We start from the raw sequence: 57671 nt of genomic DNA, 5'->3' as shown, positions 1-57671 counted from the left end.
CACCAGCGTGACCAGCACGACGCCCTCGATGAGGGTCTTCCCGACCGTGTGCACGGTTGCGTCCACCAGGCTGCTGCGGTCCAGGTAGGGCACGACCTTGACGTCCTTCGGCAACAGGTGCGCGTTCAGATCATCGACCGCCTCGTGCACACCGGTCATGACGCGCGACGGATTCTCGTTCTTCAGCAGCAGCACGATGCCCGACACCGTGTCCGACACCCGGTCCTTCCCGAGGATGCCATGCCGCTCCTGATTGCCGAGCGTGACCGTGCCGACGTCTTTGACGAGCACCGGCACCCCGCCCTTTTCCGTGATGACGACGTTGCCGAGGTCATTCAGGTTCCGGATCAGGCCGACGCCCCGGACGACCAGGCCCTGCTCGCCGCGCGTCAGTACGCTGCCGCCGGCGTTGGCATTGTTGGCACCGACAGCCTGTGTGATCTGGGCCAGCGACACGTTGTATTTCGACAGGCGCGCCGGGTCCAGGTCGAGCTGGAATTGCGTCGTCAGCCCACCGAAGTTACTGACGTCCACCACGCCAGGCACCTGTTTCAGGCGCGGGACGACGATCCAGCGCTGCAGCTCCGACAGGTCGCGCAGGTCGTGCGTCTTCGATTCGAGGGTGTAGCGGTAAATTTCGCCGATCGGCGAAGTCAACGGGTCGAGCGCTGGCTGCGCGCCGTATGGCAGCGCGACGCCCGCGATGCGCTCCTGCAGGCGCTGGCGCGACCAGTAATCCTCGGCACCGTCCTGGAACACGACGGTAATCAGCGACAGGCCGAAGGTACTCTTCGAACGCATGACATGCATGCCCGGCGTCCCCATGATCTCGCGCTCGAGTGGGATCGTGATCTGCTGCTCGACTTCCTCCGCGGCCAGGCCGTTCACCTGGGTGACGACCTGCGAAGTGGTATCGGCGATGTCCGGATAGGCCTCGAGCGGCAGTTCTGTCCAGCAGTAGGCGCCATACAGGGCCACCAGCAGGAAGATCAGGGCGACGATGCCGCGCCGGTTGAAGCACAGGGTAACGATACGTTCAATCATTCAACAGTACTCCGTTCTTGACGACCACGCGCTCGCCGGCGGCCAGGCCGCTCACGACCTCGACCTGGTCGCCGACCTGGGCGCCCAGCTTGACGGTACGCGGCGTGAACTTCCAGGGCGAGGTCTCGACGAAAGCGCGAGTAGCAAAGCCGCTCTGCACGACTGCCGTCGTCGGCACCAAAAGGCCAGCGTGCGGCCGTCCGACGAAGGTCGCTTGTGCGAACATGCCGGCCCGCAGCCGCCCGTCACGGTTATCGAGCGGGATGCGCACTTTCATCGTGCGGGTGTCCGAGTCGAGGGTCCAGCCGATGATGCCCACCTTGGCCTCGCGCGGCTCGGGATAGGCGTCGAAACGGACCGAGACGGATTGCCCCTCGTACAGATGGGCCAAATCCTTCTCCTGGGCGTTGGCGGTGACGAACACGTGCGACAGGTCGGCCACGACCATCAGCGGCGCGGTGGCATCGTTCCAGTAGCCCCCGACACCGGCCGTGAGGTCGACCACGCGTCCGGAGATCGGTGCGCGCACCGCGAGCACGTGGCCCGACGGCGCCGCATTCATGCGCGCGCCGAGCTGCGCCAGGCGCGCGCCGGCACGGGCAGCCTCGCTGGCGGCCTGCTCGTAGTCGTTGCGCGCCTGTTCGACGTCGTGCTTGGACGCGATGTCGGACGCATCAAGCTCGCGCTGGCGTTCAAGGTTGCGGCGCGCGAGTGTCAACGCCGCACCGGCCTTGGCGGCGTCGGCGTTGGCCTGGGCCAAATCGGCCGAATCGATCGTGAACAACACGTCACCCACTTTTACCGCTTCGCCCAGCTGTTTATTCAGGCTCACGATGCGACCGGTAACCGGCGGCAGCACCTTCACCAGCTTGGCCGGGTCGGCTTCGACCGCTGCCGGCAGCACGAACGGCACCCCGACCTGCTGCTCGTTGACCGTTGCAACGGCCAGCGTCTGGCGCAGCGGCGAGCCGGCCGGAATCACCACTTGCTCGCCCTCGTGGCGCAGCACTGGCGGCGCGGCTTCCGGGGTTGGTTCCTTGGCGTGCAACGCGAGCACCCCCCATCCGCCCAGTCCGAGCGTGCAGGCCCCGACAGTGCCGAGAGCGAAAGTTTGACGTAGATTTCTTTTTTTCATGGTGTACTCCGATGCGGGCAAGCTTCACGGGTTCGTCGCGCACACACGCGTGCGCGACCACGGCATGCTGCGCCTGAGCAGTGACGCGGCTTGCCTGTCATGTTGGTGGGAACGGACGGCAGCGATACCGCGCGTGTCGATTATTGGGAGCCAGGTGGGGCTGCAGACGCCACACCGCGCTCATGGCGAGCGTGATCAGCTGGCGACGTGCATGCGCCACAAGGCATGACTGGGATCGGGATCCATGGTCTGTCCTTGGGATGTGAGAGTGTCGTCATGATACGCAAACATGTTGCACTGCATCCTGAATTTTTCTTCAGAAAAGAGCGCGGTGCGGCGCTGTTATACTGCCTGTTCAGCGAGGGGATGCATGAATATTTTGCTGGTGGAAGACGATCAAAAGGCGGCACGCTTGCTGGCACGCGGTCTGGAAGAGGAAGGATTTAAGGTCGCGGTCGTGCATTCGGCCGAGGAGGCAGATGCCTTGATGGATGCGCGTTTCGATATGGTCATCCTCGATTGGATGCTCCCAGGCCGGGATGGCATCGCACTGTGCGACGCCTGGCGATGCCGCGGCCTGCGCCAGCCGATCCTGATGCTCACCGCGCGCGATGCCGTCGCCGATCGCGTCGCCGGCCTGAACACGGGCGCCGACGACTATCTCACCAAGCCATTCGACTTCGATGAGTTGTTGGCACGCGTGCGTGCCTTGTTGCGCCGCACCGAAGCGAAAAGTACGCATTCGGTACGAGTGGCCGACGTGGAACTCGATGTCCACAGGCATACCGCAACCTGCGCAAACCGCGACCTCAACCTGACACCGAAGGAATACGCGATCCTGGAAATCCTGATGCGCCAAGCGGACCAGGTCGTGAGCCGCTTGCAACTGGCGGAGCAGGTCTGGCAAGTCGACCTGATCGCCATCGACAATCTCATCGACGTTCACATCAAGAACCTCCGCCGCAAATTCGACGCCTCGGGCAGCGCCGTGCTAATCGAGACCGTACGCGGCCGTGGCTTCCGCCTGTGCGTCGCCGGTCATGCTTAGCCTGCGCCGTCGTCTGATCCTGGGCCATTTAGCCACGGTCATCGTCATTGTCACCTGTACTGCACTGGCTGGCTGGTGGCAACTGTCGCGCTCCGTCCAAGGCCAACTCGACGCTGCGCTGCTGGCCCTTGCCGAGACCGAAGTCAGCATGCAGTCGGAAAATGCTGGCGGATCGATTCACGTCCATGACGCGCCAGCCGGAAGCGCGCCGCCGTCCCTCATCAGGCTTGACCGATTGGTGCAGATCGTCGACGCCGACGGCCGGGTGCTGGCACGCAGCGTTAATCTCGGCGCCGGCACACTACCCGCGCCTCGATCGCTGCTCGACCGGTTGAACGCTGGCGAGACCGTGTACGAGACGCTACCCAATGCTAGCGAAGAACCCTTGCGCATGGTCTCGGTCCCCACGCTGGTCAGAGGCCGCAAGCTCGCGATCCAGGTAGCCGGCTCGCTCGATGACGTCGACCATACGCTGCAATCGGCCGCCATCCTGTTCACCGGAATGACGCTGACCTTGCTTCTGGCGGTCGGCTATGCCGGACTGGCCCTGACCCGCGGCACCTTTCGCGCCATCGACGAGATCATCGACAAGGCGCGCCTGATCGGCGAGACGAACCTGAATCAACGATTGCCGCACCCTGGAACCAGCGACGAAATCGGCCATCTCGTCGATATCCTGAATGCGATGCTGGATCGCCTCGAATTTGCCTTCGATTCCCAACGCCGCTTTACTGCGGATGCGTCGCACGAACTGCGCTCGCCGCTGTCGCGGCTGCGCACCGAGATCGAGGTGACCCTGCGCCGCCCGCGTGAGGCACAAGACTATGTCGACGCACTGCGGTCATGCAGGGACGAGGTCCTGCGTCTGACCTCACTGGTCGAAGAATTGCTGATGCTCGCCAGACTCGACGCCGGAGAAAAGCGCGATCCCGCCGAAGCCGTATCCGCTGCTGTACTCGTGCAGGACACCATACGCCGCATGTTGCCACTTGCTCAAGAGCGCCAAATTAACTTAGTATTCGACGCCGCGACGGCGGAACCGATAGCTGTCGCCCGCGCGGCGACCAGCCTGGCCCTGACCAACCTGATCGACAACGCGGTGAAGTTTTCGCCGACGGGCGGCACGGTCGTGGTCAACCTGACGACGGATGAGGAGAATGTCGCGATCTCGGTGCAAGACCAGGGACCGGGCATTGCGGCGGAGGACCTGCCCTATCTGTTCGACCGTTTTTTTCGCGGTGCGGCAGCGCGCGCAGCCACCCCGGGTGTTGGACTCGGACTGTCACTCTCGCAGACGCTCGTACGTGCATACGGTGGACGGATTACTGTTGAAACCAATCATTCTGGCGGCGCGAAGTTCACCATGTCGTTGCCGCGTGCGGGATGACAAACCGTTGTGCACCAGGACGGCATGAGGATGCTGGATTGGCTGCGCATTGGCATCCCAGGCTATCACGCAGACCGGACCCAATTAACGTAGCTTGCGTTCGGCTACATACGGAGTTTTAAGAAATCACCATGGACCATAGTCCGTCTCGGCTGCCGCCATCCTGATGCGTTCAGGGTGGTGGCTAATAAGGAAAAATAATGAGCCTCACCGTCCTGAAAAAATTCTTCGCGGGATTCGTTTACACCCGCCACATCACCCGACACTTCCGTCGCCTTGCATTGCTGGACACCGTGACCCAGAGCGGCGTCAGCAGGGACGTGCCTGCGCCGCTCACCCATACCTTGATCAGCGTGGCCATAAGCGACACCGATGCCTTGCTTGCACGTTTCAACAGCCATGGCGATGGACTGTCCGAAGCGCAAGCCGAAGCCGTCCGTGAACGTGTGGGGCTTAACGAGGTCGAGCACGAAAAACCATTGCCCTGGTGGGTGCATTTGTGGCATTGCTATCGCAACCCCTTCAACCTGCTTCTCACGCTGCTCGCGATCATTTCCTACCTCACGGAAGACATGACGGCTGCGGTTGTGATCGGCACGATGGTGGTGCTGTCGACCCTGTTGCGCTTCTGGCAGGAAGGCAAGTCGAACAGGGCAGCAGATGCGCTCAAGGCGATGGTCAGCAATACCGCCACCGTCATTCGCCGCGGCCCATCGTCGGTGTCCACGGGCGTGGACGTCAATGATGTGGGCGTCAGCATGTATGCCAGAGCCGCGCAACGCCTGGAAATCCCAATCAAATTGCTGGTGCCGGGCGACCTGGTCGTCGTGTCGGCTGGCGATATGATTCCGGCCGATTGCCGTGTATTGAGCGCCAAGGATCTATTCGTGGCGCAAGCCGCGATGACGGGTGAGTCGATGCCGGTGGAAAAATTTGCGATTCAACGCGACGTCACGGCGCTCAGCCCGCTGGAGCTGGAAAATATCCTGTTCATGGGCACTAACGTCGTGTCTGGCTCAGCTACCGCCATGGTGTTCAGCACTGCAAACGACACGTATTTTGGCGCTCTCGCCAGCCGCGTCACTGCGACCGATCGTGCACCGACGGCATTCCAAGCAGGCGTGAACAAGGTGAGCTGGCTGCTGATCCGCTTCATGTTCGTAATGGCGCCACTGGTTTTGTTCATCAATGGATTCACCAAGCATGACTGGATGGAGGCACTGTTGTTTGCCCTGTCCGTTGCCGTGGGTCTTACCCCGGAAATGTTGCCCATGATCGTGACCTCGACATTGGCCAAGGGGGCCGTGTTCCTGTCGCGAAAAAAGGTGATCGTCAAGCGGCTTGATGCGATCCAGAACTTCGGTGCGATGAATGTCCTTTGCACCGACAAGACAGGTACCCTAACCCAGGACAAGATCTTCCTGGCGCGACATGTCGACGTCTGGGGCGAGGACTCCGAGGACGTGCTGGAAATGGCCTATCTCAACAGCTACTACCAGACTGGTCTCAAGAACCTGCTGGACGTGGCCGTGCTTGAACACGCCGAGCTGGATCGCGAACTCGAGCCGGCCAGGAATTATCGCAAGGTCGACGAAATCCCGTTCGATTTCAATCGCCGCCGGATGTCGGTGGTCGTGGCCGAGCACGACGATCATCACCTACTCATCACCAAAGGCGCGGTCGAGGAGATTCTGGCTGTCTGCACGCAGGTTCGCCACGGCGCGGCGACCGAACCGCTGACGACCGAGCTGCTGGCCCGGATCCGCAAGGTAACAGCCGCGTTGAATGAAGAAGGCCTGCGTGTGGTCGCGGTCGCCACCAAGGAAGGGCCGCCCACGCAAGAGGTGTATGGCCTGGCGGATGAGCGCGCGCTGACCCTGGTCGGTTATGTTGCCTTTCTAGATCCACCGAAAGACTCGACCGCGCCAGCGCTCAAGGCGCTGGCTGAACATGGCGTCACGGTCAAGGTGCTGACCGGGGACAACGAGCTGGTTACGGCCAAGATCTGCCGTGAGGTGGGATTGGCGCAACAGGGGCTGCTGCTGGGCGGCGACATCGAGCGGATGAGTGATGCCGAGCTGGCTGTGGCAGTCGAAGAAAATAATGTGTTCGCGAAGCTGACGCCTTCGCACAAGGAGCGCATCGTGCGCCTGCTGAAGGCCAACGGCAACGTAGTTGGTTTCATGGGCGATGGGATCAATGACGCCCCTGCGCTGCGTACCGCGGACATCGGGATTTCGGTCGATTCGGCGGTGGATATCGCCAAAGAGGCTGCAGACCTCATCTTGCTTGAGAAGAGCCTGATGGTTCTCGAAGAAGGCGTGCTGGAAGGACGCCGCACCTTTGCCAACATGCTCAAGTACATCAAGATGACGGCCAGTTCCAACTTCGGCAACGTATTCTCGGTGCTGGTAGCATCGGCCTTTATCCCATTCCTGCCGATGTTGCCGATCCATCTCCTGGTGCAGAACCTGCTGTATGACGTGTCGCAGATCGCCATTCCATTCGACCACGTGGACGACGAAATGCTGCGTGCGCCGCAGCGCTGGCAACCGGCGGACATCGGGCGATTCATGGTGTTCTTCGGGCCGATCAGCTCGGTGTTCGACATCGTGACCTTCGTTATGATGTGGTATGTGTTCGATGCACAGACGCCCGCACAGCAGACGATTTTTCAGTCGGGCTGGTTCATTGTCGGCCTGCTGACGCAGACACTCATCGTACACATGATCCGGACACCCAAGGTGCCCTTCATCCAGAGCCGGGCCGCCATGCCGTTGATGGTAATGACGGGCGTGATCATGGCGGTCGGCATCTTCCTGCCGATGGGGCCCTTGGCGCATTACTTCAAGCTGCAGGCTTTGCCGCCGCTGTACTTTGCCCTCCTGCCCTTGATCATCCTTGCGTACATGGGATTGACCCAAGCGATGAAGGGATACTATCGTCGCCGTTGGGGCTGGCAATAAGGAAGTGACATGGCCGCTCTCGAAAACATCAACCTCGCTTCGCTACTCGATACGCTCGTGAGTCTAGCGACGGCCTTTCTGCTCGGTGGCCTGATCGGCATTGAAAGGCAGTACCGGCAACGCACTGCCGGACTGCGCACCAACGTGCTGGTGGCAGTCGGCGCAGCTGTGTTTGTCGACATGGCGAACCGGCTGCAGGGTCATGAAGGCGCGGTTCACGTCGTCGCTTATGTCGTGTCAGGGATCGGCTTCCTCGGCGCTGGCGCAATCATGCGCGAGGAAGGCAATGTACGCGGCCTCAACACCGCAGCGACGTTATGGGGATCGGCTGCGGTAGGCGCCGCGGCTGGCGCCGATCTGATCCTCGAAGCGGCGCTGGCCACTGTATTCGTACTAGCGGCGAACACGCTGCTGCGTCCAATCGTGAATACGATGAATCGACAGCCCCTCAATGTCGAGTCAGCCGAGGTGACGAACACCGTCTATGTCATTGCGGAGCGCGCGCATCAGAAGGCGGTCATGGCCCAGCTCGAAGAGGCGCTGGAACGGAGCAGCTACCCGACAAGCGATCTCGACATCCACCCGTTCGGAGAGGATGAGGTCGAAATCGAGGCCACCTTGACTGCAACTTCGGTCGACAGCGCGGAACTCGATAGTGTGGTGCGACGCATCGCGACCTTGCCTGCCGTCCGACAGGCGTTTTGGAGTCCGAGCACAACCGAGTGACATTCCTGTACGTCGTATGGCAACAGCAAACGGCAGCAGATTCGAGCAAATACCTTAGAGCCTATTACGTGCCAATCAGGTGCCTCGGGCGCACTCAGGACGGTACCACAGTGCCCTTACCTACCTTAAGTCGACGATAATGAGTTGGCTGTCGAGTTAACTTGGGTCCTGCGATCTCCTCAAGGCAGCTCAAACCGATAGCCGACGCAGGTTTCGGTGATCAGGTACTGCGGCTGCGCAGGGTTTTCCTTGAGCTTGTGCTTCAAGCGCCCAATATAGATGCGCAGGTAATGGGTGTTGTCGGCCTGGTTCGGTCCCCACACCATGCGCAGCAGCTCGGGCGTCGTCCTGACCTTGCTGGCGTTGACAACCAGGACCGCCAACAGCCGGTGCTCGGTCGGCGGCAGGCGCACAGCCTGCGCCGCCTAGGTCACGCGGCGGTTCTGCACGTCGACCACCACGTCGCTGAAGCGCACTTTGCCGTCGCGCCCGCCGCAGGGCCACGCTAGCGGTGTTGCAACGCGCGCAAGCGTGCTAGCGACGCGCCCACTCCGAACAGTTTTTTCAAATAGTCGTCGGCTCCGCAGTCGAGGGCGCGGACCGTATTCACGTCAAGCTTTGCTAAGATGCTCCGTCTCGGATGACTTGCGGAGGTCATTTGAGATCGACAACTGCGATCATGTTTCACTTACCCAACTGCAATTTATCGGGATATTTATGTTAGTCATTGGGCAAAACGATGATTTTGAACAGCAATATATGGCGAAATTCGAGCGCTTGGCAGCCAAATATGGTGTTTTTGTCAAATACGAACGAGACCGAGCAGCCCGCGATATTGGACTTCACCTGACAAAAGACTCAAAATCAGGAAAAAAAAATGTTACAAATTCACTCGTCTGGTTCCAGATGAAGGGCGTTATGGCATCGTCCGTTTCTAGAAAAGAAATAGAGCGGACTAAAGAAGTACGACTATCGCTGCAAGTAGAACATTTGCGACACTGGTTCCTTGATAAGGAGCCCACACAGCTTGTCGTATACGTCGAGTCAATAGACGAGTTTCTAGTACTTAATTTACAAGATTATATAAGTCGGACTTGGGGCCGAAGCATTCTTACACTCGACCAAAAGAGCACGACGGTTGTAGTCCCAGCTTATAGCGTCCTAGATGAGCAGGCGTTTTCGATCCTTCTCCGATATGCCGACATTGCTCAGTGGACCAGAGCATTGGACGCGGACTACGATGACATACGGCTCGTTCGTCGAGCTTTCGACACAATATATACGATAGGCACGGCTGAACGGAGGAACGTAGAACACGGTATTTCGTGGAGAAAATGGATAAGCAAAACGCGTGATGAACTACGCGTATTAGAGCGTCCGACTGGCCTAGATGACATGGCAGACGAGAACTGGCGTGTGATTCACGAACATTGGCAACATGGTGGAATCGATCCAGAGGAAAGCTACCCTTTCCTCGAATTATTTGCCATTGAAGAATATGACCCGCTTACTTTTACAAATAGATGGGGCGAAGAGGAACTAGTAGAAGATGGTATGACGATCACTTTACTGAACAGAGATAAGATATTCGGCGAAAATTTCGCGAACGAATATTATGAGTTCTTATTCGGCGCCCGGCTAAACGATTACGGACATAAACTTTTTGGCTATGTAATGGTGCTTCAAAAGATAGGACTACTTGAATTAAATGACGACCCTTCGAAAGAAGGTAGCTTTATAAGTATTGCACCATGGCATAGTCGACTAGTCTGATACACGTTTCCTCGTGACCAAAAAAAATTCATAAGTTAACTCGACGTAAGCCACGATATTCGAGAATAAGAATCGCCAAGGATTAATAACTTAGCGAATCAAGTAACGCATTCAAAGCAACGTTAACATGCGAGCTCTTAAGGTCTTTCAATAAATCATCACTATGAAAGCGGTTCACCAAGTGCACGTAATATTTATATGTGGTTTCAACGCTTTCATGACCGAGCATCCTGCGCAGTTTTTCATCAATAACTGGGTCGTAGACGTACGGCTTTCCAATTAGTCTCTTCTGCTTAAGATGCCCGTACACAAAATAAGTCGCGCATGAATGCCGAAGCATCCTTGCATTGTATTTCTTTCCCGTGAAGCCGCTATCTAAGCCGCGCTCTATCATTGACCTCGATTTTACCAAAACCTTAGAAAATTCATAACGAAGTCTATCGCTATTGATGAGTTCACCATCTACTGCTAGAAATAGGGCAGAGTTTGGTGGGCTAACACCGTATTTTTCCATATACAGTGCCGCTCGCTCACGTCTAAGCGGAATATAACGTTCACAAATAACTTTCCAAAGTGCGCCTGGGAACTCAATAGATCGATGTTTCCCTTTGGACCTAAACCAAAAGTTCATATTTTGAACACCGAGGTCGGCAGGAATTATATCTACATCGTATGGAACAAATTCAACATTTTCTTTGTTGCCGCGATACGGAAGCTGCCACAAATCTCGCGGCCGCAGGCCGGTTATCCAAATAATTGTTGCAATCATTTGAATAGCAACATCATCCATAAGCGATAGAGCAACGTGGTGATTTCGCTCCGTCACAAATCTCTCAACTTCTCTTTCATGCAAAGCAGTCTTTCCGGTAGGACTATCGATCCCGACCTTCGTTACTGTTACAGTAGCTTTTACATGCGCAAGCATAAGCTGATCGCGCATCGCGACTTCGACCTTTTCTTCAATATCACTACTTAAATCAAAGAAATGTCGATATCCATTAGACTGAGCCCACTTGTAAAATGATTTAATGCGTGCGCAATAATAAACAATCGATTGCCCGGTCACATCTGGCCCACATAAACTGTCGATAAAGCTTTCAAAGATGTTCTCATCAACCATGGCCCATCCATTGGCACCGTATCCGTTATCATCAAGCCATTGAAGATATCTAAGCATGATATTTGAATACTTGTGCAGCGTATCATTAGAGCGAGAAGCTTTATGTGCAATTTTGCCAATCCACCATGAAGGCGCTTCGATGACCCTGTGGTTGTCGTCCAAAAAAATGGGCATCGTGGTATCAGCTTGGTTATCCGAAGATACTCTGGTGACGCCGTGTGCGAAATGTAGTTGAGCCATTTTAAATTTCGCCCGACCGTAAGCCAGCGGCGCGTGCGTCATTAATCGAGCTTGATAAGGCCTCGATCTTAAGCTGAATCGCAGCTACACGAGAATTCAGTTCATGAATTTTCTCGTCTACGCCAACCTCATTCTCAGGCTGAAAGCCATTGCTATTCCTCTCAGCCTTTAGGATCCCCCTTCTTTGCAGTTCGATCTCAAGACATGAAAGTTGGCTCTTCACTGTTTCGTTTTGATAAAGCGATGACCTTGAAAAGCCACACTCCTCTATAATCCTTTGCCTTATCAAGCTTACGCCGTCGCGCGAGATATAATTAATCCAATCGCGATTTTCATCTCTATCGCGAATGAACTTTTTAAGTCGATCCTTTTTATCCATTATCTTTTGAAACCAAAATCACAGAATCAAACAACTCAGCCAAAGACGGATCCTGAAAGTTTTCAGCTATGAAATTTATCTCCTCTTGCTTTATAATTTTTGCTGCGCCGGCATAACCTGCTGCGCTACGCTCCAAACAAGCCTGCTTATCGTTACGCAGCCAAACACAGTGAATTTCTACATCGGATACTGCGACCTGCTTGGCAATGAAGCGCCGAATGTGCGTCTGATGAGCACATGAATCGACGTAGATGTGGAGGCCTGACGATGGCGGCTTATGAGCTTTTATCCAATTGCTTTTTCCTGAACAAGGAAGCCCACAAAGAACATAAACGCCGCGTATCAACGCAGCCATAGACGGAGTAGAAACTATCGATTTATATTGCTTCAAAAAGTCATCAAATATGTCGCCTGGCTCAGCAAGCGTTTTCAATTCTATGACTTTTTTATGGCTTAATATTTTTACTGTATCTTGATCGCTTTCCCGCGCTCTAAGCAACCTATTCTCAGCAGTCAAGCGATCCATTTCTTGACGCATACTATTCAATTCTTCAATGTGACGAGCAGCTGTAGCATTTCTTTTGGGATTCTCTGATGCTTTATAAAACCAGCGTTGGATCTCATCGATTAGTTCCTTATAGACTTGAGACGCCGTTCCTTCGAGACGAGCGACTTCCTGCTCCATGGTCTCTATACGCTCAAAAAGCGAGTCAAGTTGTCGTTCAGTTTCAGATTTCTTTTTAATCTCGACTTGTACGAGCTTGACGCGATCGGACGGCTTGCCGTTGATAACCGCTCGAACCTCGAGCCAGTCTTCGTCTTCCTGATAAAATGTTTGACGAGCTAAGCCAGAAGCGACCCTAACCTTTTCGACGGAAAGTTTTCTTACGCCGCTGGCAAGCAACGACCCGATAGCCATATAGGCCTTGTCCAAGTTTTCAGATTTAGCCATTACTCACTTCCTGGAGAAGCTCGTACGTTCCGACATGTCCAATCTCGACTAGGCGTTTAGTAACTTCGGCAATACGTCGCTCCGAGAATTTTTTTTGTCGATCGCTAGCATAGGTATGGCGTATGAGCTTGTCGTGAAACAAGATTTCAGAACGCATCGCAGGGGTATTTGACTCTACAAAAGCTGCAAAGCGACAATTAAATGGATCGCAGGCAAACAAATTTGGATGGAGTTTAGTGGCTGGATCATCGTTCTTTGCGTCGCATGGTGCACTTTCAAGATAACCCGGGGTCTTTAAGCAAATGGCCAGATTTGTCCTATGCAATATTTTGATGCCTTGATCCAACATAGAATCGATATATTGCACAAGCGTTTCTTTGCCTTTATCTTGCAATCGGGCAGCAAATTGCGGTTTATCCTCGACCGCTTTCTGCAAACGCTTTCCTGCTTTGCCTCCAATACGGCCAGTCAGAGCAGCATTCAGAACTTCAACGAGAATGTCGACGTTTTGCTGAACAATAATCTTTTTGATCTCATCGTCGATTCCTGGAAGCGACATAACATACCGAAGAGTCATTTTAAGACTGGCATGTGAAAATAATTGTCTAACGATCTCGATATTTCTAGGATCTTGGTAAACAAGATACATTGCCAGTGTTTTACGGTAGCGATGAGGATGAATTGATTCGTCAGCATCAACCGCAAGTGACACGCGTTTAACAGCGCGCTCCGGATACGCTGCATGAGTCGGCCGACCAAAGTGACCTTTATTAATGCTCGCAAAAAGCCTATCGGTTTTGCCGAACATGCGCGCCTCGCGACCCAATCGTTCCATAATTGCAATCGCATCGGCCGTAATTTGTGGAATAGGTATGCGTTTGTTATCGCCTTGACTGGCTCGGGACGTCTTGAAAACTGTGTAACGAAGCCAGTGGCCTTCGTCATCCTGTGTTACGCATCCGCTACGCAAATTGATCACCTCTGAGCGACGCATCCCTGTCGTTGCTAAAATAATTACGCAGCATGCGTCAATCAAAGATGCAGTTACGCTAATGATGTCTGCAACATCAATATATCCCCAAGGCTTGTCATGCTTTTTATGTTCACTAGTCCGTTCCTTTACACGGATAGACCACCAGGGAGCGCCGTTATAAGAGACAGGCTGATATTTTAAGAAAGCATTTACACCTTCTTCCGAACCGCTGGACACGCCACCAACTTTTAAGTTACCCCGCTCAGGATATTCAAAGCCTCCGACAATCGTAGGATAATATGTATCGTAAAGCCATAGCACATCTGCACTATAGTTTTCCACCATTTTTACACAATGGTCGATGATGTTTGCATAGTCGTCCAATTCAATTGGAGCGTATGGTTGCGCCTTATCATCGAACTCCTTACGAAGCCGCCCCACCTCTTTTTTTGTTATCAATTGCTCCCAGATTGAATACTCTTCAGGCAGCAAATTACCCAAAGAAAGTCTTTGCCAAAACTGGATAGCATGTGCTGTCTCCCATCTTTTGCTGCTAGTGTCTAGACTTTTGATAAACTCATCTATCGTTGCAGAAGACAAATCGTTGATTGTCCGGAACCCTGGTTGTCCGAACTCACCCATATACAAGTTATATTTCTTGAATAAGCCAAGCAACTTACGAAGCTTAGAATTTTTCGAAGCAAGTGAACCATACGAGCGCACGTAACTGGACACGGAAAAGTGCGGTATCGAATAAAATGATAAGGCTTTGATAATGCGGGCCCAGTGCTTACAGCGAGGATGAGCCAGATTAATTCCGTCTTTACTCGTATAAACCCAATTTATGCGAACCTGCCTCTTTGCCACATGGGGATATTCTGAAAAGTCCCAGAGGGCGTCACCAAATTTGCTCTTTTGGCTTAATGTTATAAATTCCCACTCCAATACGGGAAGCGCTCTCAGCGAAAGAACGGGCGCCAATTCATGATCCAGCTCTGCATCGTTATCGGCAACATCGACGGCTATATTTGTTGCCGAAGCAATCTCGGCGTCTTCTTTAGCGTCATCTAATGCAGACTGATCAGAAATTTCTTTAAGCGCCTCTAACAGTCGGCTCTTCAAAGGAGAAATATTTGGATTCATGACGCTCCTCGCATCGTTAACGGCAGCGCGAACTCCGGCCTGACCGATAGTTCTTTTGCTGTCTCAACATCGGCAATCGGCTCCCAACGATCTAAAATATCTTCCCAGCCTTCTAGTTCATCAGCGTAATTGCTAGCCCATTCTATTGTTGCCAGCCGTCCCTTTAGACTTTCGATATCAGTAATTCGTCGTGCAATGTAAGGTAGCGCTTCCTTGAATATAACAGCTTGCCGACAGAGACAGCATCGGTTAAAAAAGGCACACCTACTCCCCTCGCTTACAAATCGCGCGAAATCTGGCCAAGTCGGCTTCGTAGCATCAAGGCAAGCGGATATATACGTCTGTCCTTCTGGAGAAAGAAGGTTAACAATAGACTCTTCAGTCTGGCCGCCGATCTCTTTACTTACCTTATCAATAACGCTTCGCTTGTTCCCATCAGCGATTGCAGCGCGCAATTCAGTCATTGTGGTGGACATTGAAAGCCGCGCTTCGTAATTACGAAAATCGTTTTCCCAATCGGCTTGGAGTTTTCGCAGTTTTTTGTTACGAAGGTTTGTAGACCCGGCATCATTATCGTAGTTTATAGCGGTCGTATCGAGATCGCTATGGCTCATCATTTCTGAGATGGTTTCGATGGGCAACCCTTGCTCTTTTCGCTTCGTTTCCCAAGTAGTTCGAAGCCGCCTAGACTCAACACCAGGCTTCATCGCCGTGTTATCAATTTTGATACCGTGTTCAAGTAAAAAATTGACAGACTCAGTCGCAACATTTTGCAATTTAAGCTCTGCTACAATTAGCCCCCATCTCAACCAAAGGTTTTTGCTTATAATCGCCTGCCACAGGACCCCCTGTCTGTATTGAACCGTGCCTTTAAATGGCGCAATAACACTTTGGACAAATCTCAGGATGTTAAATACCGAATAAGGGTCTCGTTTATTACTTCGAGCGACCAACACATCATCGGTCCGCCATTTTGAACCATAGATTAATGCGTATTGATCCGGATCGATTAAATCTTCACCAATGTGGGAATCTAGGTCGTCAGACAAACCGAGCACCGCCTCAAGATTCCATCCTGTGTTCAACTGAACGAAGAGAACAAAAGGATAAAGTGTTCTAGTTGTAAAGAAGAACTGGCAAAAGTAAGCCATCTGCCCGACATGCAGTTCGATAGTTCTTTCCTCTTCGGAGCTGTAATGTTTGATAGAGCGCTCAACTCGCACATGTCGCAATGCACGACAAACATGACGATCAGGATTTCCTCGGAATTGTCTTTTATACCATTCCATAGAAAATTGATCGTTTGCCTCCTCCAGACTTACCTTTAGCGGCCAATTTGGCACGGCATTAGCCGTAAGTGCTGAAACGTACTTTAGGTTTTCCTCAGGTGGCAAATCATTGATTTGCCCCAACGAATTTACAGTGTATTTAAAGTCAACGACGCGTCCTTTGTATTCCTGCAACGTTTGTTGGTAACGCTGCATCATCTGCATAATAAATTTTATGTGAGTAAGGCTCGATTCAACTAACTGATTGAAAACATGGTCTGGATAACTTTCGCTTGGCGTTTCTATACTTCCCGGGCCAATTGCCCATGAAATATTTTCACCAATTTTTGGATTGTCTTTATAGCGGTCGTGCAATTTTTGCACGAGTGCTTTGACGCGCCCGTAACGCTTTCGATTACAGGTACGTCCTGGCCAATTTTGCAGAAGAAATGCGGAAAAATTTCTCGTTGTTTGATAATCAATATCTGCAATGCAAGTTATTGGTTTACCTTGAAATAAGTTCTCTGAATTTACGGAGGCGATGAATTCTTCGATCCCGTAGTAGCAATCTTGGTGTGTTTGAAAAGAGACATTGCGGCTTCCAACGTCCAAATCCGCACCTGCAAGAAGTTGTTTGATCAAAACTTCATGATGTGGAAAGGCAGTTATTAGCCCTACAAAGGAGCGATTGAACGGTTTGGAAGGCGAAGCAGTTACATTGCGGACGTCGAGAACAACAGAGTCCAAGTTGAGGTGTGCACGCTCTTCTGCTCGATGCAGCAAACTTGCTTCATCGTTGGCAAACACAGGGGCCGATGGAACTTCCGTTTTGCCGGCTGATCTGACACGCTTTTTTGAGAAAGGGGTCTCACTTTTCGTTCTTGCCAAGACTTGCTCCGAAGGTAGTCACACACTGTTTCCTCCGGATAATACACCAAGTTGGCACAAAAGCAAAACTAGTCACACATCGTTACTTTACGGATAACGTGCTCGCAGCCGCGGTACGGATTCAGCGAGACGCTGAACGGGATGTCCGGCGACGTGTTGCGGCTGAGGATGGATTTCGCGATCTCGTCCGTGACGATCGTCTTGAGGGGCGCCGGCGCCTCGTCCCCGGAGCCCGGCACGGTCCAGCCGTCGTCGAAACGCTCGCGCCCGTTCACTTCGTAGCGGCCCTGGATGTTGGTGACGGCGCCGCGGCCTTTCATGGGCCCGTTGATGGGCACGACTTCGGCGGACTTTTGCGGGAACGGCAACACCACCTGGCTGACCGCCCGACTTGCGTTTGCTTTGACCCGATTCACACGGCGCTCCTTAAGTACTGTATGTTTATACAGTATAGTACGCCGATCTCAGGAAGGGTTCAAGCGCGAAAAAAGAGCGGCTTGTTGTTGCACAAAACCGTCAAATGCCTGCAGCAGGGGCCGGTATGCGGCGGCGTCGCCCTCCAGTTGGGCCAGCGCCAGCGCGGCCGCTTCCAGCGTCGACAGCTGGTGCGCCGCGTGCGCCTTGCGAATCCGATAAGCCGACGCGGGCACGTCGTGCAGGGCGACGCGCGGCAGGCGCTGCAGCTCGGGATTCAGGTACAGCATCTTGCGGCTCTTGCGCCAGGTGGCGTCCAGCACGACGAGGCGCAGGCGCTCCGGCTGCGCCATCAATCCAGGATCGGGCACGGGTGCGGTCGCCTCGCCCGGCGTCTCCGGATACAGCAGCAACGGCACGCGCCCGCCCTCGTGCAGCAGCGCGTGCAGCACCGCAGCATCGAACGCCTCGCCCACGTCGAGCCGGCTGCCGCCCAGGCACAGGTGCAGCAGGCGCGCGCTGTTCTTGGCGTTGCGCACCTCGAGCGGGTGTTGCAGGATCAACAGGTCGGCGCGGCTGGACAGCGGCCGCACCCAGTGGCAGATGCAGGCGCTCTGCGCGCGCAGGCAGGCGGCGCAGGTGGCGCGCCGCGGCGGTGATGGGAGATTCGTCATGGGCGGCGAGGATTGTAGCGCCAATCCCGCGCCGCCACGCCGCCGCGCCGTCACGCCATCACTGGCTGCCCATGCGCTGCCCCACGTGGGGCGCGTCGGCCGGCGCGGCCGGCGCATCCGGCCGCAGGGACTTGAGCGCGCGGCTCCACGCCACCACCTGGTCGAGCATGGCGTCGACGGCCTGCTCGTGATGCGCGGCCGGGTTGAACGTCTCGTAGTTCTCGAAGTCCGTGCGCAACGACAGCATCACCTGCGCGCGCACGTCCGCGACCATCAGCTCGCCCATCACGAGGCGCAGGCTCTCGATGGCGCGCGATCCGCCCGCGCTGCCGTAGCCGACGAAGCCGGCGGCCTTGTTGTTCCATTCCTTGTACAGGAAGTCGATCGCGTTCTTCAGCGCGCCGGACGTGCCGTGGTTGTACTCGGGCGTGACGAAGACATAACCGTCGAAGCCGGCGATGGCGGCGGCCCAGGCCTTCGTGTGCGGCTGCGCATACCGGCCCTGGGACGGCGGCACCGGCTCGTCCAGCAGCGGCAGGCCGAAGTCCTGGATGTCGACCAGTTCGAACACGGCGTCGGCGCGCATGCCGGCGATGTCCAGCACCCAGCGCGCCACGTCCGGCGCCTTGCGGCCGGGCCGGGTGCTCCCGACGATGATCCCGATCTTGATCATGCTCCCCTCCTTTGTGGTTATTTGACCGATTCTAGCGGTGCCCACCCGCCGCCCAGCGCGCGGTACAGGTCGACGTGGGCCTGCAGCCAGGCGGCGCGCAACTGCAGCACGCCGGTCTCGGCGCTGAACGCGTTGCGCTGGGCATCCAGTTCTTCCAGGTACGACGAATAACCGTTGCGGTAGCGGTTGTGGGCGATGCGCAGGACTTCCTTCGTCGCCACCCGGCGCGCCTCGGCCTCGTCCAGCTGCTCGCGCAGGCGCTGCACGGCGCTCAGGGCGTTCTCGGTGTCGGCGAAGGCGTTGCGCACGGCGGCCTCGTACGCGAACACGGCGCGGTCGCGCAGCGATGCCGAGATGTCGGCCTGGGCGCGCAGCCGGCCCGCGTCGAACAGCGGCGCGAGGACGCTGCCGCCCACGCTCCACAACGCGGTCGGCGACGACAGCAAGGTCGGCAGGTCGTGCGCATACGCGCCCAGCGACGCGGTCAGCCGCAACGACGGCAGCATCTGGTCGCGCGCCGCCGCGAGGCTGGCGTCGGCCGCCGCGACCGCGCGCTCGGCCGAGGCGACGTCCGGCCGGCGCCGCAGCAGCTCGGACGGCAGGCCGGGCCGGATCGCCGGCGCGTTCAGGCTGGCCAGGTCCGCACCCCGCCCGACCGGGCCGGGATTGGCGCCCGCGAGGACGTCGAGGGCGTTCTCCTGCTGCGTGATCGCCCGCTGCAGCTGGGGCACGACGGCGGCCGTCGCGCGGTATTCCGCCTCCGCCTGCGCCAGTTCGAGGCGCGAGCTGTAGCCCACTTCGAACTGCCGCCGCGCCAGGTCCAGCGAGCGTTGGCGCGACGCCAGCGTGGCGCGCGCGAGGGCCAGCTGGGCGTCCAGCCCGCGCAGGTTCAGGTAGCCGGACGCCGCGTTCGCCGCCACCGACAGCGCCGTCGCGTCGGCCGCCGCCTGCTGCGCCGCGTAATCCTGGCGCGCCGCCTCGGTCGCGGCGGCCAGGCGGCCGAACGGATCGAGTTCGTAGGCGGCCTGGAAGCTGCCCTGCATGGCGGTGGAATCGATGGGCGTGCCGAACGGGCCGATCGCGCGCGCCCGCGCGGGCGAGAAACCGATCGACAGCGTCGGTTCCTGGGCCGCATGCGCCGTCTGGATGCGCGCCCGGTATTCGCGCAGCCGCGCCTGCGCCGTGCGCACGTCGTTGTTGCGTTCGAGCGCCCGCGCCACGAGGCGGTCCAGCGCGGGATCGCCGAACGCGCGCCACCAGTCGCGTTCCACCGGCGCGCCGGGACCGACCTTGCCGCGCCACGTCGCCGGCACGACGAGCGTCGCTTGCGGCGGCGGCTGCACGGGGATGCGGCAGCCGGCCAGCAGCGCGGCGCAGGCGCCCAGCGCGAGGCGGCGCTTCATCGCGCCGGCTCCGGCGAGCGTGCGGCTGGCTCGGGCGTGCGCGTGGGCACAGGGGTGCCCACCCTACCGTTTTCCGGCTCCGGCGAGCGTGCGGCTGGCTCGGGCGTGCGCGTGGGCACGGGGGTGCCCACCCTACCGTTTTCTGGTTCCGGGGAGTGTGCGGCTGGTTCGGGCGTGCGCGTGGGCACGGGGGTGCCCGCCCTGCCCGCGGCGCCGGCGTTGCCGGGCCCCGGCGGCACCCGGCCTCCGGCCTTCGTGTCGATGCTCGCCACCACCGACATCCCCGGCCGCAGGCGCGCAGCGAGCGCCTGGTCCGGGTCGATGCTGATGCGCACCGGGATCCGCTGGGCGATCTTGACGAAGTTGCCGGTCGCATTGTCCGGCACGATCACGGAGAATTCGGAGCCGGTCGCGGGCGAGATCTGCTCGACGTGGCCGCGCAGCCTGGCGTGGTTCAGCGCATCGACGGTGAACGTGACGGGTTGGCCCAGGCGCACGTCGGCCATCTGCGTTTCCTTCATGTTGGCGATGACCCACATCGTCGGCGGCACGAGCGCCGTCAGCTGCGCGCCCGCGTTGACGAACGCGCCCAGGCGCACGCCGACCTGCCCCAGCTGGCCGTCGCGCGGCGCCGTGATGCGGGTGTTGGCGAGGTCGATCTCGGCCAGCCGCACGGCCGCCTCGGCGTTCGCGACGGCCGCTTCCAGCGATGCGCGGTTGACGTCCACCGTACGCAGGTTCTGGCGCGCGATCTCCAGCGCCGCGCGCGCCTGCTCGGTCGCGGCGACGGTCTGGGCGCGGGCGGCGCGGGCGGCGTCCCGTTCGCGCGCCGACAGCGACCCGTCGGCCGCCAGTTCTTCGACCCGGCGCAGGTCGGCGTCGGCGCGCCGCGACTGCGCGGCGGCGTTGGCGACGGCGGCCTGGTTCTGCGCGATGGTGGCGCTGGCCGTCCGCCGGCTCTGCGCGAAGTTCGCGAGCGCGGCGCGCTGCGCCGCGAGCTGGGCCCGGGCCTGGTCGAGGCGCTGGCGGTAGATGCGGTCGTCGATGCGCATCAGGAGCTGGCCCTGGCGCACCATCTGGTAATCCTGCACGTCGACCTCGACGACGTAGCCGGACAGTTGCGGGCTGATGATCGTCACCTGGCCGCGCACGAGGGCATTCTCCGTCGTCTGCAGCGCGCTGTGGAACGGCGGCAGGTTCCACGCGTACAGCACGATCAGGATGCCGATCAGGGCGATGAAGGCGAACAGCAGGCCGCTGGCGATGACGTTGCGGTTCGACTTCTGCTGCGTCGTCGTCGTGGTGGTCGTGGTGGTCGTTTCCGGCATGGCGATGGGCTCGGGTCAGGTGGGGACGGCCGGCGTCGGCCGGGGCGGGCGCGGCGCCAGGCGGCGGTCGCCGGACGGCACCGCGATCGGCGAATCGGTCGGGTCGGGCGGCGCCGGGACCGGCAGCGGCGCCGGCGGTGGCGGCGCCACGTATTTCAGCCACAGCGAGCGGCCGAAGATCCACGCGGCCAGCAGGGTGGCGATGACGGCGATCAGCAGGAACACGTCGTTGTAGGCGAGGATGTTCGCTTCGCGCGCGGCCGCCTGCGTCAGCACGGAGATGCCCTGGCGGGTGCGCGCGGACGGGTCGGCCAGCATGCGCGCGTACGCGGCGCCGCCCTGCTGGATGCGCGCGGCGACGAGCGGGTCGAGCGAACTCAGTTGCTCGGCCAGCACGGACGAATGGTATTTTTCGCGCATCACCTGGAACGTGCCCAGCAGCGCGGAGCCGATCAGGCCGCCCAGGTTCTGCGTCAGCCCGAACAGCACGGAAAAGCTGATCAGGTTCGCGGGATTCGAAATCACGGACCCCAGCAAGGTCAGCAGCAGCGGTCCGAGGAACATCACGCCGCCGAACGCCAGCATGCCCTGGCTGACGTACAACTGCGCGGGCCGCGTGACGTTGCTCGCATGCGAATCGACCCACGCGCCCAGCGCCATGATCAGCAGGGCCACGACCTGCGGCGCCATCAGGTGCGGCGGCCGGATGATCAGCACGGACACGGCGATCCCGAGGATGGTACTGAGCAGGATGACGATGAACAGCGTCTGCATCTCGTCGTTGTTCAGTCCCACGAGGCGCAGGAAGCCGACGGCGCCGATGCTCTGTTCCGACAGCACGACGCGCACCAGCATCAGCGCCAGCGCCAGCCGCACGATCATGCCGTTGGTCAGCCAGCGGATGTTCAGCAGCGGGTTCTCGCGGTTGTGCTCGACGCAGATCGCGGCCAGCAGCAGCGCGATGGCCACGGCCAGCGCGATGCCGACCCAGGCATTCTCGGTCCACCACAGCACGCGGCCGAACGTCAGGGCGGCGCACAGCAGGGCCATGCCCGGCGCGAACAGGGAAAACGTGAGGAAGTCGGTGGGCCGGAACGCCTTGAAGCGGTCGCCCGGCGGCAGTTTGAGCCACAGCACGGCGGCCAGCGTGACGAGCGTCAGTCCCAGTTCGAACAGGTACAGGCCGCGCCATTCCGCCATCTGCAGCAGGCTGCGCGAAAAGATGTAGGCGATCGGCTGCGCCAGTTGCGCCATGCCGGTCGAGATCACGATGCCGCGCGGCCGCCATTCCTTCTTGAACGCCTGCAGCGTGTAGTACAGCCCGAGCGTCGACAGCGCCGCGCCGACCATGCCGTGGGCCGCGCGCACGGCGATGGCCGAGCCGAGGTCGCCCACGAACAGATGTCCGAACGTGACGAGCGCGTACAGGACGAGGAAGAACTCGGTGAACGCGCGCAGGCCGAACTGCTGGCGGAATTTCACCAGCAGCAGGTTCATCGAGACATTGGTCATCACATAGGCCGTCGGCAGCCAGTTGGCCTCGGCCGAAAAGACGCCCAGCGTGCCCTGCAGGTTGACGAGGTTGACGGTGACGAGTGCATTGCCCAGACCGCCGGTCAGCGTCACCAGCGTGCCGATCAGGAAATAGGCGATGCGCCGCGGCGTCGAGTGGGTGGGGAACGACGGGCTGCCCGGCAGCGTGGGGCGCTCGTCCGGATGCCACTGGCGCGGCGCGTAGTCGGGGTCGTCGTCGCTCACGCGTCCTCCAGCAGCCGTTGCAGCGCTTCCAGCACGCCGGCGGCGGCGGCCATCGCATGGGCGTCGAGCCGTTCGACCGTCGCGCGCCGCAGCGCGGCCGCTTCCGCGCGCACCTGCGCCGTGAGCGCCACGCCCCGCGCCGCCAGCGCGATGCGCCGGACGCGGCGGTCGCCCGGTTCGGCCTCGCGCCGCACCAGGCCGCTTGCGACGAGGCGGTCGAGCGTCGTCACCAGCGTGGCGCCGTCCACGCCCAGGCGCCGCGCCAGTTCCCGTTGCGACGGCGGCTCGGGACTGTCGGCCACGGCCGTCAGCGCATTCCAGCCGGCCGTCGTCAACCCGTGCGCCTTCAGGTGGCGTTCGAGCGCGAGGCGCCAGGCGCGCGCGCCGCCTTGCAGGGCCTGCAGGAAACGGTCGTCGGTATTCATCATGTCAAGGAAACATGGGCATCCCAATCGTTGGCCCTGCAGATTATCTGCCTGTTATGGCAAATGTGGCCACACACGAAGATTTAATTCGAGAATTGGTTATTCGGATATTGCTCTGGAAAATCACCGTGCTTAGAATCAATTCATTCCGCGAGGCAATCAGTCCTCGGGGAAAACGAGCAAACCCGGTGTCCTTCAGAGTTTCCTATGTTCAGAGCCCGTATTTCCGTTCGCAAACTGACGTCCGCCTTCCTCGCCGCCCTGGCCCTGCTGCCGGGCCTCGCGATCGAACAAGAGTTGCAACTCGACTATCGGATCAATGAACACATCATCCTGATCCCGGCCGGCCAGGACCACCAGGCCCGCCTCGAGACGACCGTGTTCCAGCCGAACGGGCCGGGCCCGTTCCCGCTCATCATCATCAACCACGGCAAGGACCCGGGCCACCCGAACCTGCAGCCGCGCGACCGCTTCTACCACATGGCCCACGCCTTCGTGGAACGGGGCTATGCCGTGATGGTGCCGATGCGCCAGGGCTTCGCCAACTCGACGGGTTATTACCACGACCACGGCTGCGACATGACGGCCAACGGCTACACCCAGGCCGAGGACATCGTCGCCACCCTCGCCTATGCGCGCGAGCAGAGCTGGATCGACGCCGACCACATCGTCGTCGCCGGGCAGTCGTACGGCGGCCTCGCCACGGTCGCGCTGGGCACCCAGGACCTGCCGGGCGTGCGCGGCCTGCTCAATTTCGCCGGCGGCCTGCGCGACGACAGCAACGGCTGCGGCTGGCGCTCGGCGCTCGTCTCCGCGTTCGCCGAATACGGCGCGCAGAACAAGGTCCCGAGCCTGTGGATGTATGGCCAGAACGATTCGCTGTTCTCGCCGGAACTGGTGGCGCGCATGCACGACGCCTTCGAACAGGCCGGCGGCCACGCCCAGCTCGTCGAATACGACGCGTTCAAGCGCGATTCGCACGGCATGCTCGCGAGCCGCGACGGCGAGAAGGTCTGGCTGGCGGACACGATGAAATTCCTGCAACGGGTCGGCATGCCGACCAGGGTCGTGTACAAGGTGCCGGAACCGCCGCAGCCGCAGGCGACCAATTTCGCCGGCATCGACGACATCGACGCCGTGCCCTTCCTCAGCGAGAACGGCAGGCGCGCCTACCGCGAATATCTGACCAAGATGACCCCGCGCGCCTTCGCCGTGTCGCCCAGCGGCGCCTGGTGCTGGGCCGAGGAAGGCGAGGACCCGGATGCCCGCGCCCTGGCCACCTGCTCGGCCAAGAGCGACAAGCCGTGCCGCCTGTACTCGGTGGACGAGAACGTCGTGTGGAACCCGGACCTGGCCGAGAAGGCCGCCGTCACGGCCTCGAACACCCCGGCGCCCGTCGGGCCCGGCGATGGCGCGGTGGGCAATGCGGCCGGGATGACGGCCGCGAACTGACCGTTCCTTCGGTACCACCCGAGCGGCCCGCGTGGCCGCTTTTTCGTAGGGCGGGCGGATCTCCGCCCATGCGTTCAGCCAGCGCGGAAATGGACGAAACGCGGCAATGCACGCGTTGCATGAACGCGTGGACGGCAGAGCCGTCCACCCTACCCGTTTTTCGCAACGCAACATGTTCGCAGATACATACCGTGCCCACGCGTGACGTGCGCGGTTTATCGGCGTTACGCGTGGGCGGGGGCCGCCCACCCTACGCACGACGCACTCGGGCGCAGACCGTAGGGTGGGCACGCCGTGCCCACGCGTGACGTGTGCGGTTTGTTGGCGTTACGCGTGGGCGGAGGGCCGCCCACCCTACGCACGACGGCTCGGACGTAGTGCGCACAAGCGACACCCGCGCCATTTTGTTGCAACGCAGCACCCATTTCGCCGTCCCGGTCGAGGCAGCGCAAACTCCTTACCGAATATCAAACCGACAATGGGCTCCGCCACGTCACGGAGAATCCCATGTTGCGACTGACGAAAACCTGCGCCTGCGCGCTGCTGGCAGTCCTTGCGCTGCTGTCCGTCCCCGCCCGCGCGGCCAATAACGACCCCGTCGTGCTCGTGCACGGCGTCCTCGGCTTCGGGCCGCAATCGCATCCGCTCGGCAGCTTCCTGTACTGGGGCGGCTACGGCAACATCGCCGCGCACATGGCCGTCTATCACGGTCCGCATGTCATTTTTACGGCCCAGGTCGGCGCGATCGCGTCGAACTGGGACCGCGCCGCCGAACTGTACGCCCAGATCAAGGGCGGCTGCGTCGACTACGGCGCCCGCCACGTCGCGCGCTATGGCTATCCGGGCCAGCCGCAAAAGCCGCCCGGCAAGTGCTGGGCGGCGGACCCGGCCAACAATACGGAACAATATCCGCTCGCGTTCTATCCGCAATGGGATGCCGCGCACCCGATCCACCTGATCGGCCACAGCCAGGGCGGCACGACGATCCGCGCCCTGATCCAGTTGCTGGAACACGGCTCGCCGGACGGCGACGAAGGCGGCGGCGATCTCTACAAGGGCGGCAAGGTCGGCTGGGTGAAGAGCGTCGTCACGATCTCCGCGCCGCACGACGGCACCACGCTCAGCGATGCCGTGCTGGACGTATTGCCGAACCTGCGCAGCCCCTTGCGCGACATCCTCGACAACCAGCTCGCCCACTGGGAACTGGCGCCGGACGGCGCGCGCGAATTCAACCGCTGGGCGCTGACGTCACCGTCGGTCTATTACTTCTCGCTGGGCACGCTGGCCACGGAGGCCGGCGCCTGGTGCTGCAACGGCACCGACCGCGCCCTCGCGCCCGTGCAGAGCGCCGAGTTCCAGTATCCGCGCGCCGACATGATCCCGTACTTCAAGCTGTTCGCCGGCGAGTGGATCGTCGGTTCGCTGGCCCAGCCCGGCATGGGTTCGTACACGCAGAACGCCCCGGGACGGGTGCGCATCGACAGCGCCTGGTTTCCGAACGACGGCGTCGTCAACACGGTCAGCATGCGCGCGCCGGGCGGCCATCCGGTGCGCGATTACGACGGCAAGGCCGTGCGGGGAATGTGGAATTTCCTCGGCAATTACCGGGGATACGACCATTTCGATATCCTGAACTGGCCGAACGACGGGCCGTCGGCCGACCCGGTCTACGAGCGGATCAGCGACATCATCTTCGGGCTCGACTGACGCACCCCGATCACATCGTCGACCGCAACGTGCGCGCCAGGTCCGACAGCCGATACGGCTTGTTGACGAACGCGAATTCGTTGAGGTCGACGCCGTGCCGCTGCTTGAGGGCCGGCAGCGGATAGCCGGATGCGAGCATGATCTTGGTGCCCGGATAGTGCTCGCGCGTGAACGTGGCCAGCTCGATGCCGTTCATTCCGTTCGGCATCACGACGTCGGTGAACAGGATGTCGATGTCGCGCTGCTCCATCAGGTCGATCGCTTCCTGCCCGCTGGCCGCCGTGACGACGTCGTAGCCCATGCTGGTGAACAGCGACGCGGCCACGTCCATCAGGTCGGGTTCGTCCTCGACGATCAGCACGCGCTCGGTATGGTCGGCGCGCGCCTCCTCGACGGAATTGACGGCGGCCGGCAGGTAGATGGACACGGTCGTGCCCTCGCCCGGCGTGCTGTCGATGGCGACCTCGCCGCCCGACTGCTTGATGAAGCCATAGACCTGGGACAGCCCCAGCCCCGTGCCCTTGCCGACTTCCTTGGTCGTGAAGAACGGCTCGAAGGCGCGCGCCACCACGTCGTGCGGCATGCCGGTGCCGGTGTCGCTCACGGTCACGCGCACGTATTCGCCCGGCGCCAGGCCGGGCGGCTGGTTGCCGTCGGCCACGACGTTGCTCGTGGCGATCGTCAGGTTGCCGCCGTCGGGCATGGCGTCGCGCGCGTTGACGACGAGGTTCAGCAGCGCCGATTCGAAGCGCGCGCTGTCGATCATCGCGCTGTGCGCCTTGCGGTCGAGGTCGATCACGAACTCGATGCTCGGATTGCCGGCGCGGCGCAGCACTGTCTCGAAGCCGCGGATGATGCCGTTGAGGTTACGCGTCTCAGCCTGCAGCGGCTGCTGGCGCGCGAACGCAAGCAGTTGCTGGGTCAGGCGCGCGCCGCGGTCGATCGCGCGGCGCATCGATTCCAGCGTGCGCACATCGCTGTCGCCGCGCTGCAGGCCCAGCACTTCCAGGCCGCTGGACAGCACGGACAGGAGGTTGTTGAAATCGTGCGCGACGCCGCCCGTGAGCTGGCCGATCGATTCCATCTTCTGCGCCTGGTACAGGGCGATATTCGCCTTTTCCAGCGCCTCGTCGGCCTTTTTCTTTTCGGTCAGGTCGCGCGTGATCTTGGCGAAGCCGAGCAGTTCGCCATCGTCGCCGTGGATGGCGTCGAGCACGGCATGGGCCCAGAAACGCGAGCCGTCCTTGCGCACGCGCCAGCCCTCGGACTCGAAGCGGCCCGCCGTGGCGGCCGTCTCCAGCGCACGCCTGGGCACGCCCGCGGCCTGGTCTTCCGGCGTGTAGAAGCGCGAAAAATGGCTGCCCGTGATCTCGGCCTGGGTGTAGCCCTTGATGCGCTCGGCGCCCGGGTTCCAGTTGGTGACGGTTCCTTCCGGCGACAGCATGTACAGCGCGTAATCCGTCACGCCGTTCACGAGCAGGCGGAAGCGCTGCTCGCTTTCGCGCAGCGCATCCTCGGCGCGCTTGCGCTCGGTGACGTCGCGCGTGACCTTCGCGAAGCCCAGCAGCACGCCTTCTTCGTTGTAGATCGGGTCGATCACGACGTGGGCCCAGAAGCGCGAACCGTCCTTGCGCACGCGCCAGCCTTCGGCCTCGTACTTGCCTTCCGCCAGCGCGATCGAGAGCGCCCGCGCGGGCTTGCCCGCTTCGCGGTCCTCGGGTGTGTAGAAGCGCGAGAAATGCTCGCCCAGGATCTCCTGTGCGACATACCCCTTGAAACGGTTGGCGCCGGCATTCCAGCTGCTGACGTAGCCGTTCGGGTCGAGCATGTAGATGGCGTAATCGCTGATCCCGGAGATCAGGTACTGGTAGCGCCGCTCGTCGGGCCAGGGTTGCGTGAGAGTCAGGTCGTTCATTTACTGCGGTTGTCTTGGGCTGAAAAGAGTATGGAAACCAGCCCATCATACACCTCAGCAAAAATGCTCGCGCGCGACTCGAGGACACGAATTTACGTTGTCAATTTCGTACTTACGGATCGTCAAAAAAGTGCATTTTCGATGCATGTTCACGAAAAATCACCGGATTTGATTGGCTGGATCGCGAACTTGATCACGTTGCCGCCCCGAAACGTTGGCGGAACCAGTCCGCCGTCGCTTTGTCGGCGGGAAAGAACGACTCCAGGCGCAGTTCGTGCACGGTGACGTCGTGCGGGGTGCCCAGCGTCGTGATCGTCGTGAACAGGTTCAGCTCCACGCCCTCGTGCACGATCGTCAGCGGCAGGAACGGCAGCGCGCGCCGGTCGAGGTTCGGCAGATGGCCGTCCGCGACCTGGCCCGCCGCCTGCATGCCCGGGAATGCAGACAATTCGGCCAGCAGCGCCGTCGCCTCGCTGCCCGGGCCGTCGGCCATGGCTTCGCGCTGGATCCACAGCAGGCTGTCGGCGCACACGGCCTGCCAGTTGACGAAGCGCGGCCGCAGCCCGTCCGGGTCGAGCATCAGGCGCAGCACGTTGATGGAACCGTCGCGCGGGATGGCCGCATCGAGCGGCAGGCCGAGCAGCCACTTCATGAAGCCGGCGGCGGGCTCGTTGAACATCACGAGATTCCACAGCCGGTCCACGACGAGGGCGGGAAACGGCGCCTGCTGGCGCAGCATGAAGTCGAGCGCCTGCATCACGGACGACAGTTCCGGGTCGGACAGGTTGCGCTCCTGGTAGGCGGGCGCGAAGCCGGCCGCCAGCAGCATCGCGTTGCGCTGGCGCAGCGGCACGTCGAGGACGATCCCGAGCTTGAGGACGAGGTCGCGGCTCGGCTGGGCGCGTCCGCTTTCCAGGAAGCTCAGGTGGCGCTGCGACACGCCGCCGTCCACCGCCAGGCGCAGCTGGCTGTAGCCGCGCCGCGTGCGCCAGTAGCGCAGCGCCGAGCCGAAGTCGCTGAAGTAGCCGTCGCCGCGCGCCTGCGCCGCCTCCACGTGTCCGTCCAGCATCGCGCCTCCTCCTTGATATGAAGCCATCAATTTAGCCTTCGGCGCGGATGAACTCAAGGAGTTCGCCATTGACCTGCTCCACGTGCGTGAGGAACATGCCGTGCGCCGCATCCTCGTGGATGACGAGGCGGCAGTCCGGCACCAGGGCCGCCGTCCGGCGCGCCGTCAGGTCGAGCGGCGCGGAGACGTCGCGGGCGCCGGCGATCAGCAGCACCGGCACGTCGACGGCTTCCAGCTCCGCCCCCATGTCGGACGCCTGCACGGCGACGTTACAGTCGTGCAGGGCCTGCAGCGAGCATTGCAGGGCCATCTGCGCGAGCCAGTCGCGCATGCGCGGGCCGGCGCCGGGGACGAAAGGCTCCAGGTTCTCCTCGATCCAGCGCGGGAAATCGTGCAGCAGCTCGCTGCTGCGGAACTGTTCCAGCAGCGCCGGATCGACCCCGTGCGGATTCGACGGGCTCAAGGTGATACCCGGCGTCATCGGCCCGAGCAGCGCGACCTGCCGCACGCACGCGCTGCCGTGGCGCGTGAGGTAGCGCACGATCTCATTGCAGCCCATCGAGTGACCGACCAGCACGACGTCGCGCAGGTCGAGGGCTTCGATGACGGCCGCGATGTCGTCGGCCAGCGTGTCGAGGTCGTAGCCGCCGCCCGGGTCGGACGAGCGGCCGTGGCCGCGCCGGTCGAAGGCGATGCAGCGCAGGCCGCGGCGGCACAGCGCCATCATCTGGTAGCCCCAGGAATCGGAACACATCGACCAGCCGGACACGAACAGCACGGGGCGGCCGCGGCCCCAGTCGCGGTAGTACAGGTTGACGTCGCCGGCGATGATCGTGTTCGGCGCGCCCGTATAGGCCCGGGTGTGGCGTGCGTTGTGCATGGTCATGATCGTCTCCTCAGGCGGCGTCCAGGAAACCGGTGACGCGCACGAGGCGACCCTCGGCGTCGACCGTGGCGAAGTCGGTGCCGATGGCGAGCGGCGCGGCATCCGGCGCGTCGGCCGCCAGCGACCAGGAAAAGCGCACGACGTCGTGGTGGCCGGACGGCGTGCCGTGCAGCGCGAAGCGGCAACCGGGAAATTGCTGCTGGGCGGCGCCGATCATGGCATCGATGCCGTCCACGCCGCTGCCGCGCATCATCGGGTCGAGGTAGCTGGCATCCGGCGCGAACACCTGCGCGACTTTCGTCCGGCGCGCGGCCGGTGCGCGTTCGTTCCAGGCGGCGAGGTAGGCGTCGGCGATCCGGGCGGCGTGCAGGGTGGCTTGGTTCATGATGGTCTCCTTCGGTGGGTTGACGATGGAGCCAGTGTGCCCGCGGCCGTGCGGCGCGGCGATTACCTCCCAGGTAATGGCGGACGGGGCGACGTCAAATTGCCCATTTCGAGGGCGGCGATCCCGCCATTCCCGAGTACAATTTGACGGATTCGCGCACAAACCGATGAAGTATCGTTGCAATATCACCGCAACCACCCCGCATGAGCATGCGCCGGGAATAATTGACGTTTGGCGTTTCATTGTAAAATGCCGCACTTGCAACCCGACGTTCCGCACCCTTGCCACCCATGATCCAGGCCGCCGCCGCTCCCGTCCTCGACCTGTCGACCTGCGACAAGGAACCGATCCGCACCCCCGGCAGCATCCAGCCGCATGGTTTCCTGCTGACGCTGGCCGCCGACCTGGCCGTGCTGCAGGCCAGCGCGAACCTGGGCGACTGGTCCGGGGTCGCGGCCGACGCCGCGCCCGGCCGTCCGCTGGCGGATGTGATCGGCCCGGCGGCCGCGCAACGGCTCGTGCCCGAGCTGGCCGCCGGCCTGGGCCCGCGTCCACTCTACGTGGGCACCGTCACGACGGACAACGGGCGCCACTTCGACGTGCTCGCCCACGAATGGGACGGCGTCACCATCGCCGAATTCGAAGCGGTCGACCGCGCCGAACCGGCCGATTTCCGCAACCTGTATCCGCTGATCGGCGATTTCCTGCTGAAGGTGAACGACACGAGCAGCATCGAATCGCTGGCGCGGCTGGCCTGCCGGCACGTGCGCTCGGTGACGGGTTTCGGGCGCGTGCTCGTCTACCGGTTCGACGCCGACGGCCACGGCCACGTGATGGCGGAAGCGCGCGACCCCGGCTACCACTCGTACATGGGGCAGCATTTCCCGGCGTCGGACATCCCGGCCCAGGCGCGCGAACTGTACAAGCTGTCGCGCATCCGCCTGATCCAGGACGCCACCTATTCGCCGGCCGCCCTCGTGCCCCCGCTGAACCCGGTCACGGGCAAGGCCAACGACCTGTCGTTCGCCGCGTTGCGCAGCGTCTCGCCGGTGCACCTGCAGTACATGCGCAACATGAACACGCTGGCCTCGATGTCGGTGTCGCTGATGGTCAAGGGCAAGCTGTGGGGCCTGATCTCGTGCCACAACGAAGGCCCGGCCGCGGTGGCGTTCGACAAGCGCACGGCCTGCGAGCAACTGGGGCAGATCCTCGCGCTGTGCATCGAATCGCGCGAGGACGCGGCCGAACTGCAGTTCCGCCTCGAAGTCCGGCGCACGATGGTGTCGATGCTGGCCGGCCTCACGCAGGGCAGCGACTTCATCGAAAACCTCGCCAACGTCTTCCCGGACCTGCTGCGCTTCGCGCGCGCGTCGGGCGTGGCGATCATGGTCGACGAGCGCATCCTGACCTTCGGCGACACGCCGGAACACGACGACATCCGGGCACTCGCCGACTGGCTCGCCTTGCACGACCACGGCGACGTGTTCCACACGGACAAGCTGTCCGCGCTGTATGCGCCGGCGGCACGGATGACCCGCAACGCCAGCGGCCTGCTCGCGATGCCCATCTCGCGCATCCACAAGCACTACCTGCTGTGGTTCCGTCCCGAGTACGTGCACACGATCGAATGGGCGGGCAATCCGCACGCCAAGGAGCCAACGTCCGGCGCGCCCACGCAACTGTCGCCGCGCACGAGCTTTGCCGCATGGCGCGAGACGATCCACGGCACCAGCCAGCCGTGGCACGGCGGCGAGATCGAGCTGACGCTGGAATTCCGCACCGCCCTGCTCGGCATCGCGCTCGAACGCGCCGAGCAGATGGCTGAACTGGCCGAGGAACTGGGCCGCGCCAACAAGGAACTGGAAGCGTTTTCGTACTCCGTGTCGCACGACCTGCGTGCGCCGCTGCGCCACATCGTGGGGTTCGCCGACCTGCTGCTCGAATCGGCCGGCAGCGAAGACGGCCAGCAGCGCCGGCGCTTCCTCAAGAACATCAAGGACGCGGCGCGCCTCGCCGGCAAGCTCGTCGACGACCTGCTGTCATTCTCGCAGATGGGCCGCGCCTCGCTGCACCCGACCACGGTGGACATGAACGAGCTGGTGGCGGCCTGCCTCGACAAGCTGGCGCTGGAAACGCGCGGCCGCAACATCGAGTGGGACATCGGCCCGCTGCCCACGATCTGGGCCGACCCGACCTTCCTGCACCTGGCCTTGTTCAACCTGCTGGCGAACGCCGTCAAATTCACGGGCCAGCGCGATCCGGCCGTGATCCGCATGGCCGCCGAGGACCATCCGCACGAGACGGTGTTCCACGTGGCCGACAACGGCGCCGGCTTCAACATGGATTACGTGCACAAGCTGTTCGGCGTCTTCCAGCGCCTGCACCGGATGGAAGATTTCCCGGGCACGGGCATCGGCCTGGCGAACGTGCGCCGCATCGTCGAACGCCACAACGGCCGGGTCTGGGCCCGGTCCGTGCACGGCGAGGGCGCGACCTTCTCGTTCGCGCTCCCGAAACAGACCAATCCTTGAACGTTTTACGAATACACCCATGCTCAAGCCCATCCTGCTGGTCGAAGACAACCCGAACGATCTCGAACTCACGCTGATCGCGCTGTCCAAGAGCCAGCTTGCCAACCAGGTCATCATCGTGCGCGACGGCGCCGAGGCGCTGGACTACCTGCACCGCCGCGGCGAGTACGCGTCGCGCCCGGCCGGCAATCCGGCCGTCGTGCTGCTCGACCTGAAACTGCCGAAAGTGGACGGGCTCGAAGTCCTGCGCGAGATCCGCACGACCGCGGGCCTCAGGCCCCTTCCTGTCGTGATGCTGACGTCGTCGCGGGAAGAACAGGACCTCGTGCGCAGCTATGAACTGGGCGTGAACGCCTACGTGGTGAAACCCGTCGATTTCACCGAGTTCGTGCGCGCGATCGCAGACCTGGGCATCTTCTGGGCCGTGCTGAACGAACCGCCGCCGGGGTCGCAGCGGTACGTCAAGCCGAACAAGTAATGCGGAAGCGGATTGGCGATAAATCTTGCCTGATTACCTGGCGCCTTGAATCAGTTTGCGCCGGCCGATGCGGTAGTGGGCCCGGCTACCACCGTGTGGCGCGCCGCACGGATTTTGGCATCGACGATTGGGTCTTTCGTTCTTGGAACAAACTCGATGTTCCCTTCATCCAGCATGATAATGCCGGCAACGATTCCGGCGCCCAGCCCGGCGCCCAAACCGGCCTGCAACGGTTTCGCGTTCACGAGATTAACTGCCGACTGAGTGGAGGGTAAAAGCGCGACGTTCATGCCATCTTTAGCATTCGTCGGTACGAGTTCCGCCTTTGTTCGTTGCGCTATGTATGCGTCGACATCGTCCACCTGATAGAAGGTCATTCCTTCGAAGATATAAAAGAGCTCAGGCTGTTGGGACACGTCGTTGGGAACGAAGATTCCCCCTTTTAACGCATGGGGCTTATTGTTGTTAAAAACTTCAGTAATGCGCACGATAGGCCGCCCCGAGCCAAAAAAGAAGACGCCTTCCGTGTTTTTTCTTTCGGCGACGTACGTTCCTGGCAAGACTATGTGTTCCCAGCGGTGCGAACCAAACACCCCGAAGTGCAACATAGACACTTTTTCGCTGAGCACGATTTCTTCTTTTTTATCGACAGGCGCCAACGTGTCCACCTTGCCGGTGGCGCATCCTGCGAGCAACAGGACGAGCAAAAAGGACAGTATTTTGGAATACAGGTGCATTCTGATCCTCTGTAACAAGGCAATAGGCTCATCGGCAGCGCAGGCGATGCCGAAAATTTGAATTCCTATTTTAGAATGCGATTGCTTATCAAAGGCTCACGAATTATTGCAAAAATGCAAAAAACAATACCCGGAAATACGCAATCTTTTACATGGGCACTGGCCAAGATGGGACCTAGACAGTCGCCTCGCTGCGCCGCCGCAGCAAATGGCGGATGCGCGCACTGAGCGCATCGGGGTGGTACGGCTTCTGCAGCAGGTTCACCGACGCCTCCAGCTTGCCTTCGTGCGCGAGCACGCCCTCCGCATAGCCGGACGTGTACAGGATCTGCGCCCGCGGCAGCCGCGCCCGCACCGCTTCGCCCAGCTGCAGGCTGCTCACCGGCCCCGGCATGATCACGTCCGTGAACACGAGGTCGACGTGCTGGCCGCCCTCGACGATCTCGACGGCCTTCGCGCCATCCGGCGCCTCCAGCACCTTGTAGCCGAGCGCGGACAGGATGCCGCAGGTCGTGCTGCGCACGTCTTCCTCGTCCTCGACGACGAGGATCGTCTCGATGCCGCCCAGCAGCGGCCCCGCCGCCGTCCGTTCCGCGCGCGCGGGCTCGGCTGCGCTGCGCGGCAGGTAGATGCGCACGCTGGTGCCCTTGCCCGGCTCGCTGCGCAGGACGATCTCGCCGCCGGACTGCTTGACGAAGCCATACGCCATCGACAGCCCCAGCCCCGTCCCCTGCCCCGTGGGCTTGGTCGTGAAGAACGGCTCGAACGCGCGCTCAAGCACGTCGGGCGGCATGCCCTTGCCCGTGTCGGCCACTTCGATCAGCACGTAATGGCCGTAAGGCACCTCCGGCGGCAAGGCGCCGTCCGGGCCGACGTTGGCCGCGCGGATCGTCAGCGTGCCCCCGCCCGCCATCGCGTCGCGCGCATTGATCGCGAGGTTCAGCAGCACATTGTTGAGCTGGCTGGGATCGACGAGCGTGTTGCCCAGGCCGGCCGCGATCTCGGTCACGACGCGCGCGCGCGGGCCGAGCACGCGGCGCATCATGTCGTCCATCTCGCGCAGCAGGTGGCCCGGATTGATGACGACCGCCTGCAGCGGCTGGCGGCGCGCGAACGCGAGCAGATGCGACGACAGCTTGGCGCCGCGCTCGACGCCGGCCAGCGCCATGTCCACGCGCGCCTTGCCGGCATCGTTCAGGTTGCCCACCAGCTTGAGCAGTTGCAGGTTGCCGCCGACGATCTGCAGGACGTTGTTGAAATCGTGCGCGACGCCGCCCGTCAGCTGGCCGATCGCCTCCATCTTCTGCGCCTGGTGCAGCGCCGACTGGCTCGCGGCCAATTGCTCCTGGCTGTGCCGCAGCGACACGAACGCCGCATCGCGCTGGCGCCGCGCGATGCAGGCGTCGCTGTGATAGCGCACGCGCGCGACGAGTTCGCGCGGATCGGGCCACTTGACGAGGTAGTCGTTGGCACCGACGGCGAAGGCCTTCGCCTTGATCTCAGGATCTTCCTCGGACGACAGCAAGATGACGGGAATGTGCTCCGTGTCCTTGTCGGCACGCAGGCGGCGCGTGACCTCGAATCCGTCGATTTCCGGCATGCGCAAGTCGACGAGCACGACCGTCGCCCGCAGTTCCTTGGCCAGCTCGACCGCCATGCCGGGGTGGTGGGCATACCGCAGCACGTACGAGGCGCAGCCTTTCATGCCGTGGGAAATGATGTCCTCGGCGAAGGGTTCGTCGTCGATCAGGAGAACCGAGCAGGCACTGGTGTCGTCTTGGTTCATTGCAAAGCGGTGGCGGGCGGCATTGAAAAATGGAACCAGAATTGCAAAAAAAGTAAGCGTTGATTTTACACGAAGCATCGCGAGGGCGATGTTCGATTCAATCGTGTGACATAAGAATTCCATCCTAACAACAGAGGCGCTGCCTCGTACCCGTTCGCCGTGTTTGTCCGACTAGTGCCCTGCCCGGCTATGTCGTCTGGTCACCTCAGCCCCCTCAATACCTGGCTCAAATTCCTCAAGACGCTGCATTACTGACCGGTTCGCTGCATACTTCTTCTTCAGTTGCGCCAGTTCTTTATCCGTTCCTTTGCACAATGTTTGGATTTCGCGGCTCACCTCCCGCATGCGTTGTTTTTCACCGGGTTCAGGTATTTCGCCGCGCATGTGATCGCAGCCCTCGCGTTTGTCGATGAAACTCTGTACATCGTAAGGAAGCGATTCATCTGCCAAAGACGGAGCCAGTGGCATCCACAGAGACAGGCAAAGCATCATTTTTTTCATCATTTATGTTCCGTTATCTGACCAATGCGGATCATCGCGCCCCGCGCGATTATATTTAATGACGCCGAAACTTTCCCCCACGCGACGCAACTGCACATTCATCCCGGTCCGCGGTGTCCCTGTGATTTGTACGATATTGCCATAAGCATCAGGAATCGCAAGCACCCCGTTCCAGCGTATATTCATGTCAATTCCGAAACCGAGCGTGTGACGAGATCGCAATGCAGGAGCGACACCGAGACCTTGGATATTGAACCCTTCGACCATCGCCCGGGCTGCGATCACAGACAACTGGCGTGAGTAGTTTCCTTCTGCATCTTCGTGTGCCCAGTTGATCTCGACGCCATTCATTTCGGGCACTGTGACAGGGTCGAGGTTTCGTTTGACTATTAGCCAGGACCAATGCATCAAATACGCGCGCTGCGGAGGGCGAAAAGTCGCCGAAATGGTAACGACAGCGCCCGCTGCACGCAATGCTTCGACAAAGGCTTCGGCTCTGTCTCGAAATGCCCCGCGCAGATCTTTTAGGGAGGAACTTCCGCGAAACCGATCTACCCACCGAGCCCCGCTCAATTCGCCTGTCGTCCTCCCGACACGGTCATGCGAACGAATCTCCTGTAACCTGGCTTGCATTCGATTTCTCCTTCAGCATCAAACACGTAAAGCAACAATTAAAATATAAAGCTTGGCTATGATTCTTGAGGATACTCAACAACAATAAAAATTCATTATTCCCTGAGCTGTGGAGCCAAAATTTAGAAGCACGTTCACTACAACGTGGGTTCTTGTTGATTCATCTTTAAGCGAGCCGAACAGACTTACCCCAACATACTCGACTCGAAAACATTATTTAGGAGATTGACATGGCAATTGATGTTTATCTACAAATCGATGGCATCAAGGGTGAGTCACAGGATGATAGGCACAAAGACTGGATCGAGTGTACATCAGTAAATTGGGGACTCGTTCAACCACGCAGCGCGACTGCCTCGACGGGCGGCGGCCATACCGCGGAGCGTGTAGAGCTAAAAGAAATCAGCTTCAACAAAATAACTGACTTAGCCTCCCCGATCTTGATGCAATTCTGCGCAATGGGAAAAACAATTACCAAAGCCAAATTCGAATTCATGCGCGCTGACGGTCAAGGCGTACCTATCAGGTATTTCGAAATTGAGTTGGAAAACGTACTAATTGGCGAAATTCATCCAGGAATAGAATCAGGTTCTTTTTTGGGCGAAAACGTGAGCCTGAAGTTTTCAAAAGTAAAATGGAAGTATACTCAACAAAAAATTTCCGGTGGACTTGGCGGAAGTACGGTCGGCGGATGGGATCTAGCGGCGAACAGGGTCGCATGACATAATTCATCAGCCTCGTACCGGCAATTGCCGTTCGTTGGGCGTGAATTCGCAAATGGGTGAGAGATTTCTCGCGCCAGTTGCGTAAGCGACGAACGCACCGACATCACCGACCCTTCTTCTTATTCGAAGTAAACGTCCGCGCATAAAACCCCGGCGGCTTCTTCGCCACCCAGTCGATGAACGCGCGAATGGCGTCATCGCCCCGCAGCGCCTCCCACGTGTAGTAGGCGCGCAGCAATTCGCGTTCGGAAAAGGTCGCGTGGATCTTGCGATGGCAGATCTTGTGGATCGGGTATTGCTCCCTCCCCTTCAGCGATTTCGGGATCAGGTGATGCCGGTCGATGTTGACCGTGCCGAGCGGCCGGCCGCACAGCGGGCACGGGCTGTCCGCCGCGGGCGGCTCGGGGATGTCGGGAAAAAAGGGAACGGCGCGCCATGTTCCTGATATCAAGGCGGCCGCTCCCGTTTCAAAGCGCCTTTAGCCGCGTACGCGCGCCGCGATGGCGTCGCCGACCTCGACCGTCGTCGCCGTGCCGCCCAGGTCGCCCGTGCGCGGGCCGCTCTTCAGGACGTCTTCGATCGCCGCCACGATGGCGTCATGCGCCTCGCCGCAACGCGGGTCGGGGTCGGTGCCGGCGGCGAGGAATGCGAGCATCATCGCGCCCGACCAGATCATGGCGATGGGATTGGCGATGCCTTGGCCGGCGATGTCCGGCGCGGAGCCATGCACGGGTTCGAACAGCGACGGGAACGCGCGGTCCGGGTTCAGGTTGCCGGACGGCGCCAGGCCGATCGTGCCCGTGCAGGCCGGGCCGAGGTCGGACAGGATGTCGCCGAACAGGTTCGACGCCACGACGACGTCGAAGCGGTCGGGCTGCAGCACGAAGCGGGCGGTCAGGATGTCGATGTGCTGCTTGTCGACCGTCACCTGCGGGTAGTCGGCGTGGACGGCGTCCGCGCGGCCGTCCCACCACGGCATGCTGATGGCGATGCCGTTCGATTTCGTCGCGACGGTGAGGTGACGGCGCCGGCGCGCGTTGGCCAGTTCGAAGGCGTAGCGCAGCACGCGGTCGGTGCCGTGGCGCGTGAACACGGATTCCTGGATCACCAGTTCGCGCGCCGTGCCCGGGAACATCACGCCGCCGAGGTTCGTGTACTCGCCTTCCGTGTTTTCGCGCACGACGAAAAAGTCGATGTCGCCCGGCTTGCGGCCCGCCAGCGGACACGGCACGCCTTCGAACAGGCGTACCGGACGCAGGTTGATGTACTGGTCGAATTCGCGCCGGAACTTGAGCAGCGAGCCCCACAGCGAGATGTGGTCCGGCACGAGTGCCGGCCAGCCGACGGCGCCGAAATAGATGGCATCCATCCCGGACAATTGTTCCTTCCAGTCGGGCGGCATCATCTCGCCGTGCTGGATGTACCAGTCGCAACTGGCCCACGGAAAATGCGTGAACTCCAGGTGCAGGTTGAAGCGTTCGGCCGCGGCGGCCAAGACCTTCAAACCTTCCGGCAGGACTTCCTTGCCGATGCCGTCGCCGGCAATCGCGGCGATCTTGAAACGTCGTGTCATTGTTTTCTTTCTTGAATGGTGCGGCTCACACGGCCGGCGCCGCGACGACGAGGCGCGAGAAGCTTGCCACGCTGGCCGCGAACGAAAATGCGGCGGCGATCCCGAGCGCGAACCACGGTCCGCGCACGTGGGAGATGGTAAGGCAGAACGCGACGAGCGCGGCGCCCGTTGCCTGCCCCGTCAGGCGCGCGGTCGCGACCATCCCGCTCGCGCTGCCGCTGCGCGACGCCGGCGCGCTGCCCATGATCGCCTTCACGTTCGGCGCCTGGAAGAAGCCGAACCCGATGCCGCACACCGCCATGCGCCAGCCGATGTCGAGGGCGGATGGCGCCGCCGGCAAACGCATCATCGTGACCAGGCCGGCCGCGAGGATCATCAGGCCGATGCCGCCCAGTAAGCCCGGCGAATAGCGGTCGGAGAGCCGTCCGGCCACCGGCGCCATCACCCCGACGAGCACGGGCCACGGCGTCATCAGGAAGCCCGTCTCGACGGGCGAGCGGCCCAGCGTCGTCTCGAAGAAGAACGGCAGCGCGACGAAGGCGAGCGCCTGCGCGGCGAAGGTGCAGATGGCGGTCACGGTCGACAGCGCGAACAATGGCCGGCGGAACAGGTCGACCGGCAACAGCGGTGCCGGATGTCCGCGCTCGCGCCGCAGCAGCAGGCCGAAGAACACGAGCGCGACCAGCGCCTCGGGCAACAGCGTCTTCATGTCCACGCGGTGCGCGGCATCGCCCAGCGCCAGCACGGCCATCGAGAACGCGACGACGTTGTAGATGCCCGCGACACGGTCGACGCGGTGGGTGGCACGGCGCGTGTCCGGGAGTACTTTGCGCGCCATGAAAAACGCGACGATGCCGGGCAACACGTTAATGCCAAACAGCCATTGCCACGACGACGCAGCGAGAATGATGGACGCCAGGCTCGGCCCGAGCGCGAAGCCGATCGCGACGACGAGCGCGTTGTTGCCGAATCCGCGTCCGTGCAGCCGGGCCGGATACGTGGCGCGCAGCAGCGCCGTGTTGACGCCCATGATGGCGGCAGCGCCGAGCCCCTGGAACAGGCGCGCGACGATCAGCACGGGCAGCGACCACGCGAGCGCGCACGCGAGCGAGGCGAGCGTGAACAAGGCCATCCCGGCGACGTAGACGCGGCGGTAGCCGATGGTTTCACCCAGCGCCGCGATCGGCAGCAAGGTCGCGACCATCGCCAGTTGGTAGGCATTCACGATCCACACGGAATCGGCCGGCGTGGCGTGCAATTGCTCCGCCATTGCGGGCAGCGCGGTGTTGGCGATGGCGGTATCGAGCGCCGACATGCCCACGCCGAGCGCAAGGGCGAAGATGGCCCAGATGCGCGGGCCAGGCGGCAATCCGTCCTGTTCGAGAATTGTTGTATTGACTGTTGCTTGCATGCTCGATCCTGACGGCAAAGGATCGATTGTAGGCCTGTTGGACGAAGCCTGCAGGGCCGCCCTCGTTTGCATACGGCCCGTATTCACAGGCGAATTGGCAAACCGGCCGGGTTCGGCCGGTCCGCGCGAGGTCAGCAGCCGCCCGCTTTCACGCGTTCGACGGCTAGCCCGAACAGCGGCCGCAGCCGGGTGCCGACGACGTTGCCGATGACGCGGCGCCGAGCCACCGCCAGGTTTGCGCGATACGCGCGCCTCAGCAAGCCGCCGCGGCCAGCCGCCCCAGACGTGCACGGGCACGCGAATGGGGAATCGTCCGCAGTGCGTCCATGGCCTCGGCCAGGCGCGCCGGATCGGTCGCCCTGCCCGTGCCCGCATCCGCCTGCGCCGCGCCGACCGCCGCACCGAAACGGTCCAGCTGCGCCTGCACGTCGTCCGGACAGCCCGCCATGCGCGCGGCGACGCGGCAGGCCAGTCCGCAGGAATATGCGGCAAGTTGCCGTTCGTCCGCCTGGTCGCGCACGGCGGCGCCCAGCCGGGTGTCGCACAGCTTCGCGATCGCCAGCACGACGTATTGCAGCAGATCGTCGCCCTGGACGCGCATCGTGCGGAACGCCCGCGTCAGCAGGTAGTTGCCGCACATGACGGCGAATGCGGTCGCCCAGCGGCCGGTCGAACCGTGGCGGCCGCCCGGCACGCGTCCGGTGGCGGCCTGGTCCTGCATGGCGTGGGCCAGCGCGGCCAGTTCCAGACAGGCGGACACGGCCACGGCCTGCTCGTCCGGTTCGCGCCCGCCGATCCGGTACGACCAGTAGGCCAGGCTCTGGCGCAGCGTGCCCAGCGCATGGTTTTCGAACTGGAACGCGATCCGCGTCAGCAAGGGAAAGTCGCGGCCGGCCACCGTGTGCATGCCGCCGCGCACCGCGGCCAGGTACGCGGCATGGGGGCCGCGCGCGGGGGCGTCAGGGGCGGCGTCCGGATCGCCATAGCTGAACAGGCCGTGGCGCATCGTGTCCGCCAGCGCGCTGTGCTGGTCCGTCGTCGTTTGCAGCAGGCGCCACATGAAGGCATACGAACGCACGAAGCGGCGGCCGAGCTGGAAGCGGTCGCCGTAGCGCGCCTCCAGCATGCGGCCGTACTCCGCGAGCAAGGCCGGATCGTCCGCGCACAGGGCGCGGACCAGCACCTGCGCGGCGCAGCGCCCCGAGGCCAGCGCCGTGTGGATGCCTTCTCCCGTGAACGGGTCGACCAGTCCCGCCGCGTCGCCCGTCACCAGCGCGTTGCCGGCCGCGCAGCGCTGCGGGTCCATGCCGGAGTGCAGCGGCCCGCCGATCAGGCGCCCGACCTGGCGGATCGCCGCCATGCGCGGTTCGGCCCTGGCGAGGCGCTCGAGGAAGCCGGCCTGCAGGCGGCGCAGGTTGATCTCGCGGTCCGCGCTCTGGACGGGAAAGTAGCCGACGCCGATGTTGGCGCGCCCGCCCGCCAGCGGAAACACCCAGCCGTAGCCGGGCAGCGTGCGCGCGCCGTCGGCGTCCATCAGCGGCAGGTGGAGCTGGAAGGCGTCGGGCAACGCGGGCACGTTCTCGTAATAGCCGCGCAGCGCCTGCCCCGTCGTCTCGGGCGCATGGGGCGCGAAGCCGGCCAGCAGGCGCAGCTTGTCGGTGCCGCCGTCGGCCAGCACCACGTAGCGCGTGTCCACACCCAGGACCTCGTCCGCCGCGCCGGCAACGTCGGCCACATAGTGCACGCTGTCGATGCGGTCCGCGGCGCGGCCGAAGCCGGTCACGCGGCAGCCTTCGAACAGGTGCGCGCCCACGTCCTGCGCGCGCCGCATGACGAGCGTGTCCAGCTCGGTGCGCGGCACGACCAGCCCGTGCGCCTGGCCGGCGAAACGGGCGGCGGACGTTTCTTGCCGGTCGCCGTGCAGCCGGATCTCGACGCCGCCCACCGCGCGGCAGCCGGACAACCGGGTCAGCACGCCCATCGCGTCCAGCACGGCGATCGAGCCCATGCCCAGCCCGTCGCCGCAAGCCTTTTCGCGCGGCATGCGGCGCTTCTCGAACAGCGCCACGCGCCAGCCCTGCACGGCCAGATGATAGGCGGCCGACGCGCCGGACGGTCCGGCGCCCACCACGACCACGTCAAACCGCTGTCTCGTATTCATCGTATCGGCTCCAGGTGTGCAGTTCGGGACGCGCGAGGACCGCGCGTGCGGTGGCGGCGAGCGCGTCGACGGCGGCGCCGGGCGGCAGCATGTCCAGCGCCGCCACCGCGCGGGCGATGCGCGCGTGCGCCTGTCCCAGCGCATACGCAACGGCGGGGCCGGCGCGGACGAGCGCCAGCGCCTCGTCGCAGGCCGCGTCGGCCAGCGGCTCGCGGCCCAGCAGCGCGCGCAGGTGTGCCCGCCGCGGGTGGTGCGCCAGCGCATGGATGACCGGCAGCGTGACGACGCCCGCGCGGATGTCGGCACCGCGCGGCTTGCCGATCGCCGCTTCGTCCGCCACGATGTCGAGCACGTCGTCGACGATCTGGAACGCGATGCCGGTTTCCTGCGCATACGTGGCGAGGGCCGCGCACCGGCGCGCATCCGCCTGGGCGGCGTGGGCGCCCAGCTCGCAGGACAGGCGCCACAATGCCCCCGTCTTGCGGGCGATGGACGCGATATAGGTCGCTTCGTCGCGGTCGAGGTGGAACACGCCTTCCAGTTCGGCCATCTGGCCTTCCCATAACTCGTGCAGGGCCACGTCGACGAGGCGCGCGGCTTCGTGCCCCAGCCCGGCCAGCGCGCGCAGGGCGCACGCGGTCAGGAAGGTGCCGGCCAGCGCCGCGACCTGGTTGCCCCACAGCGCATTGCCGGTGGGCTGGCCGCGCCGCAGCACCGATTCGTCGATCACGTCGTCGTGCAGCAGCGACGCGGCGTGCAGCAGCTCGACCCCGGCCGCCGGCACCACGGCGTCGCGCGCGGCGCCGCCCGCCGCCTGCGCGCTCAGCAGCACGAGGACGGGCCGCAGGCGCTTGCCGCCCGCTTCGATCAGGCGCAGGCAGACCTCCCGCGTTTCCGCCCCGGCGCCGTCGCCCGCCAGCCGGCGCAGGCACCCCTCCACCTCGCGCATGGCGGCGGGCACGTCCGGTACGCATTCCCAGGGCGCGGCCGGGAGGGATTGCGGTTCTGGCGCTGATGTGCTGTCTGGCATCGGGACCTCCATTAAACGAACGGTTGACTCGGGCGGATCAGGGGAAGTCGACGTAATCGCCGCGGTAATCGGGCCGGCAGCGGCGGAACCGTCCGCCGATCAGGATCAGGCCGCGCCACAGGCCGTAGCGGCGCACCGCCATCTCCGCGTATTCGGAGCAGGACGGGATGAAACGGCATTTGCTGGCGCTCTCGCGGTGCAGGTGGCTGCGGATCCAGGAATGGCGATAGCAGCCGATCGCGCAGCGGATGATGCAGTCGCCGCGCGCAGGGAGCTCGGGCGGCGGCGCCTGTGCCGCGTCCATGCCGGGCGCGCGCCGCGGCCGGTAGCTGCGCTCGGGGGCGAAGCGCACGAGCAGGACGGTGACGACGTACAGCACGCACGTCACGGCCGTGCCCAGCCCCGCGAGCATCAGGCGGCGCCAGGCGGGTGGATGTGCGGATGCATGCATGGCCGCACCCGTGTCAGTTGCGCGCCGGCGCCGGGCCCAGCCACAGCGGGCTGGGCACGCCGGCGTCGCACTGGCGCAGCAAGAATTGGCCGATGCCCGCGCTGCCCGTCAACAGGCCGGGCGTGCGCTCATCGGCCGGTGTGCCGGCATGGCGCGCGAGCACGTGCCGCGCCGCCTGTCCGGCCAGGGCGCGGTCGGCAGGGTCGCCGGCCAGCAGCAGCAAGTCGGCATTCCCGGCCAGGCCATGGCACAGGCACAGCGCGCCGTCTGCGTCCAGCGCGGCGCGCACGGCCGCGCGCGTGGTCGCCAGCGCGGCAGCCAGCGCCGCCCGGTCGGCGGGCTCGGCGGCCGGCCCCAGCAGCGCGCGCGCCAGCGCGGCGCCGCCGGCGCCGTGGCACCAGGCGCAGGACGCCGTGGGCGCGAAGCGGCGCTGGCGCACGCTGCGGAAGTCCGGCCAGTTGCCTGCGCGCGCGTCGAAGCAGGCGTCTTCGTACGCCAGCGCGGCACGGGCCGCGGTCCGCCACGCAGGGTCGCCCGTCGCGGCGTACAAGGCGGCCAGCGCGCTCGCGATGCCGGAGGCGCCGTGCGCGAAGCCGGTCAGGGGCCGCATGCCGCGGGCGTTGACGGTGGCCCAGGTCCAGTACGCCGCGCCGCGCCGCGCCAGGCGCAGCAGCGCGGCGCCGTATTCCTGCGCGAGCCCGTCGGCATCGCCGGCGTCCGCGCCGAGCAGGCCGAGGACGACGCCGGCCACGCCGCCCAGCACGTCCGCATTGACGGCCTGGCGCGCCCGCCCCGCCAGCGCGCCGCGCAGGAGCACGGCGCGTGCCGCGAATTCGGGCCGGTCCAGCAAGGCCGCGCAGCGCGCGCTCACCCAGGCCGCGCCGGCCAGGCCGCTGTACAGTCCGATATCCGCATGGGACTCGGCCGCCGCGCAGGCATGGCGGAGCGCGCCCGCGGCCGTGGTGCGCAGGCGCGCCTCGCCGGTGACGGCGTACAGCTGCGCCAGGAACCAGGCGATGCCCGCCGTGCCATCGTACAGCGCCGGCCCCAGCGCGCCGTACGGGCGGCCGGCGCCGGCCAGGTGGCCGACCCAGCAGCAGCGGTCGGCGTGCCAGACGGCGTCCCCGGCGAGTTCGGCGCCGATGCGCGCGGCGGCCGTGAGCAGTCCGGGCCGCGGCGCCGGCGCGGGCGCGCGCGCGCGGCGGCCCGGACCGCGCGCCGCCGGCAGCACATAGGCGCCCTGCGAACCGGGGTTCAGGAACGGCTGCGCCAGCGCGACGCCGTGCGCCGCAAAACGGGCGCGCACCCGCTCCAGCCGGTGCGCCGGCGCGCCGGTCCGCGCATCGTCGGCACACAGCGCCCGTGCCAGCAGCGTGCAGCGGTCGCGGCCGAAGCTCGCGCCGCCGGGCGGCTGCTCGGCCAGGCCCAGTCCCGGCGCCAGCGCGTGCGTGTAGACTGGCACCGCCGTATCGAGCCAGGGCCGCATCCGCGCATGGATGCGCGCGAGCTCGCCCGCCAGCACGGGGAAATGCGCCTGGTCGAGATACAGCACGCAGGCGTCGGCCCGCCCATACGCGGTGCTGCGCGCCAGGACCTTGACCTGGAACGGCAGGCCGCTGTCCGCCAGCACGGCGGTCAGCGCGGCCAGCAGCGGCGCCGCACCGGCCGGGCTCACATGCCAGTACAGGCGCACGAGACGGCTGTCCGCGGCCCACGGCGGGCCCTCGACCAGATAAAAGCCGGGGCTCGCCGCGAACGTCCCGGACGACTGCCGCAGGTCGACGGCCGTGTCCGCCGTCCCCGCCGCCGGCCGCCACGCACCGGGCGGTGCATGCACCCGCAATCCGGCCTGGGCCGCATCGACGCCGCCGTCCGTGTGCTGCCGCGCCTGCCATCCGCCCTGCCACGCCGGCAGCGCGCGGTTGGCGCGCTCCAGTGCCGCGCGCAGGCGCAGCGCCGCGAGACCGTCGCGCGCCGTGTCGGCGCCGGACGCGAGGGGCAGCGGGCGGCCGTGGCAATAAAACTGGCGGTACAGCACGCCCGCCAGCAGGTCGATCCGCAGCGCGTCCATCCCGGGGCCATCGGGCAGGGGCGGGGCGATCGGCTCGCCGCGCCAGCGGATGGCGCCTGCGGCCGGTATCGACACGCAGCGCAGCGCGGCCAGCGTGTGGGCCGCATGGGGACAGGCGGGCGTCATGGCGGCACGCCCAGGAAATGCGCGGCGCCCTCTTCCGGACGGCGCAACAGGTTTTCGCACAACTGCACATGGCCGAGCGCGTGCGTGGTGAGCTGCGCCGCGCCCTGCATCTGTTCGTAGGCGAGTTGCAGCAGACGCGCCGCCGCGTAGCGCACGCAGGCATGCAGCTCGGCGGTCCGCGCGCTCCCCGCGAGCCGGCGCGCGGCCGCATACGCCGTGAAGAACGCACGCACCGCGTCCTGCAGGCCGGTGTGCGGGATGCCGGCCAGCGGCATGCAATCGGCCGGTTCGGCGCCGGCCGGCAGCGGCATGCTCTGCAGCCATGCGCTCATGTAGTCGGCCATGACGGCGCCCGCGTCCCAGGCGGGGTCGCCGGCCGTCGCCAGTTCCCAGTCGACGATCCGCAGCCGCCGGGGCCGCAGGTTGACGCAGCAATTGTCCAGGCGCAGGTCGGCATGAATCAGGCACGGGTGTTCCGTGCAGCGCGCGCGCCAGGTCGCGGCCAGCGCCTCCAGCATGCCGCACAGGCCGGCATTGCCTTGCACGACGCGCAGCAGGGAAACGCTGGCGGCGCTGCAGTTGGCCACGAAGCCGAGCATGGGCGTGACGAGGCAGAACGGCAGCGGATAAAAGCCGCCGTCCCCGCTGCCCGGCACGGCGTCCGGCGGCAACGCGCTGTGCAGCTGTCCCAGTTCGCGCCCCAGCCGCGCGGCCAGCGCGGGCACGAAGCGTCCGAGGCGCGCATGCAGGTCGCGCAGGTTCTCGCGGTCGGCCTGGCCCAGCACCAGCACCGCCGCGTGCGGGTCGTGGTCGACCAGGTCCGGCAGCAGCCGCGCCGCGTGGGCCGGGGCGAGCGCGCGGCGCAGCAGGCGGTACACGGCGGCCTCGTGCGCCAGGCCGGCGCCGTGTGCACGGTCGGCTCCGATCTTGACGAACAACCCGTTCCGTCCCGCGCCGTCGACGAGCACGTTCAGGTTACGGCGCGACCGGTCGCGCATGCGAAAGCTGCCGTCGACGATGGCCGCCGGCGCCAGCAGGCCGCGCGCGATCAGGTAACGCGTCACCGCGGCGTACGAATCGAGCGCAGCCGGGGCCGCATCATGGCGCGGCGATGCGGGCGGCGCGGATACGGTCCGGGCCGCGGTCTGGGCCGGCATCGTCAGAACCGGTTGTAGGGGCAGTCCGGGCTCGGGTCGCGCGGATTGCAGGTGAACGACAGCTGGGTGTCAGGGCAGTTCGCCACGGACGAGCCGCAACCGTCGCCCTGCGCCATCGCGAACATCTTGCGCATGCCCGGTGCGCCGGCCGCCCGCGCCGCGTTCTCGCGGTAGGTCGCACCGCCGAGGAAGCCTTCCGGCACCGTCCGCGTCGCGGTTTCCTGCACGGTGGCGCCCGGCTTCAGCCACGCGATGATCTGCCCGGACGGAAAGCGTTCGACGTCGATGACGGCATCCTTGGAGAACTCGTAATACCAGTTGAGGGTGTCGGTGGTGTACAAGCGGAAGTGGTGTTCACGCTCGCTGTTGCCGAGGAACTTGCCGATCAGCTTGATCACGCCGCCGTATCTGGCGGCGCGGTCGGCAAGCTCGTCCGTTTTGATTTCTCTGGGCTGGTTGTCGCCGGGTTGTTCCACGTCGTTCTCCTTCAGGCTGAGGTTGGGGCTGAGGTTGGGGAAGCGTCCGCCGGCTCTTGCGGATGCACGCACAGTTTTTCGAGCTGGATGCCGCTGCGGCCGACGATGTCCAGCACGGTCATGTCGCGGCCGGACACCTCGACCGTCTGGCGCGGACCGCCCGGCGCGACGGTGCGGCGCGCGACTTCGTTGCGGTCAGCGTCGTAGGCGACCAGGATGACGGCGCCCTGTCCGACCAGGGTCGCCCGCGCCATGTCGGCCGTGACCGGGAACGTGACCTCGAGGCCGCGCGGGCGGATCTCGAGTACGTGCGGACCGGGCGGCACGGTGGACTGGACGATGCGCTGCGGTTCGCCGTCGCGCGCCGTGAAGCGGAATCCCTCGTGTTCGAACTCGGGCGGCAGGACGGCATCCTTCTCGAACGACGCGAAGTCCACGCAGGTCTGCGGCGGCGGCGCGGGCGGGCAGAACGGCTGCACCGCGACGAGGGCCGCGTCGTCGAAACAGACGTCGGCCCCCAGCCGCACGCCGCCCTGCCCTTCGATGAAGACGGTGATGCCGTCGCCGCCGGCCGTGGCACGCACGCACAGCTGCGACCATTCGGGTCGCAGCATGCCGTCCATCCACACGATCCCGGACGAGGAAGGGTCGAGGCCGCCGTCCGGATCGATGCCGAGACGGGCCTTGGCGCCGCGCAGTTCCGGCGGCTGGTCGATCAGTTCGTCCACGTCGTCGAGGAGCACGGAGTCGCCGCCGGCCTGCTCGTTGAGGCTGTACCACACGGTGACCTGGTAATCCCAGCCGGGATTGGCGCCGATGCGCTGCATGACGCCAGCGCGCGTGTTGCCGAGGAAGCGGATGCGCTGGGCCCGGCCGCCATGGCGCACCGTCGCGTGCTCGGCCGTGAAGATGTCGACGTTCGGCGCCACCGGCACCGCCAGCGGCGTCAGGTCGGCGCTGCCCAGCAGGGTCGGGATGCGCGCCAGATAGGGCGACCAGGCATTCCCGACTTCGCCCAGCTGGTGGCGGCAGAAGCCTTCCTCGAATCCGGCGTTGCGCACGTCGACCACGGTGACGACGGTCGCCATCGTGCCGGGCGCGCCATCGTCGTCGATCACGGTGCAGGTGGCGCGATACGTGCCGCAATGGTGGTACACGTGCGAGGCCGTCGCGGTGCCCTGGCCGGCCGGCGCCTTGTGCGTCTCGTCGACGACGGCGCGGCGCGGGCCGCTGCAGTCGCCGAAATCCCAGAACGCCGCGTGCGTGTCCAGCCAGCCGGGGTCGGTGAAGTGCGCGCGCAGGGTCAGCACGCAGCAGGGATAGGCGTACAGCGGCGCCAGCGCGTCCACCACGGGCGGCATGTTCAGCACCGTGACGCGCGCCTTGCCGAACCCCGTCGCCCCGCCCTCGTCCTGCACGCGCAGGGTGATCGTGTACGTGCCGGCATCGCCCCACGCATGGGTGCCGCCGACCGTGCCCTTGCCGAGCGGCTCGTCGTGGGTTTCGACGACCGTGCCGGCCGACGGGCTCTGTTCGTCGCCCCAGTCCCACGTGGCCGTATGCGTTTCCAGCCATTGCACGTCGGTGAAGCTGCCGTCGACGTTCACGACCTCGCCTTCGTTGACCGTGCGGTCGGGCCCGGCCGACACCACGGGCGGCACGTTCCGCACGCGGATCTGCGCATAGTGCCGGCTCGTGTCGCCGCCCGGCTCGTTCACCGTGACCGCGACGCGGGCCACGTACACGCCGTGGCGGCCATAGACGTGCGTGACGGAGGCCGTGGCGGCCGTCGCGCCGTCGCCGAGGTCCCAGGCATAGGTCGCATGCGGATTCGGCGCGCCCGCGCCCAGCGTGACGGGACTGCCGCCGTCCACCGTGTACGGCCCGTGCGCGTTCGCGAACACGATGTCGGTGCCGGCGTACTTGCTGACGACGTTGAACATGGCCGCTAGCCTCCGATCAGCAAGCCATCGGGACTGATGGCGATGGGGTTCTCGAACACCGATTGCACGTCGCCGACCGTGCCCAGCGGCGACGGCCAGGCCTGCAGGCCGTCCACGGCGCCGCTCACCTCGTCGGTCACGAGCGCGCCGCCGATCGTCGACGCGATGTGCTTGATGATCTCGAGCACCACGATGCCGATCACGAGCCCGACCACGCCGCCGCTCAGGAAGCCCAGCAGCAGGCCGAGTATCCACGCCAGCGTGGACAAATGAATGTCGGGATCGTGCACGTCCGGCTTGAGCTTCTGCGCGCCGGCGGCGTCGGGCGGCAGCCATTCGAGGCCGACGTCGACGTCGTAGCCGGCATCGACGTCGATGCTGCCCAGGATGGCGTCGATGACGGTCACGTCGCCGGAGAAGTGGAGGAAATTCGTCAGCGACGGGTGCAGGCTCTTGAGGCGGACGTCGTGCCCGTCCACGTGCAGCACGACCGGCAGCGACGGGAATTTATCGTCGATGGCTTGCTGGATCATGGCCAGCGTGCGCGCCGCGCTGATCGCGATCGCGAACGAGCGCCCGGCCGGCACGAAGTTGTCGAGCAGGGTGATGTCGGCCCCGGGACTGGTGTTGATGGCGATCGCCAGCGCATCGGGCGAGGCCCGCACGGCCACGTCGTTCAGCGCGACGGGCGGCGCCGCATTGCCCGGCCAGACTTCGAACGGGGGGCGTGCGGCCAGGTTGTCGTGGAGGGCCGTGGCGATGAATGCCTGGATCTCGAGCGTGTTCGGAAAGGCGAAGGAAAACGGCACGAGTTTCGACACGAACAGGGTTTTCACCTGGCTCTGCAGGTTCGTCGCGAGCAGGGTGTCGAGGTTGCCGAACGAGCTCACGAGCGTCCGGTTCGCGATGTAGTTGGGCCCCTCGTCGCCGTAGTCCGGGCCGGCCGGCGCCAGGTTGCGCACCGTGACGTCGGCCTTGCTCAGGCCGACGGACACCGGGCCCGCCAGCTGCAGGTCGGTACTGGTCAGCACGACCTGGGCCTCGATGCCCATGAACGGGTGCAGGTCCGGTGCGATCGGGATCGTCTTGGTCAGGTTGGAGAGGCGCAGGTGGATCGGGATCGCGACTTCCAGCTGCTGGGCGCCGCCCACCATCACGAGCGCCGTCTGGATCCGGTGCGCCGGATTGGCGGGGTCGTCGTACAGGTCGAAGTCGGCATCGAACGTGTACGCGATCATGCTCTGGTGCGGCTGGCTGATGTGGTGCGGGAAGAATGCGCCGTCGAGCTCGTACATCTGGTGCACGAAGTCGGCGATGTAGGCCGCGAGGTTGGCCGTGACCGGATTCCCGCCCGGCAGCGTGACGCTGCCCGGATCGGCCGGCCCCATTGCGCCGAACAGCAGGGCGACGTCCTTCTGGCCGGGAATGGAACCGAGCGGGATCTCGACGGACGCCGTGGCGCTGAACGCGATCAGCGCGGCCGACGGCACCGGCGGGTCCTGCAGCTGGATCTGGATATCGAGCCCGAACCCGAAGCGCAGTGCGCTGGGCGGGGACGGCTGCACGTCCAGGCCGGCCAGCGGCAGCTGGACCTGCCCGCCCTGCACCATGAAGCCGCCGAACGCGCCGGGCGGGATATCGACGTTCTTCGGAAACAGGTCGGTGTTCGCCCATGCGGCCTGCAGCATGTTCAGCAGGGCAGCCGGCGTCAGCTCGGCGACGACCTCGAAACCGCGTGTGTTGGCCATGGCATTGTCCTCGCGCTCATGCCACGGATCAGTTGGCGCCGTGCAGGCGGGCGCGCACGCGTGTGAGCGGCATCGGCCCGGTCTCGCCGCGGCGGATGCGCTCGTACACGTCGGCGCGGGCGAACGGCGGCCTGCTGTGCTGGATCGTGCGGTATTCGATCAGGGCGTCGATATGCGGATGGCGCCCGCGGCATTGCTCGAGCAGTGCGTCGACGTCGTCCGCGGCGTCGCCCGGTACGCCGGCCAGCGTGGCGAGGTGCGTGCGCAGATCGGCTTCCGCTTCGGCCTTGGCTTCAGCTTCATCTTCCGGCGGCAATGGCAGCCCGGCGGCGCGCAGCGTGTCGCGCAGTTCGGCCAGGCGGCGTGCCGCCTGCTCGCCGAAACGGATGCGGTCCTCGAATTCCTGGCGGACCTCGGCGGCCACGTCGAATCCGATATCGCGCAGTGCCGCGAGCGGATTGGCCATGGCCGCCAGCAGCAGCGCGGGATCGCGATTCAGCCGGGCCAGGATGGTCGTGATCTGTTCCTGCGCTTCGCGCCAGGAGTGCAGGACGTGCGGATGATCGACCATGAACACTCCTTGTGGAAATGGCTGACTTGAAATAGCCAGCCAATCGACAAATAAGCGGAAACATCGGTTCAAGCTCGATTCACTATATCCTCCCGATCCGGAATTGCGAGCATATTTTTATTGATTGATTTCAGACCAAAACAAGCTTTTATTAAAACACTTGCCTAATGAATCTTTGCGTTTCTGTGAATGAACAGAATTTGAACAATTGAAAAACAAAAAAGCCGCGTACTCATTACAAGTACGCGGCTTTCGNAACCAGGGACCTGCGGATTAACAGTCCGTCGCTCTACCGACTGAGCTATCAGGGAATTGAGGCCGCATTATAACGGCTCAGCCTTGCGGCATCAAGAGCGCGTGTTGCGACGCCGTGTGGAAATCGCGCCAGACGCGGTTGATGTCGCTGTCCGCGCGCGCCGCGAAGAGGCCGCAGTACGGATACAGCGTGTCGACGGCATGGCGCGACGCCGCCACCCATTCCTGCGCCAGCGCCTGCATCTGCGCGGCCTGTTCGCCGGCGACCTTGCCGCCCGCCGCGACGTCGGCCCAGCACGCATCGAGCAGCGCATAGAAACGGCCGCGCACGTCAGCCAGGCGGCCGCGCGCGCCATCCAGCGCGGCGCGCACGGCCGGCACCTCGATCAGCGGCTCGTCCTGTCCGCCGAAGCGGTTGCGCCGGCGCGCGATGCAGTCGGCGGCGAGGTCGACGAAGTGCGCCGCCATGCCGGCCACGTTCGCCGCCAGCGTGACGAAGGCGAACGGCAGGAACGGGAAGCGGTACAGCGGCCCTTGCGCGCACGCGGCGGCCGGGTCGATGACGAAGCCGTGGTCGGCATGGACCCACGCGGCGCGGATGCGGTAGGCGTGCGACGCGGTCGCGCGCAGTCCGATGCTGCGCCAGCGCGGCACGATCTCGACGATGTCCCCGGGCACGACGAAGGCCAGCATGCGCGGCTGGCCGTCCGCGTCCAGCAACGGCGCGCCGTTCGCGCGCAGGTACGCGTTGAACGTGAAGTGGGTCGCCATCGGCGCGCCGCTCGCGTAGTCCCATTCGCCGTCGATGCGCCAGCCGTCGCCCTCGCGGTCGGCGTGGCCGGTCGGGGCGCCGCTGCCGGCGAGGCAGGCGCGCGGCGTGGCCAGGATGGCGCGCGCCAGGTGCGGCGGCAGGAAACCGGCGAACCAGCCGGCGCCGGCGCACAGGGTGACGGTCCAGCCGACGCTGCCGTCGATGCGCGCGATCGCTTCTTCCAGGCGCACGACGTCAGGCAGCGGCCGCTCTTCCCCGCCGACGGCGCGCGGCGCCAGCATGCGCAGCCAGCCGCGGCGGTGGATGAGGGCCTGGTGGACCGGATGCAGCCAGCCGTGCGTATCGGCGGTGGCGGCATGGCGGGCGATGCGGGCGGCGTCGCGCGCAGGAAGTGGAGACAAGATGGACATCGTGACGGGCGCGGAAGTGGAAAAAGGCCGCGCATCGATCACATGCGTACGCGGCTTTGCGGATTCTAGCGCCCCGGCACGGGGTCGGACCACATGAGATTGCCCACGCTCAGGGCGCCACCTGCCAGTTGGCGTATTCGGCCAGGTAAGGTTCGCCGCTCCGGCCGTCGCGATAGGCCGTCGGCGCGCCGCCGATGGTCGTCGGATTCCACGGCCCCGAACCGAACGCGATGTGCTCGCCCAGCACCGAGTTCCGGACGATCATCTTGCCGATGGCACCCGGGCCGTCGTCCCACTGGCGCGCCAGGAACACGCTGGCGGGCTGCGTCGCGGCATCGGCCAGGAAGACGCAGCCGTCGAACAGGAAGCCGTAGGGTTGCGACGCCAGCGTGGACGGCGCGGCGATGTAGCCGCCGGCCGGCTTGCGCACGCCGGTATAGCGCACCGCCACACCCTCGAACACGCCGACGCCGGGACCGAAGATGAAGTCGACGTCGCCGCCGATCTCGCCGCCCGTGAAATAGCTGCGCTTGCCGCTGTTGGACAGGTACAGCGTGTCCTGTTTGCTCAGCAGCCGGGTGTTGTCGAACTGGACGCGGTCGGCCTTGTCGATCATGACGGCCAGCGCCTGCCCGTTGCCCGCGTCCGTGTTCTGGAACGTCAGGTTCGCGGCCTGGAACCCGTTGTTGCGCACGCGGATCGCCGTCGAGCATTCCTTGCCGACCGCCGTCGTCTTGCGCGAACACGCCTTGTACAGCGCGGCGGCATCGCCGTTGCCCGCATACGTCGCGGCGCTCACCAGCGCGTTGTAGCTCGCGCCCGGGCTGTTCTGGTTCAGGGGGCTGGTCACCACGACCCTGGACGCGTCGGCCTCCGTGCTGTACAGGGTGACCGGCGTGGCGGTGTTGGCCACGACCAGCAGCTCCGGGTAGGTGCCCGGCATGACGCGGATGGCGACGCGCTCCTTCGTCACGGTGCTCGCGGCGTTCAGGGCCGCCTGGATGGTGGTGAAGTTGCCGCTGCCGTCCGGCGCGACCGTGAAGTCCGGCACGATCCTGCTCGTGTCGATGTGGCCGCCATTCACCGCATGCGGCGCCCACGCGTCGGCGCCGGCAAGCGCCCTGGCGACCGTGTAGCCGGCGGCCTGCGCGTCGCTCAGGAACGGGCGCCTGGCGTTGGCGACCGCGTCCGGGTCGATGGCGAGCCTGCCGGCGCCGGAATAGGTCAGGTTGTGCAGCTTCAGGGCCGCGGCCGACGTGGCGCGCTTGTACGGATAGGTCGGCGTCCAGCCCAGCTCGTTGGTATAGGGGGCGACCGTGAAGTGGCTCGCCGCGGCCGCGGCGGTGGCCTTGGTCCAGTTGGCTTCCAGGGCGGCCCCGGCGGCCGCTTCGAGGTCGGCGGACGCGTGTGCGCCGTTGATCCAGGAACCAACGTCCTTGAACTGGTAGCCGTTCGCATTCGCGATGACCCGGGACGCGGTGGCGTTCGGCCCGCTGATCTCGAAGACGTTACCTTCGGACAGGATCTTCGATTCGGCGCCCATGCCGATGAAATAGCTGAGCCGGTAATCCGCGGCGGCGGTGTCGCCCTTGTAGTAGTTGTTGTAGACGTGGATGCGGCCGAAGCGGGCGCGCGGCGCGCGCTGCACGGAGTTTTCCCAGACATCATTGCTGAACGTGAGGTGGTTGTAGTCACGCTCCTTGTAGCCGTTCTGGTCGCCCGAACCGCCCACCATATTGGTCTTGTCGTGGTTCCGGAAGACCGTGTACGAGATGGTGACGTAGTCCGAGCTGTCCTCGATGTCGATCAGGCCGTCGTGCCGCTGCACTTCGCTGGTGACGCCGTTGATCGTCACGACCTCGGCCGAATCGAAGTGCGCGCCGTCGCTCAGCGTGCAATGGTCGATCCACAGCTGCTTGCCGGTCACGACCGAGATCGCCTTGTAGCTGGAATTCCACTCCTTGCCGTTCCAGTTGGCGGTGAGGTCCTGCGGCGCCTGGAATTCCAGGTTGCGGATGACGATGTTCCTGGTCGCATTGACGGAGAAGTAGCCGTCGATCAGCTTCGCGTCCGTGCCCACGCCGAGGATCGTCGTGTTGGAGGGGATGATGGCCTGGATCTGCGCCTTCTGGTAGCGGCGCAGCGTGCTGCCCGCCGAGCTCAGCGCCGAGATCCGGGCACGCTGTGCGATGGCCGCGGCGTCGCCCTGCGCCACCCTGGCGTTCAGCGCCGCCATGTAGGCCGTGTCCAGGCTTTGCAGGTAGAGGTTCCAGTCCCACTTGGCCGCGGTGGCATTGAGCGTCTTGTAGTAGGCCTCGTCGGCCCGCCTGCCGTTGCCGAGGTCGGTACCGTAGATGGTGCCGGCGACGTAGACGATCTTCGGTTCCGCCTTGGCCGCCGCCGGATTCAGTGCGTAGGTGGGACTGTTGACGTTGGCCAGCGCGGCGTTCAGCTCCGCCCAGTCATGGACGACATACACGTTGCTGGCCGGCGCGCCCGCGCCGCCCGTCGTGCCCGCGCCCTGCGAGGCCCAGCCGCTGACCGTCGTGGACTGCACCGGCATGTGCGGGATCGCCGGGGTGGCGGGTGTGGCGGGCGTTGCCGGCGTACCCGGTCCGCCCGGCGTGGCCGGGGTGGCGGGGGTGGCGGGCGTCGCCGCCTGGACGGTGGACATGCTGGCCGCCGTCACCGCCTGCGCGCCGCGGCTCTCCGGTTCGCCGCCGCCGCACCCCTGCATCAGCATCGCGACGGCGAGCGCGCCGACGCCCGCCCCGCGCACCTGCCAACCTCGCTCGAACCCGATCGACTGCATCTCCATCTCGTCTCCTCATCGTTGGTATTGGTCGAGCCAGTTTAGCTGCGGTCGGACCAAAGATGAGAAAAGTGACTAAAAAACGTAATGCCGTCAGTTGGATTTCACAATGTCGGCATGCGCATCGCGCAGCACGGCGCCGGAAATAGAAAAGGCCGCTTCTGCAAAGAAGCGGCCTTTCG

The 57671-nt window shown here is 63.8% G+C and carries 46 protein-coding genes and 1 pseudogene (1 of these 47 cut by a window edge); 10 read left to right on the top strand and 37 right to left on the bottom strand.

Translation table 11 applies throughout. The annotated features are described in order from the left end of the window. Nucleotides 1-1044 carry the start of an efflux RND transporter permease subunit gene (locus ASC93_RS12380; protein WP_056441952.1) on the bottom strand. 2070 nt of this gene lie to the left of the window's left edge, so only the first 1044 of its 3114 coding nucleotides appear in the window; its start codon is at nucleotides 1042-1044; its stop codon lies off the left edge, out of view. Further along, complete coding sequence (locus tag ASC93_RS12375) at nucleotides 1037-2179, bottom strand: efflux RND transporter periplasmic adaptor subunit (RefSeq protein WP_056441949.1); 1143 nt, start codon at nucleotides 2177-2179, stop codon at nucleotides 1037-1039. Before ASC93_RS12375 ends, ASC93_RS12380 begins: the two co-directional genes overlap by 8 nt. Before the next feature lie 370 nt (nucleotides 2180-2549). Here ASC93_RS12375 and ASC93_RS12365 point away from each other — a divergent pair, with 370 nt between their 5' ends. The 4 genes from ASC93_RS12365 (at nucleotide 2550) to ASC93_RS12350 (ending at nucleotide 8306) form a co-directional block, all read left to right on the top strand. Then, nucleotides 2550-3227 carry a response regulator transcription factor gene (locus tag ASC93_RS12365; protein ID WP_056441943.1) on the top strand — a complete coding sequence of 226 codons (678 nt, stop codon included), beginning with the start codon at nucleotides 2550-2552 and terminating at the stop codon, nucleotides 3225-3227. Further along, nucleotides 3220-4614, top strand: a complete 1395-nt coding sequence (locus ASC93_RS12360; RefSeq protein ID WP_056441940.1) for a cell wall metabolism sensor histidine kinase WalK — start codon at nucleotides 3220-3222, stop codon at nucleotides 4612-4614. The genes ASC93_RS12365 and ASC93_RS12360 overlap by 8 nt, the downstream gene beginning before the upstream one ends. 200 nt (nucleotides 4615-4814) lie before the next feature. After that, a complete protein-coding gene (gene mgtA / locus ASC93_RS12355) occupies nucleotides 4815-7580 on the top strand; it encodes a magnesium-translocating P-type ATPase (RefSeq protein WP_056441937.1) in 2766 nt (921 codons plus the stop codon). A gap of 9 nt (nucleotides 7581-7589) precedes the next feature. Beyond that, a complete protein-coding gene (locus tag ASC93_RS12350; protein WP_056441932.1) occupies nucleotides 7590-8306 on the top strand; it encodes an MgtC/SapB family protein in 717 nt (238 codons plus the stop codon). A 179-nt stretch (nucleotides 8307-8485) separates the two neighbouring features. On the opposite strand, the gene ASC93_RS12345 is transcribed toward ASC93_RS12350, so the two are convergent. After that, on the bottom strand, nucleotides 8486-8719 hold the full coding sequence (locus ASC93_RS12345) for a winged helix-turn-helix domain-containing protein (protein ID WP_056441928.1): 234 nt from the start codon (nucleotides 8717-8719) through the stop codon (nucleotides 8486-8488). A 304-nt stretch (nucleotides 8720-9023) separates the two neighbouring features. Between ASC93_RS12345 and ASC93_RS29735 the strand changes: the two genes are divergently transcribed. Next, nucleotides 9024-10079: a DUF4365 domain-containing protein gene (locus ASC93_RS29735; RefSeq protein ID WP_082547975.1), complete on the top strand. Its 1056-nt coding sequence runs from the start codon at nucleotides 9024-9026 to the stop codon at nucleotides 10077-10079. An 82-nt stretch (nucleotides 10080-10161) separates the two neighbouring features. Here the strand turns inward: ASC93_RS29735 and ASC93_RS29730 are convergent, their stop codons facing one another. From ASC93_RS29730 to ASC93_RS12300, 12 genes and pseudogenes are all read right to left on the bottom strand, one after another. After that, nucleotides 10162-11439, bottom strand: coding sequence for a site-specific integrase (locus ASC93_RS29730; protein ID WP_200958314.1), 1278 nt, complete (start codon nucleotides 11437-11439; stop codon nucleotides 10162-10164). Between the two features lies 1 nt (nucleotide 11440). Further along, the gene (locus ASC93_RS30700) at nucleotides 11441-11818 is read right to left on the bottom strand and encodes a hypothetical protein (protein WP_157201883.1); all 378 of its coding nucleotides are present in this window, start codon (nucleotides 11816-11818) and stop codon (nucleotides 11441-11443) included. Beyond that, nucleotides 11811-12770: a hypothetical protein gene (locus ASC93_RS30695; protein ID WP_157201882.1), complete on the bottom strand. Its 960-nt coding sequence runs from the start codon at nucleotides 12768-12770 to the stop codon at nucleotides 11811-11813. Before ASC93_RS30695 ends, ASC93_RS30700 begins: the two co-directional genes overlap by 8 nt. After that, nucleotides 12763-14886: a site-specific integrase gene (locus ASC93_RS29725; protein WP_082547973.1), complete on the bottom strand. Its 2124-nt coding sequence runs from the start codon at nucleotides 14884-14886 to the stop codon at nucleotides 12763-12765. Before ASC93_RS29725 ends, ASC93_RS30695 begins: the two co-directional genes overlap by 8 nt. After that, on the bottom strand, nucleotides 14883-17042 hold the full coding sequence (locus ASC93_RS30690; RefSeq protein WP_157201881.1) for a hypothetical protein: 2160 nt from the start codon (nucleotides 17040-17042) through the stop codon (nucleotides 14883-14885). The genes ASC93_RS29725 and ASC93_RS30690 overlap by 4 nt, the downstream gene beginning before the upstream one ends. Nucleotides 17043-17140: 98 nt before the next feature. Beyond that, nucleotides 17141-17362, bottom strand: a pseudogene (locus tag ASC93_RS12330) (radical SAM protein); the annotation flags it as partial. Between the two features lie 144 nt (nucleotides 17363-17506). Next, the gene (locus ASC93_RS12325) at nucleotides 17507-18130 is read right to left on the bottom strand and encodes a tRNA-uridine aminocarboxypropyltransferase (RefSeq protein WP_056441917.1); all 624 of its coding nucleotides are present in this window, start codon (nucleotides 18128-18130) and stop codon (nucleotides 17507-17509) included. Between the two features lie 58 nt (nucleotides 18131-18188). After that, a complete protein-coding gene (locus ASC93_RS12320; protein WP_056441914.1) occupies nucleotides 18189-18803 on the bottom strand; it encodes an NADPH-dependent FMN reductase in 615 nt (204 codons plus the stop codon). Between the two features lie 17 nt (nucleotides 18804-18820). After that, nucleotides 18821-20206 (bottom strand): efflux transporter outer membrane subunit, encoded by a 1386-nt coding sequence (locus ASC93_RS12315; RefSeq protein WP_056441911.1) that lies wholly within the window; start codon nucleotides 20204-20206, stop codon nucleotides 18821-18823. After that, nucleotides 20203-21534 (bottom strand): HlyD family efflux transporter periplasmic adaptor subunit, encoded by a 1332-nt coding sequence (locus ASC93_RS12310; RefSeq protein WP_229412696.1) that lies wholly within the window; start codon nucleotides 21532-21534, stop codon nucleotides 20203-20205. The genes ASC93_RS12315 and ASC93_RS12310 overlap by 4 nt, the downstream gene beginning before the upstream one ends. Nucleotides 21535-21549: 15 nt before the next feature. After that, nucleotides 21550-23292: an MFS transporter gene (locus ASC93_RS12305; RefSeq protein ID WP_082547972.1), complete on the bottom strand. Its 1743-nt coding sequence runs from the start codon at nucleotides 23290-23292 to the stop codon at nucleotides 21550-21552. Further along, nucleotides 23289-23720: a MarR family winged helix-turn-helix transcriptional regulator gene (locus ASC93_RS12300; protein WP_056441908.1), complete on the bottom strand. Its 432-nt coding sequence runs from the start codon at nucleotides 23718-23720 to the stop codon at nucleotides 23289-23291. Before ASC93_RS12300 ends, ASC93_RS12305 begins: the two co-directional genes overlap by 4 nt. 204 nt (nucleotides 23721-23924) lie before the next feature. Here ASC93_RS12300 and ASC93_RS12295 point away from each other — a divergent pair, with 204 nt between their 5' ends. Both ASC93_RS12295 and ASC93_RS12290 read left to right on the top strand, forming a co-directional pair. After that, nucleotides 23925-25169 carry a dienelactone hydrolase family protein gene (locus ASC93_RS12295; protein ID WP_056441905.1) on the top strand — a complete coding sequence of 415 codons (1245 nt, stop codon included), beginning with the start codon at nucleotides 23925-23927 and terminating at the stop codon, nucleotides 25167-25169. A gap of 507 nt (nucleotides 25170-25676) precedes the next feature. Next, the gene (locus ASC93_RS12290; protein WP_056441902.1) at nucleotides 25677-26876 is read left to right on the top strand and encodes a triacylglycerol lipase; all 1200 of its coding nucleotides are present in this window, start codon (nucleotides 25677-25679) and stop codon (nucleotides 26874-26876) included. Between the two features lie 10 nt (nucleotides 26877-26886). On the opposite strand, the gene ASC93_RS12285 is transcribed toward ASC93_RS12290, so the two are convergent. The 4 genes from ASC93_RS12285 to ASC93_RS12270 all read right to left on the bottom strand — a co-directional run bounded on the left by ASC93_RS12285 (nucleotide 26887) and on the right by ASC93_RS12270 (nucleotide 31131). After that, entirely contained in the window at nucleotides 26887-28791 is a 1905-nt protein-coding gene (locus ASC93_RS12285; RefSeq protein WP_056441900.1) for a PAS domain-containing sensor histidine kinase, read from the bottom strand. A gap of 193 nt (nucleotides 28792-28984) precedes the next feature. Continuing rightward, nucleotides 28985-29860 carry a helix-turn-helix domain-containing protein gene (locus ASC93_RS12280; protein ID WP_056441896.1) on the bottom strand — a complete coding sequence of 292 codons (876 nt, stop codon included), beginning with the start codon at nucleotides 29858-29860 and terminating at the stop codon, nucleotides 28985-28987. Between the two features lie 31 nt (nucleotides 29861-29891). Continuing rightward, the gene (locus tag ASC93_RS12275; protein ID WP_229412695.1) at nucleotides 29892-30746 is read right to left on the bottom strand and encodes an alpha/beta fold hydrolase; all 855 of its coding nucleotides are present in this window, start codon (nucleotides 30744-30746) and stop codon (nucleotides 29892-29894) included. Between the two features lie 10 nt (nucleotides 30747-30756). Continuing rightward, on the bottom strand, nucleotides 30757-31131 hold the full coding sequence (locus ASC93_RS12270; RefSeq protein WP_056441893.1) for a nuclear transport factor 2 family protein: 375 nt from the start codon (nucleotides 31129-31131) through the stop codon (nucleotides 30757-30759). A 290-nt stretch (nucleotides 31132-31421) separates the two neighbouring features. Here ASC93_RS12270 and ASC93_RS12265 point away from each other — a divergent pair, with 290 nt between their 5' ends. Next, on the top strand, nucleotides 31422-33662 hold the full coding sequence (locus ASC93_RS12265; protein ID WP_056441890.1) for an ATP-binding protein: 2241 nt from the start codon (nucleotides 31422-31424) through the stop codon (nucleotides 33660-33662). A 19-nt stretch (nucleotides 33663-33681) separates the two neighbouring features. Continuing rightward, nucleotides 33682-34140: a response regulator gene (locus ASC93_RS12260; RefSeq protein ID WP_056441887.1), complete on the top strand. Its 459-nt coding sequence runs from the start codon at nucleotides 33682-33684 to the stop codon at nucleotides 34138-34140. Between the two features lie 50 nt (nucleotides 34141-34190). Here ASC93_RS12260 and ASC93_RS12255 read toward each other — a convergent pair whose 3' ends face one another. The 4 genes from ASC93_RS12255 to ASC93_RS29715 form a co-directional block, all read right to left on the bottom strand. Beyond that, complete coding sequence (locus ASC93_RS12255; RefSeq protein WP_056441884.1) at nucleotides 34191-34877, bottom strand: hypothetical protein; 687 nt, start codon at nucleotides 34875-34877, stop codon at nucleotides 34191-34193. A gap of 175 nt (nucleotides 34878-35052) precedes the next feature. Continuing rightward, nucleotides 35053-36663 (bottom strand): response regulator, encoded by a 1611-nt coding sequence (locus tag ASC93_RS12250; protein WP_056441882.1) that lies wholly within the window; start codon nucleotides 36661-36663, stop codon nucleotides 35053-35055. A gap of 171 nt (nucleotides 36664-36834) precedes the next feature. Then, a complete protein-coding gene (locus ASC93_RS29720) occupies nucleotides 36835-37167 on the bottom strand; it encodes a hypothetical protein (protein ID WP_082547970.1) in 333 nt (110 codons plus the stop codon). Then, complete coding sequence (locus ASC93_RS29715) at nucleotides 37168-37797, bottom strand: hypothetical protein (RefSeq protein ID WP_082547969.1); 630 nt, start codon at nucleotides 37795-37797, stop codon at nucleotides 37168-37170. It lies immediately after the preceding gene. 230 nt (nucleotides 37798-38027) lie between these two features. On the opposite strand from ASC93_RS29715, the gene ASC93_RS29710 reads away from it, so the two are divergent. Next, nucleotides 38028-38519 carry a type VI secretion system tube protein Hcp gene (locus tag ASC93_RS29710; RefSeq protein WP_082547968.1) on the top strand — a complete coding sequence of 164 codons (492 nt, stop codon included), beginning with the start codon at nucleotides 38028-38030 and terminating at the stop codon, nucleotides 38517-38519. Between the two features lie 106 nt (nucleotides 38520-38625). On the opposite strand, the gene ASC93_RS12245 is transcribed toward ASC93_RS29710, so the two are convergent. The 14 genes from ASC93_RS12245 to ASC93_RS12180 form a co-directional block, all read right to left on the bottom strand. Further along, entirely contained in the window at nucleotides 38626-38973 is a 348-nt protein-coding gene (locus ASC93_RS12245; RefSeq protein ID WP_229412694.1) for an HNH endonuclease, read from the bottom strand. A gap of 27 nt (nucleotides 38974-39000) precedes the next feature. After that, a complete protein-coding gene (locus tag ASC93_RS12240) occupies nucleotides 39001-40095 on the bottom strand; it encodes a tartrate dehydrogenase (protein WP_056441880.1) in 1095 nt (364 codons plus the stop codon). A 25-nt stretch (nucleotides 40096-40120) separates the two neighbouring features. Beyond that, nucleotides 40121-41506, bottom strand: a complete 1386-nt coding sequence (locus ASC93_RS12235) for an MFS transporter (protein WP_056441878.1) — start codon at nucleotides 41504-41506, stop codon at nucleotides 40121-40123. 253 nt (nucleotides 41507-41759) lie between these two features. Next, nucleotides 41760-43667: a geranylgeranyl reductase family protein gene (locus tag ASC93_RS12230; RefSeq protein WP_162251864.1), complete on the bottom strand. Its 1908-nt coding sequence runs from the start codon at nucleotides 43665-43667 to the stop codon at nucleotides 41760-41762. Further along, nucleotides 43645-44697 (bottom strand): polyprenyl synthetase family protein, encoded by a 1053-nt coding sequence (locus tag ASC93_RS12225; RefSeq protein WP_162251863.1) that lies wholly within the window; start codon nucleotides 44695-44697, stop codon nucleotides 43645-43647. The genes ASC93_RS12230 and ASC93_RS12225 overlap by 23 nt, the downstream gene beginning before the upstream one ends. Before the next feature lie 37 nt (nucleotides 44698-44734). Next, on the bottom strand, nucleotides 44735-45148 hold the full coding sequence (yidD, locus tag ASC93_RS12220) for a membrane protein insertion efficiency factor YidD (RefSeq protein WP_082547964.1): 414 nt from the start codon (nucleotides 45146-45148) through the stop codon (nucleotides 44735-44737). A gap of 13 nt (nucleotides 45149-45161) precedes the next feature. Then, entirely contained in the window at nucleotides 45162-47345 is a 2184-nt protein-coding gene (locus tag ASC93_RS12215) for a lanthionine synthetase LanC family protein (RefSeq protein ID WP_056441864.1), read from the bottom strand. Then, nucleotides 47342-48502, bottom strand: coding sequence for a phosphotransferase (locus tag ASC93_RS12210; protein ID WP_056441862.1), 1161 nt, complete (start codon nucleotides 48500-48502; stop codon nucleotides 47342-47344). The genes ASC93_RS12215 and ASC93_RS12210 overlap by 4 nt, the downstream gene beginning before the upstream one ends. A 2-nt stretch (nucleotides 48503-48504) precedes the next feature. After that, nucleotides 48505-48978, bottom strand: coding sequence for a hypothetical protein (locus ASC93_RS12205; protein WP_056441859.1), 474 nt, complete (start codon nucleotides 48976-48978; stop codon nucleotides 48505-48507). A gap of 11 nt (nucleotides 48979-48989) precedes the next feature. Further along, nucleotides 48990-50921, bottom strand: coding sequence for a PKD domain-containing protein (locus tag ASC93_RS12200; RefSeq protein WP_056441856.1), 1932 nt, complete (start codon nucleotides 50919-50921; stop codon nucleotides 48990-48992). Nucleotides 50922-50926: 5 nt separating this feature from the next. Then, a complete protein-coding gene (locus tag ASC93_RS31415) occupies nucleotides 50927-52669 on the bottom strand; it encodes a hypothetical protein (RefSeq protein ID WP_056441853.1) in 1743 nt (580 codons plus the stop codon). 28 nt (nucleotides 52670-52697) lie between these two features. Next, nucleotides 52698-53240 (bottom strand): hypothetical protein, encoded by a 543-nt coding sequence (locus ASC93_RS12190; protein WP_056441850.1) that lies wholly within the window; start codon nucleotides 53238-53240, stop codon nucleotides 52698-52700. Nucleotides 53241-53573: 333 nt separating this feature from the next. Next, entirely contained in the window at nucleotides 53574-54677 is a 1104-nt protein-coding gene (locus ASC93_RS12185; protein ID WP_056441847.1) for an acyl-CoA dehydrogenase, read from the bottom strand. Between the two features lie 109 nt (nucleotides 54678-54786). Next, complete coding sequence (locus ASC93_RS12180) at nucleotides 54787-57495, bottom strand: pectinesterase family protein (protein ID WP_056441845.1); 2709 nt, start codon at nucleotides 57493-57495, stop codon at nucleotides 54787-54789. Nucleotides 57496-57671: the final 176 nt, after the last annotated feature.

The organism is Massilia sp. Root335 (assembly GCF_001425685.1).
Taxonomy (GTDB): Bacteria; Pseudomonadota; Gammaproteobacteria; order Burkholderiales; family Burkholderiaceae_D; genus Telluria; species Telluria luteola.
The sequence above is the reverse complement of the archived record's forward strand: the minus strand, read 5'-3'. Positions and strand labels throughout refer to the sequence as shown.

Excerpts from the sequence above, each read along its gene's own strand:
- ASC93_RS12235 (WP_056441878.1), bottom strand. The coding sequence starts at position 41,506 with ATGCAAGCAACAGTCAATACAACAATTCTCGAACAGGACGGATTGCCG.
- ASC93_RS12300 (WP_056441908.1), bottom strand. The coding sequence starts at position 23,720 with ATGATGAATACCGACGACCGTTTCCTGCAGGCCCTGCAAGGCGGCGCG.
- ASC93_RS12325 (WP_056441917.1), bottom strand. The coding sequence starts at position 18,130 with ATGACGAATCTCCCATCACCGCCGCGGCGCGCCACCTGCGCCGCCTGC.
- ASC93_RS31415 (WP_056441853.1), bottom strand. The coding sequence starts at position 52,669 with ATGGCCAACACACGCGGTTTCGAGGTCGTCGCCGAGCTGACGCCGGCT.
- ASC93_RS12215 (WP_056441864.1), bottom strand. The coding sequence starts at position 47,345 with ATGACGCCCGCCTGTCCCCATGCGGCCCACACGCTGGCCGCGCTGCGC.
- ASC93_RS29715 (WP_082547969.1), bottom strand. The coding sequence starts at position 37,797 with ATGCAAGCCAGGTTACAGGAGATTCGTTCGCATGACCGTGTCGGGAGG.
- ASC93_RS30700 (WP_157201883.1), bottom strand. The coding sequence starts at position 11,818 with ATGGATAAAAAGGATCGACTTAAAAAGTTCATTCGCGATAGAGATGAA.
- ASC93_RS12225 (WP_162251863.1), bottom strand. The coding sequence starts at position 44,697 with ATGCCAGACAGCACATCAGCGCCAGAACCGCAATCCCTCCCGGCCGCG.
- ASC93_RS12240 (WP_056441880.1), bottom strand. The coding sequence starts at position 40,095 with ATGACACGACGTTTCAAGATCGCCGCGATTGCCGGCGACGGCATCGGC.
- ASC93_RS12295 (WP_056441905.1), top strand. The coding sequence starts at position 23,925 with ATGTTCAGAGCCCGTATTTCCGTTCGCAAACTGACGTCCGCCTTCCTC.
- ASC93_RS12280 (WP_056441896.1), bottom strand. The coding sequence starts at position 29,860 with ATGCTGGACGGACACGTGGAGGCGGCGCAGGCGCGCGGCGACGGCTAC.
- ASC93_RS12275 (WP_229412695.1), bottom strand. The coding sequence starts at position 30,746 with ATGACCATGCACAACGCACGCCACACCCGGGCCTATACGGGCGCGCCG.
- ASC93_RS29710 (WP_082547968.1), top strand. The coding sequence starts at position 38,028 with ATGGCAATTGATGTTTATCTACAAATCGATGGCATCAAGGGTGAGTCA.
- ASC93_RS12250 (WP_056441882.1), bottom strand. The coding sequence starts at position 36,663 with ATGAACCAAGACGACACCAGTGCCTGCTCGGTTCTCCTGATCGACGAC.
- ASC93_RS12285 (WP_056441900.1), bottom strand. The coding sequence starts at position 28,791 with ATGAACGACCTGACTCTCACGCAACCCTGGCCCGACGAGCGGCGCTAC.
- ASC93_RS29725 (WP_082547973.1), bottom strand. The coding sequence starts at position 14,886 with ATGAATCCAAATATTTCTCCTTTGAAGAGCCGACTGTTAGAGGCGCTT.
- ASC93_RS12255 (WP_056441884.1), bottom strand. The coding sequence starts at position 34,877 with ATGCACCTGTATTCCAAAATACTGTCCTTTTTGCTCGTCCTGTTGCTC.
- ASC93_RS12290 (WP_056441902.1), top strand. The coding sequence starts at position 25,677 with ATGTTGCGACTGACGAAAACCTGCGCCTGCGCGCTGCTGGCAGTCCTT.
- mgtA (WP_056441937.1), top strand. The coding sequence starts at position 4,815 with ATGAGCCTCACCGTCCTGAAAAAATTCTTCGCGGGATTCGTTTACACC.
- ASC93_RS12375 (WP_056441949.1), bottom strand. The coding sequence starts at position 2,179 with ATGAAAAAAAGAAATCTACGTCAAACTTTCGCTCTCGGCACTGTCGGG.
- ASC93_RS12360 (WP_056441940.1), top strand. The coding sequence starts at position 3,220 with ATGCTTAGCCTGCGCCGTCGTCTGATCCTGGGCCATTTAGCCACGGTC.
- ASC93_RS12180 (WP_056441845.1), bottom strand. The coding sequence starts at position 57,495 with ATGGAGATGCAGTCGATCGGGTTCGAGCGAGGTTGGCAGGTGCGCGGG.
- ASC93_RS12210 (WP_056441862.1), bottom strand. The coding sequence starts at position 48,502 with ATGCCGGCCCAGACCGCGGCCCGGACCGTATCCGCGCCGCCCGCATCG.
- ASC93_RS12270 (WP_056441893.1), bottom strand. The coding sequence starts at position 31,131 with ATGAACCAAGCCACCCTGCACGCCGCCCGGATCGCCGACGCCTACCTC.
- ASC93_RS12185 (WP_056441847.1), bottom strand. The coding sequence starts at position 54,677 with ATGTCCATCTTGTCTCCACTTCCTGCGCGCGACGCCGCCCGCATCGCC.
- ASC93_RS12315 (WP_056441911.1), bottom strand. The coding sequence starts at position 20,206 with ATGAAGCGCCGCCTCGCGCTGGGCGCCTGCGCCGCGCTGCTGGCCGGC.
- ASC93_RS29720 (WP_082547970.1), bottom strand. The coding sequence starts at position 37,167 with ATGATGAAAAAAATGATGCTTTGCCTGTCTCTGTGGATGCCACTGGCT.
- ASC93_RS12265 (WP_056441890.1), top strand. The coding sequence starts at position 31,422 with ATGATCCAGGCCGCCGCCGCTCCCGTCCTCGACCTGTCGACCTGCGAC.
- ASC93_RS12230 (WP_162251864.1), bottom strand. The coding sequence starts at position 43,667 with ATGAATACGAGACAGCGGTTTGACGTGGTCGTGGTGGGCGCCGGACCG.
- ASC93_RS29735 (WP_082547975.1), top strand. The coding sequence starts at position 9,024 with ATGTTAGTCATTGGGCAAAACGATGATTTTGAACAGCAATATATGGCG.
- ASC93_RS12200 (WP_056441856.1), bottom strand. The coding sequence starts at position 50,921 with ATGTTCAACGTCGTCAGCAAGTACGCCGGCACCGACATCGTGTTCGCG.
- ASC93_RS12365 (WP_056441943.1), top strand. The coding sequence starts at position 2,550 with ATGAATATTTTGCTGGTGGAAGACGATCAAAAGGCGGCACGCTTGCTG.
- ASC93_RS12260 (WP_056441887.1), top strand. The coding sequence starts at position 33,682 with ATGCTCAAGCCCATCCTGCTGGTCGAAGACAACCCGAACGATCTCGAA.
- ASC93_RS12350 (WP_056441932.1), top strand. The coding sequence starts at position 7,590 with ATGGCCGCTCTCGAAAACATCAACCTCGCTTCGCTACTCGATACGCTC.
- yidD (WP_082547964.1), bottom strand. The coding sequence starts at position 45,148 with ATGCATGCATCCGCACATCCACCCGCCTGGCGCCGCCTGATGCTCGCG.
- ASC93_RS12310 (WP_229412696.1), bottom strand. The coding sequence starts at position 21,534 with ATGCCGGAAACGACCACCACGACCACCACGACGACGACGCAGCAGAAG.
- ASC93_RS29730 (WP_200958314.1), bottom strand. The coding sequence starts at position 11,439 with ATGGCTCAACTACATTTCGCACACGGCGTCACCAGAGTATCTTCGGAT.
- ASC93_RS12190 (WP_056441850.1), bottom strand. The coding sequence starts at position 53,240 with ATGGTCGATCATCCGCACGTCCTGCACTCCTGGCGCGAAGCGCAGGAA.
- ASC93_RS12320 (WP_056441914.1), bottom strand. The coding sequence starts at position 18,803 with ATGATCAAGATCGGGATCATCGTCGGGAGCACCCGGCCCGGCCGCAAG.
- ASC93_RS30695 (WP_157201882.1), bottom strand. The coding sequence starts at position 12,770 with ATGGCTAAATCTGAAAACTTGGACAAGGCCTATATGGCTATCGGGTCG.